The organism is Altibacter sp. (genome assembly GCF_019913785.1).
Lineage (GTDB): Bacteria > Bacteroidota > Bacteroidia > Flavobacteriales > Flavobacteriaceae > Altibacter.
Genome location: NZ_JAIOHK010000043.1, coordinates 1 through 55964, shown reverse-complemented (window position 1 = coordinate 55964; position 55964 = coordinate 1). Strand labels below are relative to the sequence as shown.

56 protein-coding genes and 2 tRNA genes are annotated in these 55964 nt (G+C 40.6%); 27 read left to right on the top strand and 31 right to left on the bottom strand.

Going from position 1 to position 55964, the window contains the following annotated elements:
* Positions 1-429 (bottom strand): VWA domain-containing protein (locus K8F54_RS07300; RefSeq protein ID WP_290789005.1); only part of this gene is annotated, 429 nt, incomplete at its 3' end.
* A gap of 205 nt (positions 430-634) precedes the next feature.
* Here K8F54_RS07300 and K8F54_RS07295 point away from each other — a divergent pair.
* From K8F54_RS07295 to K8F54_RS07285, 3 genes are read left to right on the top strand one after another with little or no spacing between them, the layout of a single operon-like run.
* Positions 635-2830, top strand: coding sequence for a histidine kinase (locus K8F54_RS07295; RefSeq protein WP_290789003.1), 2196 nt, complete (start codon positions 635-637; stop codon positions 2828-2830).
* Complete coding sequence (locus tag K8F54_RS07290) at positions 2831-3562, top strand: LytTR family DNA-binding domain-containing protein (protein WP_290789001.1); 732 nt, start codon at positions 2831-2833, stop codon at positions 3560-3562. It abuts the gene before it with no gap.
* Between the two features lie 10 nt (positions 3563-3572).
* The gene (locus K8F54_RS07285) at positions 3573-4085 is read left to right on the top strand and encodes a gamma carbonic anhydrase family protein (protein WP_290788999.1); all 513 of its coding nucleotides are present in this window, start codon (positions 3573-3575) and stop codon (positions 4083-4085) included.
* Here the strand turns inward: K8F54_RS07285 and murI are convergent, their stop codons facing one another.
* The 8 genes from murI to K8F54_RS07245 all read right to left on the bottom strand — a co-directional run bounded on the left by murI (position 4086) and on the right by K8F54_RS07245 (position 12071).
* The gene (gene murI / locus K8F54_RS07280) at positions 4086-4877 is read right to left on the bottom strand and encodes a glutamate racemase (protein ID WP_290788997.1); all 792 of its coding nucleotides are present in this window, start codon (positions 4875-4877) and stop codon (positions 4086-4088) included.
* 68 nt (positions 4878-4945) lie between these two features.
* Complete coding sequence (locus tag K8F54_RS07275) at positions 4946-5455, bottom strand: OmpH family outer membrane protein (RefSeq protein WP_290788995.1); 510 nt, start codon at positions 5453-5455, stop codon at positions 4946-4948.
* A 46-nt stretch (positions 5456-5501) separates the two neighbouring features.
* Positions 5502-6365, bottom strand: coding sequence for an OmpH family outer membrane protein (locus tag K8F54_RS07270; RefSeq protein WP_290788993.1), 864 nt, complete (start codon positions 6363-6365; stop codon positions 5502-5504).
* 38 nt (positions 6366-6403) lie between these two features.
* Positions 6404-9010 (bottom strand): POTRA domain-containing protein, encoded by a 2607-nt coding sequence (locus K8F54_RS07265; protein WP_290788992.1) that lies wholly within the window; start codon positions 9008-9010, stop codon positions 6404-6406.
* Positions 8979-9722, bottom strand: a complete 744-nt coding sequence (locus tag K8F54_RS07260; RefSeq protein ID WP_290788990.1) for an isoprenyl transferase — start codon at positions 9720-9722, stop codon at positions 8979-8981. Before K8F54_RS07260 ends, K8F54_RS07265 begins: the two co-directional genes overlap by 32 nt.
* A 6-nt stretch (positions 9723-9728) precedes the next feature.
* A complete protein-coding gene (locus K8F54_RS07255; RefSeq protein ID WP_290788988.1) occupies positions 9729-10424 on the bottom strand; it encodes a DUF6089 family protein in 696 nt (231 codons plus the stop codon).
* Between the two features lie 99 nt (positions 10425-10523).
* On the bottom strand, positions 10524-11408 hold the full coding sequence (locus K8F54_RS07250) for an NAD kinase (RefSeq protein WP_290788986.1): 885 nt from the start codon (positions 11406-11408) through the stop codon (positions 10524-10526).
* 6 nt (positions 11409-11414) lie between these two features.
* The gene (locus K8F54_RS07245) at positions 11415-12071 is read right to left on the bottom strand and encodes an acetoin utilization protein acuB (RefSeq protein WP_290788984.1); all 657 of its coding nucleotides are present in this window, start codon (positions 12069-12071) and stop codon (positions 11415-11417) included.
* An 84-nt stretch (positions 12072-12155) separates the two neighbouring features.
* Here K8F54_RS07245 and K8F54_RS07240 point away from each other — a divergent pair, with 84 nt between their 5' ends.
* From K8F54_RS07240 to clpX, 8 genes are all read left to right on the top strand, one after another.
* Positions 12156-12869 (top strand): pyridoxine 5'-phosphate synthase, encoded by a 714-nt coding sequence (locus tag K8F54_RS07240; protein WP_290788982.1) that lies wholly within the window; start codon positions 12156-12158, stop codon positions 12867-12869.
* Position 12870: 1 nt separating this feature from the next.
* Entirely contained in the window at positions 12871-13632 is a 762-nt protein-coding gene (locus K8F54_RS07235) for an alpha/beta fold hydrolase (protein WP_290788980.1), read from the top strand.
* Positions 13633-13745: 113 nt separating this feature from the next.
* Positions 13746-14996: an OmpP1/FadL family transporter gene (locus K8F54_RS07230; protein WP_290788978.1), complete on the top strand. Its 1251-nt coding sequence runs from the start codon at positions 13746-13748 to the stop codon at positions 14994-14996.
* A gap of 18 nt (positions 14997-15014) precedes the next feature.
* The gene (locus K8F54_RS07225) at positions 15015-16523 is read left to right on the top strand and encodes a G-D-S-L family lipolytic protein (RefSeq protein WP_290788977.1); all 1509 of its coding nucleotides are present in this window, start codon (positions 15015-15017) and stop codon (positions 16521-16523) included.
* Between the two features lie 79 nt (positions 16524-16602).
* The gene (locus tag K8F54_RS07220; RefSeq protein ID WP_290788975.1) at positions 16603-16947 is read left to right on the top strand and encodes a phage holin family protein; all 345 of its coding nucleotides are present in this window, start codon (positions 16603-16605) and stop codon (positions 16945-16947) included.
* 115 nt (positions 16948-17062) lie between these two features.
* On the top strand, positions 17063-18382 hold the full coding sequence (tig, locus tag K8F54_RS07215; RefSeq protein WP_290788972.1) for a trigger factor: 1320 nt from the start codon (positions 17063-17065) through the stop codon (positions 18380-18382).
* 81 nt (positions 18383-18463) lie between these two features.
* Positions 18464-19138 carry an ATP-dependent Clp endopeptidase proteolytic subunit ClpP gene (gene clpP, locus K8F54_RS07210; protein WP_290788970.1) on the top strand — a complete coding sequence of 225 codons (675 nt, stop codon included), beginning with the start codon at positions 18464-18466 and terminating at the stop codon, positions 19136-19138.
* Between the two features lie 27 nt (positions 19139-19165).
* Positions 19166-20398: an ATP-dependent Clp protease ATP-binding subunit ClpX gene (clpX, locus tag K8F54_RS07205; protein WP_290788968.1), complete on the top strand. Its 1233-nt coding sequence runs from the start codon at positions 19166-19168 to the stop codon at positions 20396-20398.
* Positions 20399-20477: 79 nt separating this feature from the next.
* Here the strand turns inward: clpX and K8F54_RS07200 are convergent, their stop codons facing one another.
* Both K8F54_RS07200 and K8F54_RS07195 read right to left on the bottom strand, forming a co-directional pair.
* The gene (locus K8F54_RS07200) at positions 20478-20672 is read right to left on the bottom strand and encodes a hypothetical protein (RefSeq protein WP_290788966.1); all 195 of its coding nucleotides are present in this window, start codon (positions 20670-20672) and stop codon (positions 20478-20480) included.
* Between the two features lie 119 nt (positions 20673-20791).
* Complete coding sequence (locus tag K8F54_RS07195) at positions 20792-22306, bottom strand: GH3 auxin-responsive promoter family protein (protein WP_290788964.1); 1515 nt, start codon at positions 22304-22306, stop codon at positions 20792-20794.
* Positions 22307-22350: 44 nt separating this feature from the next.
* On the opposite strand from K8F54_RS07195, the gene K8F54_RS07190 reads away from it, so the two are divergent.
* Positions 22351-23145 carry a DUF2797 domain-containing protein gene (locus K8F54_RS07190; RefSeq protein ID WP_290788963.1) on the top strand — a complete coding sequence of 265 codons (795 nt, stop codon included), beginning with the start codon at positions 22351-22353 and terminating at the stop codon, positions 23143-23145.
* Positions 23146-23162: 17 nt separating this feature from the next.
* Here K8F54_RS07190 and K8F54_RS07185 read toward each other — a convergent pair whose 3' ends face one another.
* Positions 23163-23888 carry a queuosine precursor transporter gene (locus K8F54_RS07185; RefSeq protein ID WP_290788961.1) on the bottom strand — a complete coding sequence of 242 codons (726 nt, stop codon included), beginning with the start codon at positions 23886-23888 and terminating at the stop codon, positions 23163-23165.
* 79 nt (positions 23889-23967) lie between these two features.
* Here K8F54_RS07185 and folK point away from each other — a divergent pair, with 79 nt between their 5' ends.
* Positions 23968-25095: a 2-amino-4-hydroxy-6-hydroxymethyldihydropteridine diphosphokinase gene (gene folK / locus K8F54_RS07180; RefSeq protein WP_290789006.1), complete on the top strand. Its 1128-nt coding sequence runs from the start codon at positions 23968-23970 to the stop codon at positions 25093-25095.
* On the opposite strand, the gene K8F54_RS07175 is transcribed toward folK, so the two are convergent.
* On the bottom strand, positions 25096-25635 hold the full coding sequence (locus K8F54_RS07175) for an RNA methyltransferase (RefSeq protein WP_290788959.1): 540 nt from the start codon (positions 25633-25635) through the stop codon (positions 25096-25098).
* Positions 25636-25785: 150 nt separating this feature from the next.
* On the opposite strand from K8F54_RS07175, the gene mutS reads away from it, so the two are divergent.
* The 3 genes from mutS (at position 25786) to K8F54_RS07160 (ending at position 28678) form a co-directional block, all read left to right on the top strand.
* Positions 25786-28401 (top strand): DNA mismatch repair protein MutS, encoded by a 2616-nt coding sequence (mutS, locus tag K8F54_RS07170; protein WP_290788958.1) that lies wholly within the window; start codon positions 25786-25788, stop codon positions 28399-28401.
* A 102-nt stretch (positions 28402-28503) separates the two neighbouring features.
* Positions 28504-28576: transfer RNA gene (locus K8F54_RS07165), tRNA-Gly, on the top strand.
* 16 nt (positions 28577-28592) lie between these two features.
* Positions 28593-28678, top strand: a tRNA-Leu gene (locus K8F54_RS07160).
* A 302-nt stretch (positions 28679-28980) separates the two neighbouring features.
* Here the strand turns inward: K8F54_RS07160 and K8F54_RS07155 are convergent.
* From K8F54_RS07155 to K8F54_RS07140, 4 genes are all read right to left on the bottom strand, one after another.
* Complete coding sequence (locus tag K8F54_RS07155) at positions 28981-29424, bottom strand: hypothetical protein (protein ID WP_290788956.1); 444 nt, start codon at positions 29422-29424, stop codon at positions 28981-28983.
* A 25-nt stretch (positions 29425-29449) separates the two neighbouring features.
* A complete protein-coding gene (locus tag K8F54_RS07150) occupies positions 29450-29572 on the bottom strand; it encodes a hypothetical protein (protein WP_290788954.1) in 123 nt (40 codons plus the stop codon).
* A 103-nt stretch (positions 29573-29675) separates the two neighbouring features.
* The gene (locus K8F54_RS07145) at positions 29676-30107 is read right to left on the bottom strand and encodes a hypothetical protein (protein WP_290788952.1); all 432 of its coding nucleotides are present in this window, start codon (positions 30105-30107) and stop codon (positions 29676-29678) included.
* Positions 30108-30194: 87 nt separating this feature from the next.
* Positions 30195-30449, bottom strand: coding sequence for a hypothetical protein (locus K8F54_RS07140; RefSeq protein ID WP_290788950.1), 255 nt, complete (start codon positions 30447-30449; stop codon positions 30195-30197).
* A gap of 172 nt (positions 30450-30621) precedes the next feature.
* On the opposite strand from K8F54_RS07140, the gene K8F54_RS07135 reads away from it, so the two are divergent.
* Positions 30622-31392 carry a LexA family transcriptional regulator gene (locus K8F54_RS07135; protein ID WP_290788948.1) on the top strand — a complete coding sequence of 257 codons (771 nt, stop codon included), beginning with the start codon at positions 30622-30624 and terminating at the stop codon, positions 31390-31392.
* Between the two features lie 46 nt (positions 31393-31438).
* Here the strand turns inward: K8F54_RS07135 and K8F54_RS07130 are convergent, their stop codons facing one another.
* Positions 31439-31666 (bottom strand): hypothetical protein, encoded by a 228-nt coding sequence (locus tag K8F54_RS07130; protein ID WP_290788946.1) that lies wholly within the window; start codon positions 31664-31666, stop codon positions 31439-31441.
* Positions 31667-31788: 122 nt separating this feature from the next.
* On the opposite strand from K8F54_RS07130, the gene K8F54_RS07125 reads away from it, so the two are divergent.
* On the top strand, positions 31789-32442 hold the full coding sequence (locus K8F54_RS07125) for a DUF2461 domain-containing protein (RefSeq protein ID WP_290788944.1): 654 nt from the start codon (positions 31789-31791) through the stop codon (positions 32440-32442).
* On the opposite strand, the gene K8F54_RS07120 is transcribed toward K8F54_RS07125, so the two are convergent.
* A complete protein-coding gene (locus tag K8F54_RS07120; protein WP_290788942.1) occupies positions 32419-33672 on the bottom strand; it encodes a glycosyltransferase N-terminal domain-containing protein in 1254 nt (417 codons plus the stop codon). The genes K8F54_RS07125 and K8F54_RS07120 overlap by 24 nt on opposite strands.
* 222 nt (positions 33673-33894) lie before the next feature.
* Between K8F54_RS07120 and K8F54_RS07115 the strand changes: the two genes are divergently transcribed.
* The 3 genes from K8F54_RS07115 to K8F54_RS07105 are packed head-to-tail and all read left to right on the top strand — an operon-like array spanning position 33895 to position 37354.
* Positions 33895-35052: a DegT/DnrJ/EryC1/StrS family aminotransferase gene (locus K8F54_RS07115; protein ID WP_290788940.1), complete on the top strand. Its 1158-nt coding sequence runs from the start codon at positions 33895-33897 to the stop codon at positions 35050-35052.
* Complete coding sequence (galE, locus tag K8F54_RS07110; protein ID WP_290788938.1) at positions 35052-36074, top strand: UDP-glucose 4-epimerase GalE; 1023 nt, start codon at positions 35052-35054, stop codon at positions 36072-36074. Before K8F54_RS07115 ends, galE begins: the two co-directional genes overlap by 1 nt.
* Positions 36075-36076: 2 nt before the next feature.
* Positions 36077-37354, top strand: coding sequence for an amidohydrolase family protein (locus tag K8F54_RS07105; protein ID WP_290788936.1), 1278 nt, complete (start codon positions 36077-36079; stop codon positions 37352-37354).
* A gap of 10 nt (positions 37355-37364) precedes the next feature.
* Here K8F54_RS07105 and fabD read toward each other — a convergent pair whose 3' ends face one another.
* The 4 genes from fabD to K8F54_RS07085 are packed head-to-tail and all read right to left on the bottom strand — an operon-like array spanning position 37365 to position 40057.
* The gene (gene fabD / locus K8F54_RS07100; protein ID WP_290788934.1) at positions 37365-38246 is read right to left on the bottom strand and encodes an ACP S-malonyltransferase; all 882 of its coding nucleotides are present in this window, start codon (positions 38244-38246) and stop codon (positions 37365-37367) included.
* Positions 38247-38282: 36 nt separating this feature from the next.
* Positions 38283-39128 carry a fructosamine kinase family protein gene (locus K8F54_RS07095; RefSeq protein WP_290788932.1) on the bottom strand — a complete coding sequence of 282 codons (846 nt, stop codon included), beginning with the start codon at positions 39126-39128 and terminating at the stop codon, positions 38283-38285.
* On the bottom strand, positions 39129-39611 hold the full coding sequence (locus K8F54_RS07090; protein WP_290788930.1) for a dihydrofolate reductase: 483 nt from the start codon (positions 39609-39611) through the stop codon (positions 39129-39131). It abuts the gene before it with no gap.
* Positions 39608-40057, bottom strand: a complete 450-nt coding sequence (locus K8F54_RS07085) for a 2TM domain-containing protein (RefSeq protein ID WP_290788928.1) — start codon at positions 40055-40057, stop codon at positions 39608-39610. Before K8F54_RS07085 ends, K8F54_RS07090 begins: the two co-directional genes overlap by 4 nt.
* 62 nt (positions 40058-40119) lie before the next feature.
* Between K8F54_RS07085 and K8F54_RS07080 the strand changes: the two genes are divergently transcribed.
* Positions 40120-41196 (top strand): aminotransferase class V-fold PLP-dependent enzyme, encoded by a 1077-nt coding sequence (locus K8F54_RS07080; protein WP_290788926.1) that lies wholly within the window; start codon positions 40120-40122, stop codon positions 41194-41196.
* Positions 41197-41198: 2 nt separating this feature from the next.
* Here K8F54_RS07080 and K8F54_RS07075 read toward each other — a convergent pair whose 3' ends face one another.
* From K8F54_RS07075 to K8F54_RS07040, 8 genes are all read right to left on the bottom strand, one after another.
* Positions 41199-41714 (bottom strand): DUF3124 domain-containing protein, encoded by a 516-nt coding sequence (locus K8F54_RS07075; protein ID WP_290788924.1) that lies wholly within the window; start codon positions 41712-41714, stop codon positions 41199-41201.
* A gap of 121 nt (positions 41715-41835) precedes the next feature.
* Positions 41836-42342, bottom strand: coding sequence for an energy transducer TonB (locus tag K8F54_RS07070; RefSeq protein ID WP_290788922.1), 507 nt, complete (start codon positions 42340-42342; stop codon positions 41836-41838).
* A gap of 1 nt (position 42343) precedes the next feature.
* Positions 42344-42778, bottom strand: a complete 435-nt coding sequence (locus K8F54_RS07065; RefSeq protein ID WP_290788920.1) for a TonB family protein — start codon at positions 42776-42778, stop codon at positions 42344-42346.
* Positions 42779-42787: 9 nt separating this feature from the next.
* On the bottom strand, positions 42788-43612 hold the full coding sequence (locus K8F54_RS07060; protein ID WP_290788919.1) for a thymidylate synthase: 825 nt from the start codon (positions 43610-43612) through the stop codon (positions 42788-42790).
* 100 nt (positions 43613-43712) lie between these two features.
* Entirely contained in the window at positions 43713-45437 is a 1725-nt protein-coding gene (locus K8F54_RS07055; protein ID WP_290788917.1) for a nucleoside transporter C-terminal domain-containing protein, read from the bottom strand.
* Positions 45438-45440: 3 nt separating this feature from the next.
* Positions 45441-46073 (bottom strand): bifunctional nuclease family protein, encoded by a 633-nt coding sequence (locus tag K8F54_RS07050; protein ID WP_290788915.1) that lies wholly within the window; start codon positions 46071-46073, stop codon positions 45441-45443.
* Between the two features lie 83 nt (positions 46074-46156).
* Positions 46157-47125 (bottom strand): electron transfer flavoprotein subunit alpha/FixB family protein, encoded by a 969-nt coding sequence (locus tag K8F54_RS07045; RefSeq protein ID WP_290788913.1) that lies wholly within the window; start codon positions 47123-47125, stop codon positions 46157-46159.
* 16 nt (positions 47126-47141) lie between these two features.
* A complete protein-coding gene (locus tag K8F54_RS07040) occupies positions 47142-47882 on the bottom strand; it encodes an electron transfer flavoprotein subunit beta/FixA family protein (protein WP_290788911.1) in 741 nt (246 codons plus the stop codon).
* A gap of 239 nt (positions 47883-48121) precedes the next feature.
* Between K8F54_RS07040 and K8F54_RS07035 the strand changes: the two genes are divergently transcribed.
* The 5 genes from K8F54_RS07035 to K8F54_RS07015 all read left to right on the top strand — a co-directional run.
* Positions 48122-49099: a pyruvate dehydrogenase complex E1 component subunit beta gene (locus K8F54_RS07035; protein ID WP_290788909.1), complete on the top strand. Its 978-nt coding sequence runs from the start codon at positions 48122-48124 to the stop codon at positions 49097-49099.
* A gap of 61 nt (positions 49100-49160) precedes the next feature.
* A complete protein-coding gene (locus K8F54_RS07030; RefSeq protein ID WP_290788907.1) occupies positions 49161-51653 on the top strand; it encodes a DUF5686 and carboxypeptidase-like regulatory domain-containing protein in 2493 nt (830 codons plus the stop codon).
* A gap of 82 nt (positions 51654-51735) precedes the next feature.
* Entirely contained in the window at positions 51736-52680 is a 945-nt protein-coding gene (locus tag K8F54_RS07025) for a kelch-like protein (protein ID WP_290788905.1), read from the top strand.
* Between the two features lie 230 nt (positions 52681-52910).
* Positions 52911-53438 (top strand): inorganic diphosphatase, encoded by a 528-nt coding sequence (locus K8F54_RS07020; RefSeq protein ID WP_290788903.1) that lies wholly within the window; start codon positions 52911-52913, stop codon positions 53436-53438.
* 109 nt (positions 53439-53547) lie between these two features.
* On the top strand, positions 53548-55964 hold a 2417-nt coding region (locus K8F54_RS07015), incomplete at its 3' end, for a sodium-translocating pyrophosphatase (RefSeq protein ID WP_290788901.1).

Below are 55964 nucleotides of genomic sequence, written 5' to 3'. Positions count from 1 at the left end.
AGAAGCTTGAATAACCGTTCCGCAGTATTCACTTCCACCATTAGTTGTAAGTGAGAATAGTTCTTTTGATACGTCGTCTAAGTCTTCGGTAAAACTTAGAATCTTACGAATATAGCCATCTCTCGAATTTAGATTGTCATTTCCATATTCATAAAGTGCAATTTGAAGATTTGGTCTTTCATTTCGACATTTTGCATAGGACAGTTCATTGACAATTTCCCAAAGCTGTGCCTTGGCCTGGTCTATCAAACCATCCATGCTATTGCTTGTGTCCAATAATAAAGCAACCTTGATATGATGTGCTTTAATCAAAGGGGAATCGCCTTCTATTGGGGTAACATTGTCTGCAAGTGGCTTCGATATATCTGCACGGCAGGATAATGCGGCCATACAAGTAATGAGTAGCATTAATAAGTGTAACTTTTTCATAGCTTGAATTGTTTTTAATTTGCGCTGTAAACCTACCTTGAACTATTTTAATGAAAAACTGTGATTGAGGGAACACCCCTTATTGATTAGGGAATCAATATTTTTGATTAGCTAAGTTCAATTTCAAGAGGTATATCTCTTAAAATTTGGCAATTGGCCATTTTAACAAGTCAGTCAAAGTGCGTATGTTTACACTTTAAAGTCAATGATGAAAGCGTTTTCAATTATACTTCTTGCTATAATCCTACTGGTGTCAGGGGGTCTGTTTTCACAGACAAATCGAGATGCCAGGGCTTCTTTTTTGCTCAAAGGAAAGGTGATTGATGCCGAAACCTATTCTCCGATTTCAAGAGTTAATGTGGAGATTTTGGGTGGGAGTTATACGACTACAAATAATGCAGGAGAGTTTAGTATTTCGGCAAAGGTGGGGGATGAATTAATTATACGGAGTGATGACTTTAAAACAGTGTATTATGTGATTAAGGATCAGCAGCGTATTACGGTTGAAGTTCATAAATCGGAAGAACAAACCATTCCGTTAAAAACAACCACCAGCAGAAAGTCACAAGACCTTTTTAAGATTTATATCGATTCCTCGAATTATTTTCTAAAGAAGAACGCACAAAAGAGCATCGAATATGTCACAAGGGCCTTAGAAGCTGTCCGAAGCAAAACAGCGACCAACGATCAGAATGCCACTGCATTTTCCACCTTGGGGGATATCAATTTGTATTGGGGACAGGGCGATTTGGCCGTAAACAACTACAAGCGAAGTATTGAAGCCAGTCCGAGGGTTGACACCCGCATTAAGTTGGCTTCCGCTTTTATGAATAACAAGAATTATCAGGAGAGTATTTCGGTATATAAAGAACTTTTAAAGGAAAAGCTTACCAATTACCAAAAAGTAGAAGTTTTTGAAGGCCTTGGCGATACCTACAAGGCAATCAACGACCCGGTGAAGAGTGTGTTCAATTATCAACAAGCACTAGATATTGCCAATACGCATAAGATAACACCTAAAATAACCGATTTAAATTCGAAAATTGGAGCGGCCTATGCTCAGGGTGGAGCGGTGCAAGAGGCAACGCAATATTTCGATAATTCGTTGAATTTGGCAAAGAAGGAAAATAAAAAAAGAGCTGTTGCCGAAAAAAATAAGGTAGCCGATTTTTACAATCAGAACCGAGATTTTGAAAAGGAGATTCAGTTGCGGGAGGAAGCGCTGGACGAGATAAAATCATTGGATGATACCGAAGAAGAAGATATTAATAGCCCGCTTACCGCACAGCGCCAAAATTATAAAATTGCCAATGCCTATGTAGGTCAGGAAAAATATATAGAGGCCATTCCGTATCTCGAAAAGAGTATTACCGAAGCAGATAAAAAGGAAGACCTCGTTGTGCAAAAAGATGCTACAAGGAAACTTTCAGAAATCTACAGAGATATAGGCGATTTTGGAAAAGCTGCTGAAAGTTATGAACGGTATGTGGAAGTTGTGGATGAGTTGTACATTAAAAAAGAACAGGAGATCTCACAAGCAGCGCGTTTCAGCAAAGAAATTGCCTTAAAGCAAAACCGAATTATTAGCCTTGAAAGTGAGCGAGAGCTTAACGAAAGCAGATATCAATTGGCTTTCGAGAATCAAGAACTTATTGAAAAGAATAATCGAGTTCAAAAATGGATCATCGGCTCCCTGATTCTGATTGCCTTGTTGTTTTTACTTGTTGCCTATACGCAGTTCAAGAGTGTTAAACAACAAAAATATGCAAACAATCTACTGGCATTGAAAACACTCAGAACACAAATGAATCCGCATTTTATATTTAATGCACTCAATTCGGTGAATAGTTTTATAGCTACTAACGACGAGCGAGCTGCCAATAAATATTTGAGTGATTTTTCACAATTAATGCGTTCGGTGTTGGAGAATAGTGATGAAGATTTTATTCCCCTAGCCAAAGAAATCGAACTACTGGAATTATATGTGAAATTGGAGCATTCCCGTTTTCAGAATAAGTTTGATTATACTATCGAAATAGATGAAGGATTAAAGGTTGGCGAGTTTGTCATTCCTCCTATGTTACTACAACCCTATGTGGAAAATGCGGTATGGCACGGACTTCGATACAAGGAAGAGAAAGGGCTTTTGGCCATTCATTTTCAGCAGGTAGATTCAGAAACGGTAAAAATCACCATTACCGATGATGGTATAGGAAGGAAAAAATCGAAAGAACTAAAGACCGAACACCAAAAGAAACAGAACTCTAAAGGGATGGGAAATATCCAAAAACGAATTTCTATTTTAAATGAAATGTATAAAGATAGGGTGGATGTAACCGTGGAGAATGTATATGAAAATGAAGAAGGAACCCGAGTAGTACTTATTTTAAAGAAAGACTAAATGAATTTACGCGCAATTCTGGTTGAGGACGAGGAAAATAGTAGGGAGATCCTGCGTAATTACCTGTCAAAATATTGTCCCAAAGTGCAATTATTGGGTGAGGCATCAAATGTCGAAGAAGCCTTGGTGCTTATACGAAACAACGATCTCGATCTGGTGTTTCTCGATGTGGAAATGCCCTATGGCAATGCCTTCGATCTATTGGACAAAGTAGGCGATCGCCAGTTCGAAACGGTTTTTGTGACTGCCTATAATCACTATGCCATCGATGCGCTGAACGCCCATGCTTCGTATTATTTGCTGAAACCTATATCGATCGATAAATTGATTGAGGCTGTGGATTATGTTTCAGAAATCAAAGAAAAGGAAAACAGCCTTCAGAATGCGGTTTTAAAGCCCGTACAGGCACAGGTGACCGGAAAGATAACGATTCCGCTGCAAAACGGGTTTGAGGTGCTTCAGATAGAAGATATCCTCTATTGTCAAGCCGATGACAATTATACCAATATCTTTTTAAAGGATAAGAAAAGACTCGTGAGTAAAACATTGAAGTATTTTGAAGATACACTGAATGGCAGTGGGTTCGCCAGAGTCCATAAATCGTATTTGGTCAATGTAAATGCGATCACCGAGTACAAAAAAGGAAAAGGGGGCAGTGTGGTGTTGAGCAACGGGAAGCAGATTATGGTGAGCCCTTCAAAGAAGAAAGAACTATTGGCTTATTTCAGTTAAACCTTATAGTATGATAATCAAACCTGTGAATGGAAAAGCTCCGAAGATTCCAGCCAATTGTTTTATTGCCGAAAATGCTACCATTGTAGGAGATGTGCTTATGGGAAATGAATGTAGTGTCTGGTTTAACGCCGTAATTCGCGGGGATGTCCATTATATAAGAATGGGAGATCGGGTAAATGTACAAGATGGCGCGGTGATTCATGCAACCTTCCAAACATCACCTACAAACATTGGCAATAATGTATCAATTGGGCACAATGCGATTGTCCATGGATGTACCGTGCACGACAATGTGTTAATTGGTATGGGAAGCATTGTTATGGACGATTGCGTGATAGAAAGTAATTCGATTATTGCGGCCGGTGCTGTAGTGACCAAGAATACGCGGGTTGAATCGGGAAGTATCTATGCGGGTATTCCTGCCAAAAAAGTAAAAGACATCAGCGAAGAACTACTCCGTGGTGAGATTCATAGAATAGCCGAAAACTATGTGAAGTATTCGAGTTGGTTTAGCGAGTAATTAGAATTCCATTTTTGTTACTGAAATGTCCTCAGAGTATTCAGATAAAAGCATGGCCAATGTGTCGATCTTAGCATTGCTGAAAAACTGGAGGTTTGGCTTCACAGTACGTTCATTTAATAAGCCGTGTCTCTCCAACAAAATTTTAGTCTGTCGTGCCACTGCTTCCCCCGAATCAATTATGGTAACATCATCAGGCAGCAATTCCTTAAGCTGCGAAACGATATAAGGGTAATGTGAACAGCCCAAAACCAGATAGTCTACGTTAGCGTCGATAAGTTGTTTTGCATATATATGGAGCAACCTATGCATTTCAGGACTTTCCAGCTTGCCCTCTTCGATAAGTGGAACCAATCCTTCGCCTACGATTTCGAGTACCGAAATGTCCTTGGCAAATTCATAAGAGGTCCTGTGGAAGAGTATGCTACTCAGGGTTCCTTTTGTGGCCAAAATTCCGACGCTCTTGGTCTTCGTTTTAAGGGCTGCCGGTTTAATAGCGGGTTCAATGCCAATAATAGGCACCTCGTATTTGGAACGTAATGTCGCGATGGCATTTGTTGTTGCTGTGTTACAAGCCACAACAATTAGTTTGCATCCCAATTTTAATAAGGCATCGGTGTTTTTTATGCTTAAGGAAGTAATTTCCTCTGCCGACTTATACCCATAGGGGGCATTCTTACTATCGGCCAGATAAATTGTATTCTCATAGGGTAAGAGTTCGTGGATTTTCTTCCAGATAGAAGTTCCACCAACACCCGAATCGAAAACACCTATGGGAGCCTGTTTGTTCATTTGTATAAAAATAAAAACTGCCCTCCAATAAGAAGGGCAGTTTTACAATTATTTTTTAGAGGGATTGATTAGATTCCCAATTCTTTTTTAACATCTGCTAACAAATCGTATCCATCGGCAAGGATTACTCCGTTACCTGTTGCAGAGTCCATCACATACTGATATCCTTTTGCTCTTGCTACTTTTTGAATGGCAGCACGTGCTTTTTCTAAAAGCGGTTGGAAGATATCGATTTCTTTTTGCTGAAGGTCTTTTAGGGCTTGTTGTCTGTAAGCACCAATATTGTTCTGCATTCCCTGTACTTCTTGTACGCGCTTTGCATTTTCTTCTTCCGTTTTTGAATCGGCTTCACCTTCGTATTGTTTCACTTTGTTATCAAGCTCTTTTGCCATTGCTTTGATTTCAGTATCATATGTTTTCTGAAGTTTCTCAAGCTGACTTTGCGCTGCTTTCATTTCAGGCATCGCTTCAACCAGTGCTTGTGTGTCTATATGCGCTATTTTTGATTGGGCATTTACAAAATTGGTAGCACCAACAAAAAGCAACACGGCTACTGCAAATAATTTAAATTTTTTCATTGTAATAGTATTAAATTTAGTGTTATGATTATTAAGGGTTATTGTTTTAGTTTCCGCCGCCGTCGTCTTCTTCCTCTTCTTTTCCGTCTCCGTCACCTGTAGGAGGAATATCATTTTTATTATTACGGGCGTTTAATATAGAATCTTTTCTACGCTGTCTTTCATCAAGTAATTTTTGGCGTCTGGCATCAAATTCGGCTTTTTTGGCAGCACGGATAGAATCACGAACTCGTTGACGTTCCTCCATCATTTTCTCACGATCATTTTTCTTGTCTTCCAACGCTTTTTCTCTTTCGGTTACTTCTTTATCTTCTTCCATAGATAAATTGTCCCTAACTTCAATCTCTCGCTTTTCTTTTTTATTGGTAGCTTCTGTTCGTTTTGCCGCACGGTTGATACTACGCAATACTTGATCGCTGATATCATTTCTTTCGGCGGCAAAAAGCATTACAACATCTGCCGATTTATCAAAAATGAAATCGTATTTTTTTGCTTCGGCAATCTCTTGTACAATATTGAAAACTTGATCCTGAATAGGCTGCACTAATTGTCTCCTTTGAATCATCAAGTCACCATTTGGACCAAAACGGTCTTGTTGGTACTGAAGCATTTCATCTTCTTCAATTTTAATTTCTTCCTCGCGTTCTTCAATAAGTTCTTTCGTAAGCAATACGCGTTCGTTGCTTAGGTCGAGCTTCATTTGATCGATCGCTTTTTGTTTTTTATCAATATCCTGTTTCCAGCGTTGTACTTTTCCTTCGAGCTGAGTAGCTGCTTCGGTGTATTCGGGAACGCTTTCGAGAATATATTCCATATCAATATATCCAATACGAACGCCTCTCTGCGCATTTGCTGAAAAGCTAAAGCACAAAAGTACGAGCGCGGAAAAAAGTAATTTTGTAGTTTTCATAATTGTTGGTTGTTGTTTAAGAAAATATCGTGCCAAATTTAAAATTGCTGTCCAATAATAAAGTGGGTTTCCCATCCATTTTTTTCAATTCCTCCAAGGACCGGATCAAATCCGTATCCAAAATCGATCCCCAATAATCCGAACGCAGGCATAAATATACGTAATCCTACGCCAGCAGACCTACTTATATTAAATGGATTATAATTTCTAAATCCATCGTAAGAAGCACCGCCTTCTGCAAATCCAAGTACATAAATAGATGCCAATTGCTTTAAAGTAATTGGATACCTTAATTCTAACGAAAATTTATTATAAATGGTATTTCCATCATTGCTAGAAAGTGATTGGTTAGGATATCCTCTTAACTGAATCACCTCTCTTCCGTCCAAACTAAAGGATCCCAGACCGTCTCCACCTACGTAGAATCTTTCAAAAGGAGGGATTCCTCTACTGGTGTTGTACGCGCCTAAAAACCCAAATTCGGTATTGGTCCGAAGCACTAGGTCATCTATTAATTTGGTATACCAAGTTCCCTTGAATTTGATTTTGTAGTATTCAAGAAATTTAAATCGCTCTTGATCTATTTCGGCAATTCGTTCGCGGGCATCCGTATAGTCCACATCGGTTTGAGCGATATTATTGAGTACCTCACGCTCATTTGCCAAATTTTTATAATTCACACCGTTAAACGCCGAATACGGAGGTGTTAGCTTTGCCGTAATACTAAATTCCGACCCAGATTTTGGATAAATTGGATTCGTCGCTGTATTGTTACGGCTAAGCCCTATGGTATAGGCTACGTTATTTGAATAACCATCCCCAAAGGTGAATAAACCTGTGTTGTAATTTTTCAGATTGTAATGCTGATAACTAATTGCTTGTGATAAGGTAAAATAATCATCGGGCCATTGCAATCTTTTGGCAATTCCAACCGAACCACCCGTAATAAGGAAACTCCTACTTTTATCGGCCTCTCTATTTCTATAGTCATAAAAATACTGAATGGTATGTGAAAAAGAGGTGCTTAATTGTACCGGTTTTTTTCCGCCAAGCCATGGCTCTACTAGTGAAAGGCTATAAGTTTGATAAAAACTACTTGCCTGTGCCCGTAGGGAAAGCTTTTGACCATCACCCATTGGGAGAGGTTTGTATGCTTCACCGTTTAAAATATTACGCAACGAGAAGTTGTTGAAGGATAATCCCAATGTTCCAACAAATCCACCACCACCGTAACCTCCTTGCAATTCGATCTGGCTAGCGCCTTTCTCAACGACCGAATATTCCATATCCAAGGTGCCGTTGTTGGCATCTACGTTCTTGAAGTTCGGGCCAATTTGCTCAGGATCGAAATATCCTAATTGCCCTAATTCGCGTATCGTTCTTACCACATTCCGCTTGCTGTATTTTTGTCCGGGGCGCGTGCGTAATTCACGGTAAATTACGTGGTCATTGGTCTTGTCATTTCCAACAACGGTGATATGATCGAAATACGCAATCTTACCTTCAATGATACGAATTTCAAAATCTATGGTGTCATTTCGAACGGCCACTTCAACAGGATTTATCTTAGAGAATAGGTATCCGTTGTTTTGGTATAGGTTGGTAAGGTCGTTAGCTTCAGGATCTGAATTATCTTCAATTCGTTCCTGTAACAAAACACCATTATACACTTCCCCTTTTTTTATTCCTAAGACCTGTCGCAATACATTGTCTGTATAGACACTGTTTCCTATAAATCGAATATCACCAAAATAATATTTTTGCCCTTCTTCAATATTGAGTTTCAGTTTGATATTGCTTTCATTCCTAACAATAAGTGTATCGCTCAAGATACGGGCATCTCTAAATCCGTTCGATTTGTATTTGGTAATAATGGAAGCTTTGTCTTCTTCAAAACCATCCTCACTGTACTTTGATCTTTTCCAAAAGCGAATAAAATTCTTTCTTTTCACATTCTTCATGGATCTTCGCAGCTTCCCTTTGGTTAACTCTTGGTTGCCCTCAAACTCCAAAGAAGATACTTTTACGCGTGCTCCTTTGTCAATACTAATTGACATGTCTCTTCCCACTTCAACGCCAGTCGAATCTACATTTGGGGAGGTAGTAATAATGACCTGTGTGTTCAGGAAACCATTCTTACGGTATTTATTTGCAATATTGTTCTTGGTCGTGGTGAGAAGGTTTTTAGTGATCTTAACACCCGAATTTAAATTGTTCTCTTTAATAATTTCTTTGACTTTCCCTTTTCTAAGACCATGGATCGTAATCTTATTAAGTTTTGGGAGTTCAACAATATATAATTCCAGATCAACTAAGTCACCATCGATATTGGTGACGTAGAAAGCAATATCACTAAAGAGGTTCTGTTCCCAAAGCTTTTTTGTGACTGCGCTCAGTTTTTCACCGGGAATGTATAATCGATCCCCTTCTTTAAGTCCGGTAAAAGCGATAACGGTTTGTTCGTTGAAGCTTTGCTCTCCGGTAACTTCTATTTTGTTAATGGTATATTTTCGACCGCTGTCGAGTTCTTTTTGTTGTGCAGCAACGTTAAAAACTGAAAGTATTGTAAATAGAAAAATACAATAAAACTTTTTGTAAATATGCACTTGCGGACTATTCTTTAAGCTGCTCACTGGTTTTTCCAAATCTTCTTTCTCTGTTTTGATAATTTAATATTGCTTCAAAAAGATGGTCTTTAGTATAATCTGGCCAAAGGGTCTCTGTAAAGTACAATTCGGCATAAGCAATTTGCCAAAGAAGAAAATTACTAATACGTTGCTCACCACTGGTGCGTATAAGTAGATCAACATCTGGTAAATTTTGCGTGTAAAGATGATTATTAATTACCGTTTCATCAATATTTTCGGGCGAAATTAGGTTATTTTTAACTTTATGACTAATCTCTTGGACAGTTTTTGTCAATTCTTCTCTAGAACCATAGCTCAGCGCCAATGTCAAAGTCATTCGGCTATTGTTTTCGGTCTTTTTGATAACGTCTAGAAGCTCTTTGTATACTTTCTTCGGAAGGGATTCCAGATTGCCAATTGCATTGAGTTTAATGTCATTCTCCTGAAGTGTTTTAATTTCTTTTCTCAGGGAAGCCACCAACAATTTCATGAGGAGTTCTACTTCCAACTTAGGTCGTTTCCAGTTTTCAGTAGAAAATGCGTACAGGGTAAGGTAAGAAATATTGAGTTTGCCACAGGCTTCTACAATCTCCTGTACTGCCTTAGAACCTTTTTCATGACCCATAGTTCGGAACAAGCCTTTCTGTTTTGCCCAACGACCATTGCCATCCATGATCACCGCTAAGTGAGTGGGCAGCTTGCTTTTGTCTATTTGGTCTAGTAAAGTCATTCCATATTAAAAATTACAATAACAAGGTTTTCGGCCAAAGGTAAAGGTAAGGGTTACTCCTGTAAAGACATACCAATCGTCGCTGTTTACATTCCCAAATTTCAGACCTTCTTCATCGGCTAGCCCTCCTACAGGATTACTTCCGTCCAGATCATCTGTAAAAGTGTATCGTGCGCCTATCTCCATTCCCAATACCATTTTTGTACCTACGGTAGTTTTAAAACCCACCACCATCGGAATGGCCACGGCACCGGCAGTGTCATAATCTACTATTTGATTACTGCCATTTCTTTTATATAGAGCATTATAACCAAAATACGTAAGACCTGTATAAAGATATGGAGCCGAAACAGGTTGCCCGCTATACATATTAAATTCCCAAAAAGTATATTCTACCCCAATTGAAAGTTCCTGAATTGAATTTTCAAAAGAATAACCGCGTTCTTGCCGCCTACTTTCGTTCGAATCTACATCATCCCCCTTTATATTTGCCACCAATACAGATGCCCTAAAAGCATGTCTTTGGCTTCGGTTCCATTTAAAAATACCGCCAAAACCAAATGAGTTTGGGCTTATATAATTAGTCCTGCCTACATCGCCAATATAGTTCATGCCGCCAAGCATACCACCAATCTCATAGGTTTGTGAATGCCCAACAAATGTAGTAGCTAGTAAGAATAAAAGACCTGTGAAATACTTCATACACCTTAAAAGTTTGCAAATATAATAATAAACTTCGCTCTAACGAATTCTAAGAGAAATAGTCTCTGTTGATTAACAATATTTGAAGTATTTTATTGTTTAGTTGCGTTTGTCTTCTCCCCACAATAGTTTTTTCCGAAGTGTTTTTATAAAGCTGTCATCATGCAATTGTACTAAATTAATTGGGAAAGGCGCTTTCTTGATGACGATGGTTGTTTCATTTTCTAAGGTCGCAATGCGCGAATCCAACGATACCAAATACGATTTCTCCCTCCCCGAAACTTTTAGAGAAATAACACTGTTGTCCGGTATGACCAAGGGCCGCGCATTCAAATTATGTGGCGCAATGGGAGTAATCACTATACTATTGGTGCTGGGATCTATCACAGGGCCACCACAACTTAAAGAGTATCCTGTCGACCCTGTTGGAGTCGCAACGATAAGTCCGTCACTCCAATACGAAGTGAGGTATTTATCATTTACCAAGGTCTCTACTTTAATCATAGAGGTAGTATTCTTTCGGTTAACAGCTACTTCGTTCAAGGCAAAATTAAGCGGATGAATCTCTGTATTATTAGGTTCAGTTTCAATAGTAAGGACGCTCCGTTCAGAAATTGAATAGTCGCCATTTAAAATTTGGTTGATACTTTGGGCGATCTCTTCTTTTTGAATGGTCGCCAAAAAACCCAATCTACCTGTGTTGATGCCGACAATCGGAATACCGAGATCGCGAACAAAGGTGACCGATTTCAAAATAGTACCATCGCCACCAATACTGAAAAATAGGTCGTACGAATCGTCCAATTCAGAAAAGGTGTCCACGCCCGAAAAATTCTTTGTAATGTCTTGGTGTAGGTTGATGATATCGAGAAAATTCTCCTCGATCACTATTTCCACATTTTTTTTCTGAAGGGCATCCAAAATTGACTGAATGTAGGCTTCAGAGTTTTCGTGATAAAACTGTCCGTAGATTCCAATCTTCATCCTACACTAGATATTAAGGTATTTGTCTAAGTAATTGGAACGGCTCTTTAGATCCTCCAAGAATTTATCTTCGTCGTGATTGGAAACCACATTGTAATTATATCGTCTAAATGTTTGCACCATAGCATTCATACCCAAATGCCCTACCTTCATGGTAACCTGAACTACATCGTTCTCGATCTTCGAAATAAAAACCCCGAGTATCCGCGCGTCGTTCGACTCTGCAATCTGACAGATTTCACTGATCGAGTAATCCCGCATCCCCTTTTCAACAACAATAATTCCCCCTGTTTCATTTAAAAATGGGGTATTGTTAAAAAGATTCATGATATCGCTCAATTCGTAATATCCCAAGTACTTGTTGTTGTTTCCTAAGACCGGCATGATATTACAATTGTTAAGTGCGAAGGCTTCTAAAATATCCAACCAGTTGGTTGTTTTTCGCACAAAGAATGTTTCCAGAGTATATTGGTACTCTTTAAGGGTTTTGTCACTCTCTAGGCAATGCACATCGGCCTCACTAATACAGCCAACATAAACTCCATCCTTCTTCACGGGAACATGTGAATAGGTGAGTTGGTTAAATGCTGTTTGCACGTCTTTTATTTCCGAAGAAATGTCAAAAGGCTTGATATCGTTTATTATATAAGTCTGCGTATCCAAATTCTGAATTTTAGTGCAAATTACTTAAAATTAAGACGCAAAACCGAGCTTCAAGTTCGTATTTTTGTGTTTCAAAGTGAAGGGATGACAAAATTAAGCGTAAACATTAATAAAATAGCCACCTTGCGCAATGCTCGCGGGGGTAATATGCCCAATGTGGTACAAGTGGCTAGAGATGTACAGAAATTTGGTGCACAGGGGGTTACCGTCCATCCACGACCCGATGAAAGACATATACGATATCAGGATGCCTACGATTTAAAGCCCGTTGTAAGTACCGAATACAATATTGAAGGCAATCCAATACCTTCGTTTTTAGAGATGGTGTTTAAGATTAAACCCACACAGGTCACATTGGTTCCCGATGCGGTAGATGCTATTACTTCGAATGCAGGCTGGGATACTGTAAAGCATACAGATTTCTTGGCCGAAATTATTGCGGAATGTAAAAATCAGGGTATTCGCACGTCGATATTCGTAGATCCCAATCTGAAAATGATAGAAGGAGCCGTGCAAACCGGTGCCGATCGTATCGAACTGTATACCGAAGAATTTGCGAAGCAATTCAGTCTCGGTAACTTCGATGCTGTCAAACCCTATGCTGCCTGTGCAGAATTGGCAAATCAATTGGGTTTAGGGATCAATGCGGGTCACGACCTGTCTTTAGAAAATATTAAATTCTTTAAAGAACATGTTCCATATCTCCTTGAGGTTTCGATTGGTCATGCACTAATTTGCGAAGCACTTTATGAGGGATTGGAAACTGTGATTAAAAGCTATTTACAAAAACTGGCCTAATATGCTGCTACACTCCCAAATTATTGGAACAGGAACGCCTTTTGTAATCCTTCATGGTTTTCTTGGGATGGGTGACAATTGGAAAACGCTGGGAAATCAATTCGCCGAACAAGACTACGAAGTGCATTTGATCGATCAACGGAATCATGGACGAAGCTTTCACAGTGATGATTTTAGCTATGATTTTTTGGTAAAGGATCTAAAAGCATATTGCGACCACTATAAATTGAACGAGATTGTTTTACTCGGTCATTCCATGGGAGGTAAAGTGGCCATGTTGTTTGCCGTGAGCTATCCAGAGTTAGTTTCCAAGTTATTGGTGGCAGATATTGCACCAAAGGCCTATCCACCACACCATCAAGATATTTTAAAGGCATTGACTATGTTGAATTTTTCTGAAATAGATTCGCGAGGCGAAGCAGATACGGTACTTTCGGCATATATAAAAGACATGGGGACACGCCAATTCCTACTGAAGAATTTGTATTGGAAACAGAGAGGAGAGCTAGGGCTACGGATGAATTTACCGGTCCTTTCAGAAACGATTGAAGAGATTGGAAAACCATTGCCCGAAGGATCTTTTTTTTTAAAAGATACGCTGTTTCTTCGAGGGGAACGTTCGGGTTATATAGAGGATATGGATGAATTATTAATAAGAAAACATTTTCCGAAGTCGAAAATAAGGACAATTTCTAAGGCCGGTCATTGGCTTCATGCCGAAAATCCTGCCGATTTTTACCGATATGTGAAGGATTTTTTATAACATTGCAATAGTCATTTTATTATGTACGCATAACAAATAACTGTAAACCCAATCAGAATGCGTACTTTTAGTAGAATCATATAAAAACAAACATTTAATCTAACTTAATTATTATGAAGAAAGTCTTACTTCTTGCTGTTTTTGCTTTAGCTACAGCAATAACGTATGCCGGAGGATACCGTGTAAGTTTGCAGGGTCAAAAATCTTTGGCAATGGGACATACAGGAGTTGCTGTAATAAACAGCAGTGAACTTGTATTTTTTAACCCAGCCGGGTTGGTCCATTTAGAAAATAAATTGAATATTTCAGCCGGGGTAAGCGGCGTGTTCGCAAATGTATCTTACCAAAATGAAAACTTCGGTGATTATGCCGAAACAGACAATTCAACAAGTACACCCTTGTATTTTTATGCCTCATATCAAGCAAACGACTGGTTGGCATTTGGTTTGGGAGTGTATACCCCTTACGGAAGTAGTGTAACCTACGAAGATGACTGGGCAGGATCACATTTGGTGAACAACATTGAACTTCAGGCTATTTTTATTCAACCAACCGTATCTTTTAAAATTGGTGAGTATTTGAGTTTTGGTGGTGGACCAATTTATGCAACCGGTTCAGTAAACTTTAACCGTAACTTGAACAGAACCCTTACCGATTTGGATGGTAACCGATCGAATGTAACCATAGACGCTACTGGTATCAATGAGTGGGGTTGGACTGTTGGAGCAATGTTTAGACCCACTGAAGAACTAACGATTGGGGCAAATTATCGCTCTAAAATCGACATGAACGTTGAAGATGGAGATGCGACCTTCGAAAACATTCCCAATTCTCCACTAACGCCTTTCGAAGATACAACCTTTGATGCATCATTACCACTGCCTGCCGAAATTACCGTAGGACTTTCCTATCAATTTTGTGAGAAGTGGTTGTTTGCATTTGATGTGAACCGTGTTTTCTGGGATGCGTATGAATCTTTGGATATTGATTTTGCGAATGAAAATATCCCCGATTCTAAGAATGCAAGAAATTATAAGAATGCTTCAACATTTCGTTTTGGAATACAATACGATGCAACGAAAATGTTTACGTTAAGAGCGGGATACTATTTTGACGAATCACCTGTACAAGATGGATACTTTGCGCCCGAAACACCGCGTAACGATTCCAATGGTTATACAGCAGGACTTACGGTGAATGTAGGGGATCATTTCGAAGTAGATGCTTCATTCCTTTACTTGCATTTCAAAGAAGTGGACGCTTCGTACGACTACTATTTTGAAAATGGACAGGCTGCTCCTTTTGGAGGAACATATAAGAATAATGTATTTGTTCCCGGTTTAGGTGTTACGTATAAAATGTAATTGAAAAATTTAGACAAGATGAAAAACACAATAAAAATATGTATAGGCTTACTGGCCATTGGTTTAGTAAGTTGTGAAGTAGAGTTTGACAATCCGGTTAATTCCGAAGGATTCTACGATAGCGGAACAGCAAACCTTAGCACTTATGTGGCAGTTGGAAATTCATTAACTGCGGGTTATGCAGATGGCGCCTTGTACATCACCGGACAAGAAAATTCCTATCCTAACATTATGGCACAACAGTTTGCAAAAGCTGGTGGAGGTGATTTTACACAGCCTTTGATGAACGATAACATTGGTGGCTTATTATTGAATGGTACGCAGGTGGCTGAAAACAGATATATCCTTGCAGTAGATGAAAATGGAAATCCGGGCCCGGTTCGTTTGGTGGGGACACCAACAACCGACGTAGCAACTAGCGCTGCAGGACCGTTTAATAATATGGGAGTTCCTGGAGCAAAGAGTTTTCATTTGGGTGTTTCAGGATATGGTGCCCTAAATCCTTGGTTTGCGCGTTTTCAAACCAGTGCAAGTGCTACTGTTCTTGGAGATGCCGTGAGTATGAGTCCGAGCTTCTTTAGCCTTTGGATTGGAAATAACGATATTCTTGCATATGCTACCTCTGGTGGTTTAGGAGTAGACCAAACAGGAAACCTAGATCCTACAACTTACGGATTTAACGATATTACCGATCCCAACGTATTTGCAGCATCGTATAGTGCTCAAGTAGATGCCTTGATGGCTACCAGTAGCGGTGGTGTATTACTCAATATTCCGGATGTTACTTCTATTCCTTACTTTACTACGGTACCGGCTCGGTCTATTCCTTTGGATGCGGCTACAGCTGGAGCGTTGAATGCGCAATTTGCATTGTATAATACACAGGTATTGCCTGGTCTTGCTCAAGCGGGGATCATTTCTGCCGATGAAGCAGCTGCCAGACAGATTAACTTTTCGGCTGGTGTAAACTTCCCAATTATGACAGACGACGATCTAACCGACTTAAGTGGAATTCTTCAAGGACCTCCGTTTTTTTTACCAGCGGCTACAGCGGCGCTATTAGGGCAGTTACGTCAAGCAAATAACAACGATTTAGTAGTGTTAACCGCTGCTTCTGTTTTAGGTAGTACACCAGATCCTGGTAATCCGCAAGGGGTCATAGGAGTTTCTATACCAGTAGGGGATCAATATGTACTCACTGCCGTTGAACAAGGACGTGTAGCAATAGCTGCTGCTTCTTACAACGCCACCATTCAAGCGATCGCAGATGCGAACGGTCTAGCCTTTGTAGATGCAAAATCTGCCTTGGCTCAAGTGGCTAGTACTGGAGTTCCTTACGATGCGGGAATGTTGACTTCGGCGTTTGTAACAGGAGGTGCGTTCTCATTGGATGGGGTTCACCCAACGCCAAGAGGGTATGCATACACTGCAAACCTAATAATCAAGGCGATCAACAGAAAATATGACGCTACCATTCCTTATGTGAATATTGGTACCTATGGAACGATTCAAGCATCTAACAATTAATTAGATCTTCTAAATATTTTATGAAACCGTCCGCCAAAAGCGGACGGTTTTTTTTTTATCTTTATAAAAATAGAATCCTATGAAATTGATCTTAAAAGTTTTACTTACTGCAATAGCGGTTGTTATTCTTGCTTATATATTGCCCGGTGTCGCAGTAGACGGTTATGTTTCGGCGATAATTGTTGCCGTTGTCTTAGGAATTTTACGCCTTATTGTTAAACCTGTATTAGTGATCTTAACGCTGCCCGTAACTATACTTACCCTTGGGTTATTCTTACTTATTATCAACGCCTGTATCATCTTAATGGCCGATTATTTTGTAAGTGGTTTTGCTGTTTCGAATATTTGGTGGGCCTTATTGTTTAGTTTGCTGCTTTCTTTTTTACAATCCATCTTATTTTCTATGTTGGATGAGAAAAAATAAACGACTGAATTCCAGTTTGTAAAATCTTGTTGCATTTCATTTAAAGTCGTACTTTTGCACCCGCCTTCAGGACAAGGAAGGTGCTTATTTTTATACTGAAAATATTTCATACAAGATGAACATTACAAAAAAAGACATCGATAGTCTAAACGCTGTGGTGACAGTGGAAATTACAAAAGAGGATTATTCAGAAAAGGTAGAGAAAGTACTCAACAACTACCGTAAAACTGCAAATATTCCAGGCTTCAGAAAAGGCCACATTCCTATGGGCATGGTTAAAAAGCAATACGGAACTGCCGTTTTGGTGGAAGAAGTAAATAAACTGTTGCAAGATTCACTGCATAAGTTTTTAACCGAAGAAAAACTGGATGTACTTGGAAATCCTCTTCCGAAGAACGAAATGGATATCGATTGGAAAGCCGATAATTTTTTATTCGAATTCGATCTGGGGCTTGCTCCTTCTTTCGAAGTAGACGTTACTAAAAAGGCCATCACGAATTACAAAGTGATTGCCGATGACAAGATGTTGGACAACCAAGTAAAGACCATTCGCAAGCAATACGGAAAATTGATTTCGAAAGACACCGTGGCAAAAGGCGATGAGGTTACAGGTACTTTTTCCAATGCCGAAAGGGAGATTGAAAAGCAAGCGAACTTCGAAACTAGCGTGATTACCGGGAAGAAGCAATTAGCAAGTTTGATTGGGGCAAAAGTAGGCGATACCATTACTTTCAAAACCAAAGGAATGTTTGCCGATGACCATGACAATCAAAAATATTTCGGAGTATCACATGACGATGCCCATGGTTTAGACATTGAGGTAAGCCTGAAAATAGAAGAAGTGAACACTCGTGAAATGGCCGAATTGAATCAGGAGTTATTCGATAAGCTGTTTGGTGAAGGGGTAGTGACTTCAGAAAAAGAATTAAAAGCGAAGATAAAAGAAGACGCCGAAAAGCAATTTGAGCAACAAAGCGATCAGAAATTATTAAACGATGTAGTAGAATCACTAATCGAGAATACCAAATTCGATTTGCCAAATGAGTTCCTACAGCGTTGGATTCAGGTTTCAGGAGAGAAACCCATGACCGAAGAAGCAGCCAAAGCCGAATACGAGCGCAGTGAAAAAGGACTGCGTTACCAATTGATAGAAGGTAAGATTAGAGCCGAAAACAACTTACAGGTTACTTTTGACGAGTTGAAAGACTATTCAAAAACCATGATCAAGGGTCAGATGGCGCAATTTGGACAGATGGACCCTTCCGACGAAGAATTGGAAAATATTGCGGCGCGAATTTTATCGAATGAGGAAGAAGTAAAGCGCCTTAGCGAACAGCTAACTACCGGCAAATTACTTCAGTTCTTTAAGGAAAATGCAAAATTGAAGACTAAGGAAATAACCTATGAGAAATTCATAAAGGAAGCCTACGAGTAATTCAGCAATAAAATAGTTATATTTAGGCGTTGAATGTATCGATTCAACGCTTTTTTTTACTTTAAAATTTGAAGATTATTTATGAACTACGGAAAAGAATTTAAGGCCTTTGCTACCAAGGATCATGGGATCAATAGCATGTATTACGACAAGATTGTAAGCAGCATGTACCCGGTAAACCTTACCCCAAATATTATTGAAGAACGTCAGATGAACGCAGTAGCGATGGACGTTTTTTCTCGATTGATGATGGACCGGATCATCTTTTTGGGAACAGGAATCAACGATCAGGTAGCGAATATTGTACAGGCACAATTGTTGTTCTTGGAAAGCACCGATGCCTCCAAGGACATCCAAATATATATCAACTCTCCGGGAGGCAGTGTATACGCCGGCTTGGGAATTTACGATACCATGCAATTCATTAAGCCCGATGTGGCCACAATTTGCACCGGAATGGCAGCCTCCATGGCGGCAGTGCTATTATGTGCAGGTCACAAAGGGAAACGCAGCGGATTGACCCATTCCCGAGTGATGATTCATCAACCCATGGGAGGAGCGCAAGGGCAGGCGAGCGATATTGAGATCACCGCCAAGGAAATAATTACCTTGAAAGAAGAGTTATATAATATTATTGCCAAGCACAGCGGACAAACCTACGAGAAGGTATACGAGGACAGTGACCGCGATTATTGGATGAAAGCCGATAAAGCTCTGGAATATGGAATGATAGATGAAATTTTAGCACGAGGCTAGATTTCATTTAAATTTGAAACAAAACATATGTCGAAAGAAGAGTTAGAATGTTCGTTTTGTGGCCGTAAAAAAGCCGAAACCAACTTGTTGATTGCAGGATTGGACGCACATATCTGTGATCGCTGTATAGAGCAGGCGCACGGTATTGTGGTGGAAGAAGCGTTGCATGCTACCAACAGCGAATTGAGCAAGGAATTAATGCTGAAAAAGCCGAAATCCATCAAGGAATTTTTGGACGACTATGTGATTGGGCAAGATCACACCAAGAAGGTGATGTCGGTGGCGGTGTATAATCACTACAAGCGTTTGTTACAGCCAAAGACTGATGACGATATCGATATTCAGAAGAGTAATATCATCATGGTAGGGCAAACCGGAACCGGAAAGACCTTGGTCGCCAAAACCATCGCGCGGATGTTAAATGTGCCCTTGGCGATTGTAGATGCGACGGTTTTAACCGAAGCCGGCTATGTGGGGGAAGATGTGGAAAGCATTTTAACACGTTTACTTCAAGCGGCGGATTATAATTTGGAAAAAGCCCAAAACGGAATTGTCTTTATAGACGAAATAGATAAGATTGCACGAAAAAGTGATAATCCATCTATAACTCGTGATGTGAGTGGCGAAGGTGTGCAACAAGCACTGCTGAAACTTTTAGAAGGGACAACGGTTAACGTACCGCCAAAGGGAGGCCGGAAACACCCAGATCAGAAATTTATCGAGGTAGATACCGAAAATATCTTATTTATCGCAGGAGGCGCCTTCGACGGAATAGAACGTCATATTTCGAAGCGGTTGAATATGCAAGCGGTTGGTTTTAGTGCTTCCAAGAAGGAAGATACCATGGAGCGGGACAATTTACTGCGGTATATCATTCCGAAGGATCTTAAGGATTTTGGATTGATTCCCGAAATTATAGGAAGACTACCTGTCTTAACCTATATGGATCCGTTGGACAAAGGAACCCTGCGTGCCATTTTAACCGAACCAAAGAATGCCATCATCAAGCAATACAAGAAGTTGTTTGAAATGGACGGGATCGATTTTGTGATTACCGAAGAAGCTTTGGATTTTATCGTGGATCAGGCCATTGAATACAAACTGGGCGCGAGAGGATTGCGTTCGCTATGCGAAGCGGTCTTAACCGACGCCATGTACGAACTACCAAGTACCGATGATAAAACCCTGAATGTTACATTGGATTATGCACAGGATAAATTAAACAAATCGACCATTAAAAAATTAAAGGCGGTTTCTTAAAGTACTGCATTTGGCAAATAAAAAAGCCTCGGTATAACCGAGGCTTTTTATCTAACTTAACTATTAATCAAAAACTAGATTACGGTTTAACTACAACCGTTTTCTGTTGGGAATTCAAGATCTTTTGTTGCATAAGCTCTGCCTTATTTTTTAAAGTGTAACCCGCAACCTCGTTCGTGTCTTTTTCAATATGAGCAGTGGCACAAGAAGTAAGCCCCGCCAATAGTACAACTATCAATATAATTGCTACGATAAAATATTTTACTGTTTTCATCTGCCCCAAAAAATGAAAGATTTATACTACAAACGTACGACGTAAGAAAAGTACTACCAAAACTATTAGATAAAGGCTTCGGAAATTCGTTGAACTGCAGTTTTTAGCGAAAAAACAGACTAATTGTTCAGGGATAACAATTCTTCAAGATAATCTCTTGAGTTAGAGAGTCTTGGCACCTTGTGCTGTCCGCCCAATTTATTCTTCTGCTTTAGCCAATCGTAAAAAAGACGCTCCCTACCACAGTGAATGGTAGGTGCTCGCAAGGTGGTATTGTTAAATCGCTTGGCTTCGTAATCGCTGTTTACCTCTTGTAAGGAGAGATCGAGCAATTTGGAGAAGGTGTTAAAATCTTCGGGAGGTGTTTTAAATTCGATGATCCATTCGTGCGCCCCTTTTTCTTTGCCATTCATAAAGATAGGAGCGGCGGTGTAATCTACAATTTCGGTATGGGTGAGTTTGGTGGTCTTCCGAAGTGCTGCTTCTGCATTTTCAATAATCAATTCTTCTCCAAAGGCATTGATATGGTGTTTGGTGCGTCCTGTAACTTTTATTCGGAAAGGGTTGGTTGAAGTAAATCGCACCGTATCGCCTATTTTATAGCGCCACAGTCCGGCATTGGTTGTGATTACTATTGCATAGTTTTTGTCAACTTCCACTTCGCTCAACGGAATGATGGTTTCTTCGGAAGAACCGTACGTGTCCATAGGAATAAATTCGTAGAAAATTCCGTAGTCCAACATCAACAGTAGTTCCTTATTGGCATTGCGATCTTGAATAGCAAAAAACCCTTCCGAAGCATTGTAAATTTCATAGTATCTGAAATCTGCTTTCGGCAATAACTTATTGTACTGTTCAATATAAGGGTCGAAACTCACCCCCCCGTGAAAATACACTTCCAAGTTGGGCCAAACCTCAAAAAGGTTGGATTTTCCGGTGGTTTCCATTACGTTGTTCAGTAACACCAGCATCCAGGAGGGTACGCCGGCCAGGCTCGTCACATTTTCCTTTATGGTTTCGTCTACGATGGCTTGCATCTTGGTTTCCCAATCGCTCATCAATGAAATTTCGCTACTCGGTGTACTGCTGAATTCCGCCCAAAACGGCATATTGTCTATCAAAATGGCCGAAAGATCCCCGAATACGGTACCATTTTCCTCATACAATTCTTTGCTGCCACCCAAACGCAGACTTTTCCCTAGAAATAATTGAGAATCGGGATTGTTGTTCAAATACATGCAGAGCAAGTCTTTACTAGCGGCGTAGTGGCAATGTTCAAGCGAATCGCTACTCACGGGAATAAATTTACTTTTTGAATTGGTGGTCCCGCTGGATTTGGCAAACCATTTAATGGGGGTAGGCCAAAAGATGTTGGTTTCCCCCTTTCGGGCACGTTTAATGCGCGCTTCGTTGTCTTCGTAAGTAGTTACAGGAACGCGCTCTGCAAATTGGCGATACGAATGAATACTTTCAAAGTCGTATTCTTTGCCAATTTCGGTATACTTTGCCTTCTGAAGTAAGTTTTGCAATAACTCATCCTGCACGTCGATAGGGTATTTCAGGAACAACTCAATTTGGTGGAACCGTTTCTTCAGGAACCAGGTGGCAATCGAATTGACTATGGGTATTGGCATTTTTTGACCTATCTTTAAGCAATAAAAATAACGATTTTCTTCCAATGAATTACGAAGGTGTTTTAACAAAGATGCAGACCGAAAACGGCACTCCTATTCAATACTACCTAGTTTTTGAGAATGACTTCCTAAATGTCAATCAGTTACTGGACAAAAAGGTGTCTATTGAATTTTTGCGCTATCAATGCCTAAACTGTGGTTTGGAAAAGAAAATATACCGCCAAGGCTTTTGCTATGACTGTTTTTTTGAGATTCCACAGGCGGCAGACTGGGTTATACGGCCCGAATTGAGTACGGCACATCTCGACAAGGAGGATCGCGATTTGGAATATGAAAAAAAGGTGCAATTACAGCCTCATATTGTGTATCTGGCCAATAGCAGCAATGTTAAAGTGGGAGTGACGCGTAAGAGTCAGGTGCCAACGCGATGGATCGACCAGGGTGCGCATGAGGCCATCGAGATCGTTGAAGTTCCCAATAGATATTTGGCCGGAATCACCGAAGTTGCCTTAAAGGACCATGTAAGTGATAAAACCAACTGGAGGACCATGCTGAAGAACGAAATCAAGGATGAAGATCTGGTAGCATGGCGCAACAAATTGAAGCCGTTTATTCCGGAAGAAGCAAAAGTCTATTATATTGAAAACAACAAGGAAACCAACCTCGATTTTCCGGTGTTGCAGTATCCTACCAAACTGAAAAGCCTCAATCTGGATAAAACCCCCTTTTACGAAGGTCTTTTAAAAGGAATCAAAGGGCAGTACCTACTCTTTGAAGACGGTACGGTTTTCAATATTCGCGGCAGTGAAGGTTATGTGGTTGGAATAACTGTTCAATAATACAGCAGTATTAGCGGTCAATTTGATCTTTCAGAAATAATTTCAAAATCTCTTAGTTCTTCTCCAAGTTTCAGCCCGAATCTTCTTCGGAATAAATAAACCGCGGCGTACAAAAACGGCGTGTCACAGGCGGCGATAAGCACTTTAAATAAAAAGCCACTCAGCAGCAACGGTCCAAATAACGCCCAGTCAATCTTTCCGAAGCTACACAACAATAGCAATACAGTGAACGTGTCGATAAATTGAGAAAGGAAGGTGGAGAAATTATTCCGCAGCCAAAGGTGTTTTCCCTTGGTAACGCGTTTCCAAAAATGAAAAATCCTAATGTCGATATATTGGGCAAACAAATAGGCCATCATGGAGGCAAACACCGCTACAGCCGTTGCTCCAAAAACCTGGTTGAACAGGGCGTCGTTGACAGGGCTCCAAGTTGTAGCCGGGACGGCACTCGATACAAATACGATTAAGAGCGAAAAGAAAGAGGCGAAAATCCCGGCAGTAACCACCTGATTTGCTTTTTTCTTTCCATAAACCTCACTAATAATATCGGTAATTAAAAAGGTGATGGGATAGGGTAATATGCCTACGGAGATTTCAAACGTATATAATCCGAAAAAGTCCCAATGAAAAAATTTCTGGAAGATCAAATTGGAAACTACCAAAGAGGCAATGAATAATGCGCCTAGAATCAGGTAGATGCGTTGTGCCAACAAGCGGTCTTTGATGGTGAGTCCTGCCTCCATTTTTTTGATTAGATACAAAGATAATGGTCAGTCGTATTCTTTTCCTTATTTTCGTCTTAAATGTTATAATCTCGATTCTATTAAACTTTCACAAGACATATATCTATCGCTGGGGAGTAATTTGGGCAATCGTTTTGAGCTATTGCAGCAGGCTGTTGATGCCATTTTTGAGGAGATAGGAACCATTGTTAGAATATCTTCGGTATATGAGACTCCCGCTATGGGTTTTGATGGGAGTCCTTTTTTGAACTGTGTACTGTTGGTGCAATCCACTTTATCACCCCATCCACTGTTGTCGAAAATACTTGAGATAGAAAAAACAATGGGGCGTGAACGAATTAAATCTAAAAACTATGCTTCACGACCTATCGATATAGATATTTTACTGGTTGATGATGAGGTAAAGAAGTCAAAAACCTTGACCATTCCACATCCGGAACTGGCTAACAGAAAATTCGTGCTTCAGCCTTTGGCCGAAGTGAATGCGAAATTGATACATCCTGTACTTCAGAAGAACGTGATTAAATTATTGTCTGAAACCAAGGATAAGAGCGAGATCGTAAAGCAGTCTAAATGGCTTACAAATCCGCTGAAAGAGTACGATCTCTCGTCATACAATTACATTGCTATTGAAGGGAATATAGGTGCCGGAAAAACCAGCCTAGCCACACAAATCGCAGCCGATTTCAATGCAAAATTGATCTTAGAACGGTTTAAAGACAATCCCTTTTTGCCGAAGTTTTACGAACAACCCCTGCGGTATGCCTTTCCGTTAGAAATGTCCTTTTTGGCCGATAGGTATCAGCAATTGTTGGAAGATATCAAACAATTCGATCTGTTCAAGGATTGTGTCGTGGCCGACTACGACGCCTATAAGTCGCTTATCTTTGCCAAGGTCACCCTGCAAGAAGAAGAATTTGAACTGTATAAGAAACTTTTTCATTTAATGCATAAGGAACTGCCGAAACCCGATATCTATATTTATTTGTATCAGAGTACCGAGCGGTTGTTGGACAATATCAAAAAGCGGGGTAGAAAATACGAACAGAGTATTGAAGCTTCTTATCTTCAGAAGATCAATGAGGGCTATCTGGAATTTATAAAAACACAGCACAACGATAACATAAAGGTGATCGATATTTCCGAGCTCGATTTTATGAAAAACAGAAAGGATTATCTGTCGGTGTTGAAAGCGATCACCGGATAATTAGCTGCAGTTCAGCTTGCTGAAAAAATCCCAAACTACCACGCCTACACTTACCGAAATATTCAGCGAATGTTTGGTGCCGTATTGTGGAATTTCGATCACCGCATCGCTCATTGAAACCACGTCTTGTTGTACGCCCTTTACCTCATTCCCGAAAACCAACGCATAGGTGGTTCCTTCCTGAGGTGAAAAATTATGTAGCGACACTGCCTGTTCGGCTTGTTCGATGGCTGCAACAAAAACACCTTCGGCTTTTAATTTTTTAACGACTTCTAACGCCTCTTCGGCATATTCCCAGGCTACACTTTCGGTAGCACCGAGCGCCGTTTTGTGAATGTCTTTGTGGGGTGGGGTAGCCGTAATACCGCAGAGAAATATTTTTTTGATAAGGAAGGCATCGGCGGTACGAAACACAGATCCAATATTGTTCAAACTTCGAATATTATCCAGAATAAGGATGAGCGGTGTTTTTTCGGCTACTTTAAATTCAGCTGTATCGATTCGGTCTAATTCGCTATTTTTTAGTTTTCGGTGCTTCATGATTCGAGAAAGGACAAAGGTAGATTCTAGACGGTCAAAAATCTAACAAACCGCGGGGAAATTGTTGATAAAAGGAGATAAATGAGGGGGGATCCACTTCTAAAAACGAGAGAGATTTTTTACTTTTACGAGTTCAGCAAGTAATTGAAAATGACGAAGAAGGTGACTCCCTTAATGAAGCAGTACAATACGATCAAGGCAAGGTATCCCGATGCCTTGTTGCTGTTTCGCGTGGGAGATTTTTACGAGACCTTTGGCGAAGATGCCGTTCGCGCTGCGGGGATATTGCATATCACGCTCACGGCGCGGAATAATGGTGGAGATGATGTAGAATTAGCCGGGTTTCCACATCATTCCTTGAATACCTATTTGCCCAAACTGGTGATGGCGGGTTGCCGTGTTGCGATTTGTGATCAATTGGAAGACCCAAAGCTTACTAAAACCATTGTAAAACGAGGGGTAACCGAGTTAGTAACGCCGGGTGTTGCCCTGAACGACGATATACTGCAATCCAAGTCCAATAATTTCCTAGCAGCAGTACATTTTGGTACCGAAAGTATCGGGATTTCCTTTTTGGATGTTTCGACCGGAGAATTTCTTACGGCCCAGGGCTCGGCTGAGTATATAGACAAACTCCTTCAGAATTTTAACCCTTCCGAAGTTTTATTCAGCAAGCAAAAGCGAAAGCGCTTTTCGGAAACCTTTGGCGACAATTTTCATGTTTTTCATTTGGAAGATTGGGTTTTTCAGACCGATTATGCCAGAGAAACACTTGAGAAGCATTTTGACACACAAAACCTAAAAGGATTTGGTGTGGATCATTTGGAAGCAGGGGTCATAGCTTCAGGGGCGGCATTGCATTATTTAGGGGAAACGCAGCATCACAAGTTAGCGCACATCACGAAGATCTCTCGTATAGCCGAAGATGAATATGTGTGGATGGATCGTTTTACCATTCGAAATTTAGAATTGTATCATTCACAGCAACCGCAGGCGGTGACACTATTGGACGTAATTGACAAGACTATCTCACCCATGGGAGGTCGTATGTTAAAGCGCTGGATGGCGCTTCCGTTAAAGAAGGTGGAAAAGATTACGCAGCGGCATGAGGTGGTAAGTTATTTGCTGGAGCATGAAGTTGTTTTGGAGAAAATTCAGAAGCACATCAAACATATTGGCGATCTGGAGCGGCTTATTTCGAAAGTGGCTACCGGAAAGATACAGCCTCGAGAGGTGGTTCAGTTAAAAAATTCGCTGGAAGCTGTTGTTCCTGTGAAGGCGGAAGCACTTCAGTCTAAAAATGAATCGGTTAAAAATATTGGTGAGCAGTTGCACGCGTGTGAATTGCTTCGTGAAAAGATAAAAGAAACCCTTAATGAGGCGGCTCCGGTCAATATTTTAAAAGGAAATACAATCGCTGCCGGATTTCATGAGGGTTTGGATGAACTCCGAAGTATATCAACGGGGGGGAAAGAATACTTGGAGCAGATGTTGGAACGCGAGACCAAGCGTACCGGGATCACCTCCTTAAAAATTGCAGCCAACAATGTGTTTGGTTATTATATTGAGGTTCGGAACACCCATAAGGACAAAGTGCCGGAAGAGTGGGTTCGCAAGCAGACCTTGGTTAGTGCCGAGCGTTATATTACGGAAGAATTAAAGGAATACGAAACGAAGATACTGGGTGCCGAAGAGAAAATTTTAGCACTGGAACAGGAACTGTACGGAAAATTGGTACAGTGGATGCTTCAGTTTATTGGCGAAGTACAACAGAATGCGGCACTAATTGCCCAGTTGGATTGTCTGTGTTCGTTTGCGGTGCAGGCTAAAACGGCCAACTATACACGTCCTTTGTTTGATGATACCTTCGATCTGGATATCAAAGAAGGGCGCCACCCTGTTATTGAAAAGCAACTGCCTCCGGACGCGCCTTTTATTGCCAACGATGTGTTCTTGGATCGAGAGAACCAGCAGATCATTATGATTACAGGGCCTAATATGAGTGGTAAGTCGGCCATTCTACGACAAACCGCCCTTATTGTGTTGCTAGCCCAGATGGGCAGTTTTGTGCCGGCGCGTGCTGTACGTATGGGGAGTGTGGACAAAATTTTTACCAGAGTAGGGGCGAGTGATAATATTTCTATGGGGGAGTCTACCTTTATGGTGGAGATGAACGAAACGGCGAGTATTTTAAACAATGTTTCGGAGCGAAGTTTGATCCTGCTAGACGAAATTGGAAGGGGAACCAGCACTTATGATGGGATATCCATTGCCTGGGCGATAAGTGAATATTTGCACGAACATCCTTCTAGAGCCAAGACCTTGTTTGCTACGCATTATCACGAGTTGAATGAAATGACCGAAACCTTTTCAAGAATTAAGAATTACAATGTTTCGGTAAAAGAATTAAAGGACAATGTGTTGTTTCTTCGGAAGTTGGTACCGGGGGGATCACATCACAGTTTCGGAATTCACGTAGCAAAAATGGCCGGGATGCCTCAGGCGGTGTTGCATCGTGCGAATAAAATTCTGAAAAGACTCGAAAAATCACATTCTTCCGAAGAATTAACCGAAGAGATGAAGGCGCTTTCGAAAGAGGAAATGCAATTGAGTTTCTTTAAACTGGACGACCCGCTTTTGGTTGAATTACGCGATGAGATCCTTGATTTAGACATAGATACGTTGACACCTGTAGAGGCTTTGATGAAGCTGAATGAGATAAAGCGAATGCTGCAGAGAAGCGCTACGGTAAAGTTTAAAAAATAACCGGGATTAGATTCTCAACTTTTACCAAATAATCCTTTGCTTTTGTTGTAAATATTTTAAATTTGCATCCGCTTTAGGAATAAAGCTTTGTTCTTTAATCACGCGAAAATAGCTCAGTTGGTAGAGCGCCACCTTGCCAAGGTGGAGGTCGCGGGTTCGAATCCCGTTTTTCGCTCACAATCGCTTACCACGCTGAAGTGGTGGAATTGGTAGACACGCTGGACTTAAAATCCAGTGGGCAGAAATGCCCGTACGGGTTCAAGTCCCGTCTTCAGTACAGATGAGAAAAAACCAAGTCGGAAGGCTTGGTTTTTGCTTTGACAATGTTGTTGCGGGACTCGCCTTGAGCAATTCCCGTCTTCAGTACAGATGAGAAAACACCAAGTCGGAAGGCTTGGTTTTTTTGTTTTACTGAAATGCAAACTACTTTTTAATTTCTTATATTTATTCCTAAACTAATATAATAAATATGGGTGTAGGTGCTTTATTTTTCGGAACAGTGGCGGTAATAGTTTTGCTGGTTATAATGATTGAGATTAGAGAACGGTGTTAAGGTAGCCGTTCTGCTTTGACTCACCATTATAGATCGTCACTCAGGATTTTTTTGATCTCTTCGTCCACATCTTTTTTCAGGTCATCTGAAGAGATGCTTCGCTTACTAATGCGATACGATATATAGATTAGGAAGAACAGTATGGGTAAGATGGCAGGTAAAGAATACCAGAAATCGAACTCATCGATATATTGGATTTTGTAATTGATTACTCCGGATAGTTGGAATAAGAACATGGTCAATGGGACCAGAATCGCATATTTCCACCAATTGTTGGATGTTAAGAACCAAATTCCGGTGAGCGATACAAAGGTAATCTTTGTAAACAAGGCATGCATATACGCCTGCACACTCCCAAAGCCTCCGGAATCAATCAACCCAAAAAAGGTATCCCACTCTTTGCCGTCGGCAGGGGCGTATTTATAGATATAAAATAAGAAAGGTGTTGCGATCAAAAAAAGTGAAAGCAACACCCCTGTGATAATATTTCGTCTTCTATCCGTTTGGCGGAACTTCGTATTTGTCTTTATCGATTTGCTGCTCATCGGTTGTAAGTGCTTCTGGGGTACAACTTGCTGCTAAGGCAAGAATAGCTAAAATAAACATAAGTTTTTTCATAATAACGGGTTTTTCGGTTAAATTCTAAACGAAGGTATGGCGTTATTAGGAATTTTCTAATAGTGTAAATAAATTAAGATTTTAGTACTTTTATCGATTTATTTTACCTTTTATCGAACAATATTACATATAATTTCCCAACCAGCAAATTACCGACAGGAAAATATACTGCAAAAAATAAGGTCATGCCCAATGCGAATACGTGTTCACCAAAAAGTCGATCTAAAATATTGTTAGGATAAATATAAGAAGTTCCCATGGCATAACCACCAAATTCGAGGAATCCCATCGCAATTAGACCATATGCATATTGCGTATAAAAAGGATATTCTCTTAAAAGGATGGAAATAGGAACCATATATAATAGGTAGGTTGGGATAATCTGCCACCAGTAGGTAAATTTTGCAATTTCGGTAAATTGACCAAAAGCATTCATTAGAATGCCCCAAAGTATATACACTATAATATACAGAAGCAGCCTATCTCGCTCCACGCGAATGAGTTTTTGTAAAAGATGATGTATATGAGCTTTCATTTTTACTTTACCCCCATTATTTGATTATCGAAAATAAAAAAACCCTGTTATTTCTAACAGGGTTTTTTTATTTTTTAGACGAGAAAACTAGTTGTTCTCCATCTTTTCTTTCATGTCTTGGGCAGCTTTGCCAATAGAATCTGTAGTAGATTCGATAGCATCTCCAGCTTCGTCCATAACATCTCCAGCGTCATCCATAGCTTCTTCAACAGCATCACCTGCATCATCCATTACTTCTTCTACAGAATCAGCAGCGTCTTCAGCTTTCTTTTCTGTTTCTCTACAAGAGGTTACAGATACGATTAGGCATAAAGCTGCGAAGGATAAAAATAATTTTTTCATTGTTACTTTAGATTAGTGATTAATAGGGTATAAAAGTAGTTATTTTTTTTATAGATAAAGAGGTAGGTTCATATTTTTCAATCTCTTACCCAATTTTTTAAATGGAAACATCAATAATTGGAATAATTCCTAAAATATAATGGATTTATTCCAATTTTATATATATTTGATTATGAACAAAGAAGTAGCTATCGAGGCAAGACGTTTTAAGAAAGTGAGAGAAGAATTGCATTTCACGCAACAGGCGTTTGCCGAATTGTTGGACATAGGAAGCACCACAGCCGATATTGAACGCGGAAAAACAAAGATTACCGGAAAAACAGTGATGGAATTACTGCGGAAATTTCAAATAAATCCCCTGTGGTTATATGGGCAAAGCATTGCACAATATGTGAACATAGAGGTTGGAGATGTGAGCCCGAAGGTGATCACAATCGATAAGGAGGATAATGATACCATTTTATTGGTGAATCAAAAGGCGGCAGCCGGCTATCCGCACAATATACAAGATGTCTCCTGGTATGAAACGCTACCTGCATTTAATATCCCGTTACCCCAATATCGAAATGCAACCTACCGTGGTTTTCAGGTGGAAGGAGATAGTATGTTACCCAATATTCGACCTAACGAATGGGTCTTGGGAAGAGCGGTACCCAGTATTTCTGAAGCAGATGACAGCAAGATATACATCATCGTGTTAAACGATTCGGTTCTCGTAAAGAAATTGCAAAAGATCCCGAACAACCTAACTCAGGTGAGGCTTATTTCTTTAAATATAGAGTATTTACCCATTGATGTGCACGTACGAGAGATTCAGGAGTTGTGGTTGGTAAACAGTAAATTGAGCTTTGGTGTCGATGAACCCACAGACAGTTCACTATTGCGACAATTACAGCATTCAATGGATGAATTAAAAGGACAGTTAAAAAATTTGAATACATAAAAAAGGCGATTCATTTTTAGAATCGCCTTTTTTATGAAAAAATCTTCTAATTGTCATCTCCAATATTGTCAATCACTTTATCTATTTCTTCATTAACTTCCTTGTCCACTTCTTTAGCGGCTTTTTCTAAAATACCTTCAGCATCTTTTTCTGTTTTCTCAGTTTCTACACGTACTTCACGAACCACTTCTTTGGTTTCTGTTTTGGTTTCACGACAAGCAGTTGTGCTAAATCCTGCAAAAATAATAGTAATAAAAATGAATAAAAATTTCATATATGTTATAGTTAATGTTAAATTATTGAACAAAATTACATGAATTAGCAACTCTATTGTCGTAATGTTATGCCAAAGTTTGAAGATATATTTATCGAGTTTTATTTAAGACAATTTATTATATGAATTTTAGTCAGTTATTCAATTTTCTTAAAAGACTTCAGCAAAACAATTCCAAAGAATGGATGGATGCGCATCGGCAGGAATACTATGACGTTCGTGATTTCTATATCGATTGGCTCGATCGTTTAAATGTGAAACTGGCGGCCATAGACGATGGATATTTTGATACCCCGGGCAAGAAGGCCATCAACCGAATCAACAATAATTTGATGTTTCATCCCAATCGCCCTATTTACAAAGATCATTTTGGCGCCGGCTTGGATCAACGCAGCAAACAAGGCGATTTCTATATTGAATTGGGGATCAACGGATCCTATATGGGTGGCGGCTATTGGCACCCTTCCTCAAAAGTTTTAAAAAGCATTAGAGATGCCATCGATTACGATGGAGAGGCATTCAAGAAAATTATGGCCAAGAGTAGTTTTAAAAACCTTTTTGGCGACCTCATTGAAGACGATGTGCTTAAAACAGCTCCCAAGGGATATTTCCAAGATCACAGGCATATTGATTTGTTACGCCGGAAGTCTTTTGCCGTTGTTCATAAGGTATCACAAGAGGAGGTAGAAAGTCCAAACTTTACCGAAAAGGTGATTGAAGTGTATAAGGAACTATTACCCTTTCGAAGGTATTTAAATCAGGCCGTCACCGTGTAATTTTCGAATAAAGGACATTATTTTTTCGGTGGCTCCGGTATTCCGATTTACAAAGTGTTCGCAGATCATTCCGGTTTTACTTCTAAAAGCAGCATCACCAACTAGCTTTTTCAGAATAGCCGTGCATTCTTCGGCAGAATTTATGGCGTATAATCCGGCTAATTGCCGTAATCGCACTGCCTCGGGGAAATTGGTATAATTCTTACCTATTACAATAGGAACCCCAAAAGTGGCTGGCTCTAAAATATTGTGTAAACCGGTTGTCCCCATGGCTCCTCCCACATACGCAATATCGGCATAACTGTAAATTTTGGTGAGTAGCCCAATGGTATCAACGATCATGATAGGATATGTGTCGAGTTGTTTTCCTTCTTTTTCTGAAAAAAGCACACTTGGCTTGGTTAATTTTTTTCGGAAAGCCTCTATCTTCGAAGCCTCTATCTTATGCGGAGCGAGTATAAATTTTATATGTGCTTCCGATGTATTTATATACTGCAATAAAACGGCCTCGTCTTCAGGCCAGGTGCTGCCACAAACAATACAGCACTTTTCCTGTTTGAATTCAGCAACAAAATCCAATGTATTGTCCTGTTCAATTTGTCGCGAAACTCTGTCAAAACGGGTATCACCACTTATGGTGACATTCCGAAAATCGATTTGCTTCAAAAGAACATCGGAAGCCTCATCCTGTACAAAAAAGTGAGTGAAACTCTGTAGTGCCTTCCGCATAAAGCCTCCATATGCTTTGAAGAAAATTTGTCTTTCTCGAAATAGCCCTGAAATCAGTAGTGTAGGGATGCGTTGCTCTTTGAGTTCCAAAAGGTAGTTGGGCCAAAAATCATACTTGACAAAGAAGACCAATCCGGGACGAACCGCTTCGATAAACCGTTTGGCATTGCTTCGGGTGTCCATAGGCAAATAGACAACAACATCGGCCAGAGGCGTATTTTTTTTTATTTCAAAACCTGAAGGTGAAAAAAAGGAAACCACAATCTTGTGTGTTGGAAACTCTTTTGAAACAGCCTCCATTATGGGCACGCCTTGTTCAAATTCGCCCAAAGAAGCACAGTGAAACCAAATGCTTTTATCATTAGGCTGTATCTTGGAAGAAAGTGTTTCGAAGACGCGCTGTCTGCCTTGTATAAACAACTTCAGTTTTTTACTGAAAAACTGAGCCATCCATAAATGGGCATAGGTAATTTTCGTTAAAAAAGTGTATAAAATCCGCATGCATGATTTCTGAAATGCTAAAATACGCTTCTTTATATAATTACATTGCTTGCCGTTTTCAATTTTCGTAGTTTTACAGGAACTTAATGATCACTTTTCTTCAGAATTATTTATGAAATGCCCATTGACAATTTATAAACCAACCGAAAAGATAGATGGAGGCATTCCATTCCTATGCCGAGTGAAGTCGAGGCATTCCTTTTTCTCAAATATTTTATAAAGATGAAAAAAATACAAATGGTCGACCTAAAGGGTCAATACGAATACATCAAAGACAGGGTAAATGCATCGGTGCTGGATGTGATCGAATCTACCGCATTTATAAATGGACCCGAGGTACATCAATTTCAAAAGGAATTAGAGACCTATTTGGGTGTTAAACATGTCATCCCCTGTGCCAACGGTACCGATGCGCTTCAAATTGCTATGATGGGACTTGGTTTAAAACCAGGAGATGAGGTGATCACTGCCGATTTTACTTTTGCAGCCACCGTTGAGGTAATCGCGCTACTCGGACTCACTCCGGTACTGGTCGATGTAGATCCGGTCGATTTCAATATTGACATTGCGGCGATAAAACGAGCCATTACGCCAAAGACCAAGGCAATTGTTCCGGTGCATTTGTTTGGCCTGGTAGCAAATATGGACGCCATTATGGACATTGCGAAGGAACACAATCTCTATGTTATAGAAGATAATGCACAGGCTATTGGTGCCACCTATACGAGTAAAGATGGTTCGAAAAAGATGGCCGGTGCCATTGGACATGTGGCTTCTACTTCTTTCTTTCCGTCGAAGAATTTAGGTTGTTATGGCGACGGAGGTGCAATTTTCACCAATAATGATGATTTGGCACACACCATTCGCGGTATTGTGAATCACGGTATGTACGAACGTTATCACCATGATGTAGTAGGGGTAAATTCGAGATTGGATTCTATACAAGCCGCCGTCTTAAGAGCAAAATTACCCAACTTGGATGATTATAATAAGGCGAGGCAACAAGCTGCGAGAAAATATACCAAGGCGTTTGAAGGGATTGCCAATATTATCACTCCAATAGGTTGTTGTGCCAATGAAGGCGTGATTTGTGACGATTGTGACTGCCATGTATTTCATCAATATACCCTGCGTATTTTAAATGCAGATCGCGATGCCTTGGTAAAACATTTGAATGAACAGGGCATTCCCTGTGGGGTCTATTATCCTATACCGTTGCACTTACAGAAAGCCTATAAGGATGACCGCTATATTGAAACCGATTTTGTGGTGACAAACCAATTGGTGAAGGAAGTCATTTCCTTGCCCATGCATACCGAGTTGGATGATGAGCAGATCGACTTTATTACCACTACCGTTATAAATTTTGTTACCCAATAATGAAAAAAATTCTAGTTACCGGGGGTTTAGGCTATATTGGCTCACACACTGTTGTTGAACTTCAACAGGCCGGGTTCGAAGTTGTGATCATTGATAACCTCTCTAACTCGTCAATTAATGTCTTAGAAGGAATAACAAATATTACCAAAACACCACCCCTTTTTGAACGATTGGATCTGCGAAATAAGAACGACCTAACCGATTTTTTTCAACAGAATAAGGATATTGAAGGGATTATACATTTTGCTGCAAGCAAAGCAGTTGGCGAAAGTGTGGCAGATCCATTGTTGTATTATGAAAACAATCTAAACACCCTGGTGTATTTGCTTCAGGAGTGTAAGCTGAATGGAATTAACAATTTTATTTTTAGTTCCTCTTGTACGGTATACGGAGAACCCGATGTGTTACCCATTACCGAAAACGCTCCGGTAAAAGTCGCGACTTCCCCCTATGGAAATACGAAACAGATCAGTGAAGAAATTATTACAGATACCTGTGCGGTACATCCAAAGTTGCAGGCTATTTCTTTACGATATTTTAATCCAATAGGTGCTCACCATACCGCCGAAATAGGAGAGCTTCCTATTGGAGTTCCTCAAAATCTGGTACCATTCATTACACAGACTGCAGCTGGTTTACGGAAGGAACTTTCGGTTTTTGGAAATGATTATCCCACCCCCGATGGCAGCTGTATCCGCGATTATATTCATGTGGTCGATTTGGCCAAGGCCCATGTGGTGGCGTTGCAACGAATCCTTTCAGAACAAAATAAATCGAATTTCGAAATGTTCAATTTAGGGACAGGTCTTGGTAGTTCGGTATTGGAAGTGGTAAAGGCCTTTGAAAAGGTAACCGGTTTGAAACTGAACTATAAAATTGTGGATAGACGTCCGGGCGATGTGGTTTCGGTCTATGCCGATACCCAGAAGGCAAATAAAATATTGGGTTGGAAAGCAGAAAAGACGATGGAAGAGGCACTAGCATCCGCTTGGAAATGGGAGCAGAAAATTAGAAAGATATGAATATGAAAAAATACATACTGGTTGGGCTGTTATTTGTTTTCTTCGGAAGCACAGCACAAGAGACACTATTACACTGTGGAAAGTTAATAGATACTAAAAACGGCAAAGTACTTGCCAATAAAACCCTTGTGGTTTCAGGATCTAAAATTGTTCGCATGGAAGATGGTTTTTCCACACCGAAACAGCATGACAAGCTAATTGATCTGAAGAATAAGACGGTACTTCCCGGATTGATCGATATGCATGTACATATTGAAGGAGAGACCAATCCCAATAGATACCTCGAAAAATTTACCTTAAACGAAGCAGACGTTGCTTTTAATGCGGCCGAAATAGCCAATCGCACCTTAATGGCGGGCTTTACAACTGTCCGCGATTTGGGCGGAAGCGGTGTAAATGTTGCCCTACGGGATGCGATTGCCAAGGGAAAGATTCCGGGGCCTCGCATTTTTGCAGCCGAGAAGGCCATTGCTACAACCGGGGGTCATGCCGACCCAACCAATGGGTATCGCCATGATCTTATGGGTGATCCGGGACCCAATGAAGGAGTGATCAATGGGGTAGACGATGCCCGAAAAGCAGTACGCCAACGCTATAAACGAGGGGCAGACTGGATCAAGATAACTGCTACCGGTGGCGTGATGAGTATGAGTAAAAACGGTCAGAATCCACAATTCTCTCAGGAAGAGTTGGATGAAATCGTTAAGACAGCCAAGGAATACGGAATGCAGGTGGCCGCTCACGCACACGGTATTGAAGGGATGAAGCGGGCCATTAAAGCAGGAGTGCTCACCATAGAACACGGTTCACTGATGGATAAAGAAACCGCCCTGTTGATGAAACAATATGGAACCTATTTGGTGCCTACCATGTCTGCCGGACGCTATGTGGCTGAAATGGCGAAAATAGAGGGGTACTATCCTGAAATGGTAGTTACAAAAATATTGGAAATAGATGCTAAATTACGTGAAACTTTCGCCATGGTCAAGAAGGAAGGAGTGAACATTGCTTTTGGAACCGATGCAGGGGTTTTTCCGCATGGGGAAAACGCCAAAGAATTTAGATATATGGTAGAATCGGGCTGGTCTCCCATGTTTAGCTTACAAGCTGCTACCATTACCAATGCAAAATTATTGGACAGGGAAAATGAATTAGGGCAGTTAGCTCCCGGATTTATAGCCGATATCGTTGCGGTGGAAAGTGACCCCACTCAGGACATTAAGACTATGGAAAATGTGGTGTTTGTAATGAAAGAAGGGGTTGTTTATAAACAACAATAATCGCAACAATTTATAAACTTGCCTTAGACGTCTCCGCCTCCGGGTGAATCTTTTTCACCAAGCCTTGCAATACGTTTCCGGGGCCTACTTCAATAAAGTGAGTCGCACCGTCCTTAACCATATTCTGGATACTCTGCGTCCATTTTACAGGAGCCGTGAGTTGAGAGATAAGATTTTTTCTAATGTCATCGGGGTTTGTGACGGCTATCGTACTTACATTCTGATAAATAGGACAGGCAGGAGCTGTAAATTGGGTGTTTTCTATGGCGGTTGCTAATTCCTCACGGGCAGGTTCCATCAACGGACTGTGAAAAGCACCTCCTACCGGAAGTAGTAAGGCTCTTCTGGCACCGGCTTCTTTTAATGTCTCACAGGCGGCATTCACAGCGTCAATAGTTCCACTAATAACTAATTGTCCCGGACAATTATAGTTCGCGGCTACTACAATACCGGGTGTATCGGCGCATATTTTTTCAACGATGGCATCCTCCAATCCAAGCACCGCTGCCATAGTGGAAGGTGTAAGTTCGCATGCCTTTTGCATGGCCAAGGCTCTTTTGTACACCAATTCCAATCCGTCGCTAAACGCAATGGTTCTATTGGCGACCAAGGCAGAAATTTCTCCCAAGGAGTGCCCCGCCACCATATCGGGTTGGAAGGATTTTCCCATCACTTCAGCAAGAATGGTAGAATGCAAAAAGATGGCAGGTTGCGTGACCTTGGTTTCTTTTAATTCGTCTGCCGATCCTTCAAACATGATCTTGGTGATGTCAAAGCCCAACACCTCATTGGCATGATGAAATAAATCCTTTGCTTTTGAAGAAGCTTCGTATAAATCGAGTCCCATTCCTGTAAATTGGGCTCCCTGTCCCGGAAAAATATATGCTTGCATGGTTTGTGTTTTTGTGCTACAAAAATAGGATTATTTCTAGGAATACTTTTTAAGAATATTGCTGACTTGTGAAAAGTATCCTGCTCCAAACAAGTTTAGATGTACTAGTAGATAATACAATTGCCAGAGCGATACGCGGTCCTTCCAATTTTCAGTAAGCGGAAAAACCTCATTATAGGCTGAAAATACTTCAGAAGGAAATCCGCCAAAAAGCTGCATCATGGCGAGATCCATTTCTCGCGGTGCAAAGGCAACAGCGGGATCAATGAGCACTGGTTCTCCTTTTTCAGAAACCAGAAAGTTGCCATTCCAAAGATCACCGTGAATTAGTGCAGGAGTGTCGTCTGGGATTACTTCAGAAACAGTTTTATAAAAACGATCCAGTTTTGCAAAGGAAAATCCCTTTTTAGTTGCGAGCTCTAGCTGAGGTTCCAGGCGTTGAGAAATATAGAATTCCGATGCTGTTAGCGCTGGCTTGTTAGGTTGTGGCAGACTTCCAATATAATTGTCGTGATCCAAACCAAATTGCGGCCGACTTGTTTTGTGAAGTACAGCCAGTTTTTCGGCGAAATCATCCCAAAAATGGCTTGTAGCGCGTCCTTGTGGTATATACTCTAAAGTGAGGTAGGACCAACTATCCAGTTCTCCAAAAGCAATGACCTTGGGGATTTTAAAGCTATCGGTCGACGCCAAAAGTTGGAGTCCTTTTGCTTCGGCTTCGAACATACCGGGAAATTTTGCAGCATGGTTGATTTTTACCACATAGCTTTCAGCAATACAATTCAGCAGAAAAACGCTATTGATATCTCCGCCCGATAGTGGTTTGGCGTCTATGCATTGCAAACCGTTCTGAACTGCTATTTCCCGAATTATCGATTTCACTTATTTTCGAATCCAGGTTTGGTAAGTGAATGCAAATTGATGCTGTTCGTCTTTTTCATGGTATTCTTCATGCACCAACTCCCAATCTTCCGAAGGTATTTCGGGGAAGTAGGTATCTACTTCAAACGTGCCATGTACGCGCGTAAGCTCTATTTTGTTAGCAAAGTTCAAGCCGAGCGTATAAATTTCACCACCACCAATAATAAAAGGTTGTGGGTCTTCTTTAGCATGGGCCAGTGCTTCTTCCATACTGTGCACCACAACGGCACCTTCTTTTTTATACGAACTATTTCGGGTAATCACCAAATGGACTCGGTTGGGTAGAGGTTTTGGAAACGATTCGAAGGTCTTGCGCCCCATGATGATGTGATGTCCCGTGGTGAGTTTTTTAAAACGTTTAAAGTCATCCGGTAAATGCCAAACCAAGTCGTTGTCCTTTCCCAATTCGTTGTTTTCTCCGGCCGCAGCAATAATGGTGATCATGGAGTGCTGGGAGGATTTTGGAGGTCCTTTTTTTTTAAACTTCCCGCTTCTTCCGCTCTAGCGGCTTTTACTTCGGTTACGGTCACCTCTTGGATGGCTTGTTTTTTCAATTCGGAAATACGGGTCACTTGCAATGCTTTTAGCTTTTCCAATTGACGATGCTCCCATTCTTTTCCCATGAATCTATGGGTGATAAATACGTTGAAAACATGAATTAGGAGTAAGAATGTCCATATCAAAATGGCCCAGGCAAACCAATTTTTAATAAAGAAATCGTCGCCATAGCCCAATACCGGGTTGATAATGATAAGTAATATGGAACCCACCAGAAACACAATAAAATGCTGCATGAGTCTTTTTTTCTGTTTGATTCGGGCACGTGCATACTCGTATTGTTCGCGTTGGTCGGAATCAATTTTTTCCGTTTTTTTAGTTTTTGAAAACATAGTTGGTTACTTTTAACGCACTTGTAAAAATACCTAATTTTGATGGTTTAGCCGCCTGCCTTATGGAAGATTTAAGAAATGAATTTCCTGTTTTATCGAAGTATACGTATTTGAATACGGCATCCTGTGGCCTTATTTCCAAGTCGTTGTTAGATTGGCGAAGAGAGCACGATAAAAATCTATGGGAAGATGCCAGTATTTTTAGGGATTTGCACAAAGCACATATCAAGAGTATTAGAGACACCGTAGCCCGTTTTATGGGGGCTGGCGAAAATGAAGTAGCCCTTGTCCCAAACTTTTCATTCGGATTGAACACCTTGTTGGAGGGAATTCAGAAAAAGCAAAAAGTGTTGCTATTGGATAGGGACTATCCGTCAATTAACTGGGCTTTTGAAACAAGGGATTTTGAAATTTGTTACGCGAGCATTTCGACAGACCCCGAGGCAAATATTGAGCAAGCTGTTGTCCAGCACCAACCCGATATCTTTGCATTTAGCCTGGTGCAATATCTGAATGGAATTAAGATCGATATAGAATTTTTGAAACAACTTAAGGCATACCATCCAAATTTGTTGCTTATTGCAGATGGGACTCAGTATTTAGGTACCGAAGCCTTTAATTTTAACGATAGTCCACTGGATATTCTTGGGGCTAGCTGTTATAAGTGGTTATTGGCGGGTTATGGCAATGGCGTGTTTATGGTCAAGGAAGCCGTTCAAGACGCCTTTTCTCTATCTACAATAGGATTCAATTCGGCGGATGCGACCTATGGCAAAAAGGGAGAAATTCCATTCATGAAACATTTTGAGCCTGGGCATCAGGACACCTTGAACTATGGAAGTCTGGAGCAGGCACTTCAGTTTTTGGACGGCATGGGGATGGATGTTGTTTCTGAAAGGGTTTCAGAAATTTCTAAAAAGGCAACGGATCGTTTTATTGAACTTGGTTTGTTGGAAGAAGTGGTTGTAAATAGAAAGGAGCATTCGAATATTTTTAATATACAAGGAGATGCTGTTTTATTTCAGAAGCTAAGAGATAAAGGCATCATTTGTTCGCTTCGTGACAAGGGAATACGTGTGAGTTTTCATTTTTACAATACAGAATCCGACTTGGATCGGCTTTGTTGCCTGCTTGCTTAATCTTATTTTCTGCGAATACCCTTAGTGGTAAATGACAGCCCTTGTTGTCCCGTTGTTGAGATCATAACAGCTTCGAAAAAAGGGATCAGACTATTTTTTTTACTGGCCCAATCGAAAACAAAATTTCCACCTGTGCCTCCTTTTTTGTCGTCTTCATCAACCACGATTTCAATGGTTTCCATTGGCATCACAAATACAGGCTTGTCCAAATATTCATGGATTAATTCTCCATGTGTATTGTAATAATCGGCTTTGAAAATATAAATAGTATCCTCAATACTGATATTGCGTATGCTAACAGTAGCGGTAAGGTCAAATGTAAAATTTTGATTGCGTTGGTAAATTTCGGAATATATGGGTAAATAAGTACTTCCCTTGAGTAACAGACTGTCCGGGATGTTTATTTGGACATGACGTTCACTCCAATTATTGTCATGCGGCAATCCCTCCCGTATCGTAATGGGGTTTTCACAACTTGTAAAACCAATCGCAAGCAATAGTAAAACCATGTATTTCATAGCACAGATCTTTAATTTCATAAAAATAATGAATAAAATTTGATTGGGTTACTTTTAATATAGACGGACGCTAATTTGCCTATGAAAGTTGAAGCCTTGTGACAGGCAGTTCTATATAAAACTAGTTTTGTCTATTGCGTTTTTCACGTTTAAGTCGCTCCTTCTTTTCTTTTCTGGTTTCGGTAGCGGCTTCCACTTGAAACACAACGGGCAACGAATACAAAACACCAACAGGGATTCCTTTTTGTTTCCCGGGAATCATTTGGGGCATCAACTTAATCACTCGGATAATTTCATTTTCTAGCTCTGGATGAGTAGCTCTGGCCTTTACATCGACAACAGTACCTGTTTTATCAATTTTAAACCTAACAAAAATTCGATTTTTGCCCTCCGGTAAATTTAGTGGTTCTGCCACTCTCTGATTAAAATGAAGCCCAACAAAGGTGCTTATTTTTTCAGACATGCATTGTTTTAATTTGGCATTGTCCTGTCCTTTACAGCCCGGATATATGGGAACGTTTTCAATAATTGCAAAGGCAACCTCTGAAGTGTCATCATTACTTTCGCTTTCTTGTGCGGAGGTACCGATGTATACCAAACAACAACAAATTAGTAGAAGTAATTTCATCTTATTTCCCCGTCTTAAATGTAAACGGCACCGTGAACTTGATAACACGTGGCTTGCCTCCCATCATCCCGGGTTTTGCCATTTTTGGCATTGCCAGTATGTTTCGTTTCGCTTCGGCTTGAAGTCCGGCAGTACCTCCGCTAACGTTTTTCACCTCGACAATTCCTAGTTCATTCACGACAAATTCGACGATAACTTTTCCTTGTACATTCTTTTTGTACTCTTCGGCAGGATATCGAAAGTTCTTGGCAATATGCTGGGCCAATTGTTGGTTGAAACAGTTTTGACGATCGGTAGCACTTCCTTTTTCACAACCGGGCCACACGGGACCGATCTCTTTCATGGTGAGTGTATTTTTCTCCATATTGCCCCATTCTTCCTGTGCGAAAAGAGATGTAGAAATAAGTAGGCATAAAAATAATAGGGCGTTCTTCATAAATAGATTTTAAATGGCTACCGCACCTTTAATATGGGGGTGTGGATGATAATCAACTAGGGTAAAGTCATCAAACTTGAAGCCAAATATATCTTTTACATTTGGATTTAACAACATTTTTGGTAAAGGACGTGGATCTCTTGATAGTTGTAGTTCCACCTGTTCCATATGGTTGCTATAAATATGTGCATCGCCAAAGGTGTGAATAAATTCACCGAACTCAAGGTCACAGACCTGCGCCATCATCATCGTAAAGAGTGCATAGGATGCAATGTTAAAGGGTACGCCTAAGAAAATATCTGCACTGCGTTGATACAATTGGCAGGATAGTTTTCCGTTTGCTACATAAAACTGAAAGAATGCATGACAGGGAGGTAGTGCCGCTTTGCCATTCGCTACATTCTCTGAGAAAGGTTTCGAGGTATCCGGTAGCACACTTGGATTCCATGCACTCACCAGCATTCTTCGGCTGTCCGGATTTGTTTTTAGGGTCTGAATAATTTCTGAAATCTGATCGATTTCTTCACCGTTCCAATTGCGCCACTGATGTCCGTATACCGGTCCCAGATCTCCGTTTTCATCGGCCCACTCATTCCAGATACGCACGCCATTTTCCTGAAGGTACTTGATATTGGTATCCCCATTTAAAAACCATAATAATTCATACACAATCGACTTTAAATGAAGCTTCTTGGTCGTAACCATTGGGAATCCTTCGCTTAAATCGAAGCGCATCTGATAGCCAAAAACACTTTTGGTGCCCGTGCCGGTGCGATCGTGCTTTTCAGTACCGTTTTCTAATACGTGTTTTAGTAAGTCGTGGTATTGTTTCATTTCAATATTTTTCAGGAAATAAATGTAAAAAACAGCGTCATAAATGAAAACACTAAACCCTAGGATTTATTATAAGTTATCAACGCTTTTTATAAAATGTTTAACCGATTATCATTCCCGCGATAGTCGCTGAAATCAATGAGGCAATCGTACCGCCAATTAACGCTTTCATCCCAAACTTAGACAATGTCTTACGTTGTCCGGGGGCCAAAGAGCCAATACCTCCTATCTGAATCCCAATAGAGGCAAAATTGGCAAATCCACACAGCATATAGGTGGCCATGATAATGGACTTTTCATATTTAAAATGAATCGCACTTGATGCCTCTTTAAGGTCGGCCAGTTGGATATATCCAACAAACTCACTGGCTACCAATTTTATTCCAAGTAGCTGCCCCATTAACATCATATCCTCTTTCGCAACGCCAACAAGCCACATAAGAGGGGCGAAAATCGTGCCCAGCACAGCTTCGAGTGAGAAGCTATTGTAAATGGTATTATCAGCGATCCAACCACTTAGTCCGGTCCAATCACCCATGATACCTAGACCATAATTTGTCATTGCAATAAATGCAATAAATACCAAAAGCATCGCTCCCACATTCACCGCAAGTTTTAATCCTTCGGTCGTACCATTGGCAATGGCATCCAAAATATTGGAGCCTATTTTTTCTTGGGAAACCGTTACGTCGGTATTAATTTCTTCAGTCTGAGGATATAAAATTTTAGAAATAACAATGGCTCCTGGTGCTGCCATTACCGAAGCCGCTAATAAATGTTTGGCATACACCAATCGAAGTGCTGGATCGTCACCTCCTAAAAATCCTATATACGCCGCTAATACGGCACCGGCTACGGTTGCCATGCCTCCAATCATCACCAAGAGCATCTCACTCTTGTTCATTTTTTCCAGATACGCCTTAATTAAGAGGGGCGCTTCAGTTTGTCCAAGGAATATATTCCCTGCTACGCTTAAACTTTCGGCTCCCGAGATCTTTAACAGTTTGGTCAATAGCCAACCCATGGCCTGCACCACCTTTTGTATGATCCCTGTATAAAATAAGACCGACGTCAAGGCAGAAAAGAAAATTATGGTTGGTAACACCTGAAAGGCAAAAATAAAACCAAAGGTGTCCATATCGACCACCAGGCCTTCAAATAGAAACTGGCTACCTGCCCTGGTGAAATCTAGCACTTTGATAAACACTTTTCCAATTCCTTCAAAGATCGCCTTAATGAAAGGTACTTTTAATACGCCAATTGCAATGATTAATTGAAATGTCAATCCAATCCCAACCGTTCTCCAATTGATGGCTTTCTTTTTAGCGCTGAAGAGAAAAGCAATGAACACAAGGGAGATCATCCCTAGAATACCACGCCATAAACTGTCAATTGAAAAGCCCTGAGCCGGGATGATAGCGTCATTTTCGGTTTCCGTTATTTGGGTTGCGGCCAATGCTGCATCGCTCTTTGAGGCTGCGATAAAATGATAGGAAACAGTGTTTTCTGAAAAGACCAAGGTGGAATCGGTCACTTCGTTGATATGATACCTTCGAATGGTGTCATTGGGTTGGTTGTAAAAAAGCACCAGTAGATTATTCTGAAAAATATAATCCCCGGACGCCTTTAGGTTATTTTTAGCTTCCAATTGATACCTAAAGCTGCCTTCTTTAAGTTGAAAATAATCTGCTTCCGAATTAATTGCAAAAAGGGAGTCGCCTTGTTGGTCTAAAATTGCTGAAAATTGCCAGTCTTTATCAATACTTTGTCCAAAAGAGACCATTGGTGCCATGCAAACGATGGCCAGGAGTAGAAGCTTTCGCATAGATTATTTTTGTCTTTTTGAAATTTCATCCCGAATTGCTGCAGCCTTTTCATAATCTTCCTGGTCTACCGCCTGATCGAGCATTTGATTTAATTCTTTCAAAGAAAACTTTGTGTAATCTTCGCTTGTTTTTTTAACCGATTCCCGGTCTTCCCCCATGATCAATTCCTCAATCACGGCTTCTTCTTCTTTCGAAACATCTTCCTTTTTCTTCTTGGGAGTTGTCTTTAAATAGATACCCGCCTTGTCGAGTATATTTTTATACGTAAAAATGGGTGCTTTAAACCGAAGTGCCAAAGCGATGGCATCACTGGTTCGCGCATCGATGATTTCTTCTATTTTATCACGTTCGCAAATTATGCTGGAATAAAAGACACCGTCCACCAATTTATGAATAATGACTTGCTTGACGACAATGTCGAAGCGGTCTGAAAAGTTTTTAAACAGGTCGTGCGTAAGCGGACGAGGGGGTTTTATTTCCTTTTCCAGTGCGATGGCAATGGATTGCGCTTCAAAAGCTCCAATGACTATAGGTAATTTGCGGTCACCATCCACTTCACTTAAAATAAGTGCATAGGCACCATTCTGAGTTTGGCTGTAGGATATTCCCTTAATATTTAGACGTACTAAACTCATATTTCAGAATAAAAAAAGCTGTTTAAATAAGGACGTTTCCTTCTTTAAACAGCCCTTTTTCTGAGGCACAAAATACTAAAAATTTATGCGTTTTGCGCTTTAAAGGCTTTTAATTTTTCGATCAGTTGTGGCACGACTTCAAATGCATCACCTACAATTCCGTAGTCTGCTGCTTTAAAGAATGGTGCTTCAGGATCGTTATTAATTACTACTTTAACCTTAGACGAATTAATTCCTGCCAAATGCTGAATGGCACCACTAATTCCAATAGCGATATACAAATTGGAAGCCACCGGTTTTCCGGTTTGTCCCACGTGTTCACTATGTGGTCTCCATCCCATATCGCTCACAGGTTTTGAACAGGCGGTAGCCGCTCCTAATATAGCGGCCAATTCTTCAATCATACCCCAATTCTCTGGTCCTTTCAATCCACGACCTCCGGAAACAACAATCTCGGCATCGGCGATTGTCACCTTATCTGAGGCCTTATCCACAGAAACGATTTTCATATCGAAATCGTGAGTATCTAAACTAGGAGCAAAGCTTTCGGCAGTTGTAGAGACTCCATTTTCTTTTAAGCCAAATGCATTTTTTGCCAAACCAATCACCTTTATTTCGGTGGTGATTTCAGTAACCGCAAAAGCTTTGTTTGTAAAGACGGTATGCTTTACGTTGAATGGCGAAATGTTCACCGGCAATTGGGTTACATTGGGAACGTAACCGGCTTCCAGATTTACGGCCACAAGGGGAGCCATGAACTTACTATTGGCACTAGAAGTAAGTACGACAACTTTCGCAGCTTCTTTTTTGGCTGCTTGAGCGATTACATCGGCATAGGCTTCGGCATTAAACTGTCCGAGCTCACCATTGGAAACCTCCAGTACTTTTGATGCGCCGTAGGTGCCTAATTCAGACGCATTTCCTCCATTGATGGTAACAGCAGTAACTGTAGTCCCCATGGCATCGGCAACTCCTTTTGCATACGAAACGGCTTCGAACGCGATCTTTTTAAATTTTCCTTCTTCGGATTCTGTATATACTAAAACTGACATATTTCTTATTTTTTTATTAAATGACCTTGGCTTCGTTGTGCAATAGATTCACAAGATCGTCAACGTTGTCCACAAGTTTTACGGCTCCTCTTGGTGCTGGCTTTTCGAAGGAAACCGACTTGGTTTCAGCCGTGGCGGCTACCGGGTCTTTTACCGTAAGTGGTTTTGATCTCGCTTGCATGATGCCACGCATATTTGGAATGCGCAGATCACTTTCTTCAACCAATCCTTTTTGACCGCCTATCACAAGCGGTAAGGCCGTACTCAGCGTTTCTTTACCGCCGTCTATTTCACGGAGAACAGTAGCGCTCGTTCCGTCAACTTCTATACCAATACAGGTATTTACAAAGTTGGCACCTGTTAACTTGGCAAGCATACCAGGCACCATCCCTCCGTTGTAGTCGATGGATTCACGTCCTGCAATTACCAAGTCGTAACTCCCTTCTTTCACAACAGCTGCCAATTGCTTTGCCACAGAGTAGCCGTCGGTAGCCGGTGTGTTTACGCGAATGGCTTCATCGGCCCCAATGGCCAAAGCCTTTCGTAAGGTAGGTTCTGTTTCGGGACCTCCTACATTTACCACATGCACCGTGGCGCCTTGTTTTTCCTTAAACCACATGGCACGTGTTAGTCCAAATTCATCGTTTGGATTGATGACAAATTGCACTCCGTTGGTGTCAAATTTGGTATCCCCTTCGGTAAAATTAATTTTTGAAGTAGTGTCAGGTACATGACTTATACACACTAATATTTTCATTGTTTACTTGAATTTTGAAATGAAATTTATTCAGATTTATCTGTAGCCTCGGGCTTCAGAATTAAGGCTACGAAGATACATATATATTTCTGAATTTTGCTATGCGCGCATAGCAAAATTGCATTAAATCTTTATAAAAAATAAGTCTTCACATATAAATAATAGTATTTTTGTTGCGATCTATCTAAAAGTGATAGGGTTCCTGAAATTTTCTTCAGAAAGAAAAGAATTGATTTTATATGAAAGTATTACAATTTAGAGAAGCAGTTTGCGAGGCCATGAGCGAAGAAATGCGCCGTGACGAAAGTATCTATTTGATGGGTGAGGAAGTCGCCGAATACAATGGAGCGTATAAGGCCAGTAAAGGAATGTTGGATGAATTTGGTGCCAAACGCGTTATAGATACCCCTATTTCCGAACTCGGTTTTGCCGGAGTGGCTATTGGATCGGCGATGAACGGAAACCGTCCTATTGTTGAGTTTATGACGTTTAACTTTTCTCTGGTGGCTATCGATCAAATTATAAACAATGCGGCGAAAATGCGGCAAATGAGTGGCGGACAAATCAATATTCCCATTGTATTTCGTGGCCCAACCGCTTCGGCGGGACAATTGGCGGCAACGCATTCACAGGCGTTTGAAAGTTGGTATGCCAACTGTCCGGGGCTAAAAGTAATCGTTCCGAGTAATCCTGCAGATGCCAAGGGTCTATTAAAAAGTGCCATTCGCGATGACGATCCTGTTATTTTTATGGAAAGCGAGCAGATGTATGGAGATAAGGGCGAGGTGCCCGAAGGTGAATATGTTATTCCAATTGGTGTTGCTGAAATCAAAAGAAAAGGGACCGATGTGACCATAGTTTCTTTCGGAAAAATAATTAAGGAAGCCTATCTTGCAGCCGAAGCATTGGCAAAGGAAGGTATCGAATGTGAAATAATCGACCTTCGAACCGTACGCCCCATGGATCATAACACAATCCTAGAATCGGTTAAAAAGACCAACCGATTGGTCATTTTGGAAGAGGCATGGCCCTTTGGAAACGTGGCCACCGAAATTACCTACCAAGTGCAAAGTCGGGTATTCGACTATCTCGATGCACCCATTATCAAAATAAATACAGCAGATACTCCTGCTCCTTATTCTCCGGTGCTATTGGAAGAATGGCTTCCAAATAGCAATGATGTGATCAAGGCCGTGAAAAAAGTAATGTATAAGTAACCTATCTGCGTACTTTTTTCTATAAAAATGCGTTACCAAATCTATTGAGGCCTATCATTCTATGAAGCACTACTACATTTTATTTTTCTTCTTAGTTACTTCATTGGTAACAGCCCAGACTAAAATTAGCGGTGTAATTAAGGATGCTTCGGGTGAGCCGGTTGCTTTTGCAAATGTTATTTTTAAGGATTCCAACGAAGGTACTATTTCAAATGAGGAAGGGCGTTTTTATTTAGAGAGCGATGAAACCTATACCGAAGTAGTTTTTTCCTTCATAGGCTATGCCAATAAAGAACTAACTCTTCCTAAACGTATTAACTACAATATGGAAGTGGTCCTAGAAGAAGAGGCTTCTGCGCTTAGTGAAGTGGTGTTGATTAGCGGAAAACAGTCCAAAAAGAATAACCCGGCCATTGATATCCTTCGGAAGATTTGGGAGAACCGTCGAGAAAACGGCGTAAAGCGATTCAACCAATACCAATACGATAAATATGAAAAGCTTGAATTCGACCTAAATACAATCGATTCGGGACTGATAAAAAGCAAAGTCTTTAAAGGAATGGAATTTGTTTTCGAACAAATTGATACTTCCAATATTACCGGAAATACCTACCTGCCTATTTTTATCAATGAGGCCTATTCGAAGGTGTACGGCGATAATGTGATGAACGTGGAAAAAGATGTTTTGGAGGGTAATAAAAATTCGGGATTCGAAAACAACCAAACCCTTATTGAATTTGTTCGAGACCTGTACAGCGAATACGATGTGTACGACAATTATCTTAAATTTTTTGACAAAGCCTTTACTAGTCCGTTGTCCAGAACCGGAGTTGATGTTTACAACTATGTTTTATTAGACAGTGCCTATCGGGATAATAAATGGTGCTACAATATTGTCTATTATCCGAGACGTAAGAACGAACTCACTTTTAAAGGAGACTTTTGGGTAAACGACACCACCTGGGCTATTAAAGAGATTAACCTACAAGCTTCTAAAAGTGCGAATTTAAACTGGGTTCGGGAGGTGTATATTGAACAGGAATTTGATGTCTTGAACGATTCTACTTTTTTAATTACCAAGGATTACTTTTTAAGTGATTTCAGTTTTAAAAAGAAAGAGAAAGCACGAGGGATGTATGGAAAGCGAACTACTTTGTACGACAACTATACTTTTGATATTCCGAAGGAAAAGAAATTTTACAGTGAACAGGTAGATCCTTATCAATACGAAGTGTACAACCGTCCGGACGAGTTTTGGGAAAAAAACCGCATGGAAAAGTTAAGTAAGGACGAGAAGGGGGTTTATAAAATGCTTGACACCTTAAAGACGGTTCCTCGTTTTAAAACACTCTATAATTTAGCTTCTACATTGGCATCCGGCTATTACGAGGTTAATAATTTCGACTTAGGACCGGTGTTTTCTGTTTTTGGATATAATGAGGCGGAAGGAATGCGAATTCGCCTAGGTGGACGTACGTATTTTAGTCAGAACGACCCCTGGCGTATCGAAGGGTTTGGGGCCTATGGGTTTAAAGACGAACGATTTAAATATGGGATTTCCGGGAAATGGTTAATAGATCGAAAATCAAGACTCACGGTATTTGGTGGGAACCGAAAAGATGTAGAACAGACCGGAGCGAGTTTGACAACCAGTAACGATGTTTTAGGACGAAGTCTGGCCTCATCGTCTTTGATTTCGGTAGGAGCAAATGATCGATTGACGCGAATAAATCTGACGACCGCCGGATTTTCTATCGAACCGGCCAAGAATTTTATTGTACGGCTAACAGGTTCGTATCGAACCCTGCGAGCTGCAACCGACACATTTAGTATAGATTATAATGTAAAGGAGAACGGTGTCTTTACAGGTGAGGTGAGAAGTGAAATCGCACAACCCGAAGTTGAATTGGCTTTTACATATACCCCGAAACGTAAAACCTCCCGCTATGGCGTAGAGCGTACGGTCATTAACGAGGGTAGTTTTCCAACCTTTTATCTGGGATATACACAGGGGTTAAAAGGAATTCTGAATGGTGATTTCGAATATCAAAAAGTACAGGCGTTATATACTCAACCGTGGAACATTGGTGGTTTAGGACGGTTGTATTCTACGGTGGAGGTTGGAAAAACCTTTGGTGAGGTGCCACTGAGTCTCTTGAGCCCTATTCCCGGGAATCAAACCTATTTTAGTATCTACAATTCCTTTACACAATTAGATTATTACGAATTTGTTAGTGATACCTATGCATCATTGCATTTACAACATAATTTTGGAGGTAGGATCTTTTCGAGGATACCAGTTCTTCGAAAATTAAACTTACGCGAAGTCATAAGCTTCAGAGCTGCCTATGGGAAAATTTCCGATGAGAATATCGCCCTGAACGCTTCAGGTATTGAATATAAGGCTCCGGGAGACATTTACTACGAGTACAGTGTAGGGGTTGGAAATATCTTCAAAATCTTTAGACTCGATTTTAACTTCCGAGGAAATTATCTGGACAATACCGATGCCAGAAAGTTTGGTATTACCGGAATTTTTGGTTTCTCGTTTTGAGTTATTATTTTTTTAATTTACTGTTATGTAGTTAGTTATAATGCCGTATCTTTAGGTTGCGAACCATTATAATTTTATTGCGATGAGGCCTATTCTTTTAATGTCGAGTTTATTTTTAATTTTTACAGCAGTTAGTTGTAAAAATGGAGACGATTCTCCCCCAACCGATGGGTTTACTGATTTTACACTGGCTACAATCGCCGATTTTTCGGGCAGATTTAGCCATACGTTAACCGTATTTGATGGTAAATTATGGGTTATTGGCACGAGAGCCGATGGAGGACCAAAAAATGACGTGTGGTATAGTAGCGATGGGATATCTTGGACAGAAGCTACATCGAATGCAGGGTTCCCAGCAAGGTATTCTCATACTGCGATAGCCTTCAATGATAAGTTATGGGTTATAGGAGGTACCAGTGGTAGCGATTTTAAGAATGATGTATGGTATTCTTCAGATGGAGTGACATGGATTGAGGCCGTAAATGAAGCGAACTTCAGTAAAAGAGAAAGACATTCCTCTGTCGTATTTGATAATAAATTATGGGTAATTGGAGGTTATAATAGTTCAAGTTTAGGAGATGTTTGGAGTAGTAGTGATGGGATCAATTGGACAATGGCTGTAGAAAATGGAGCGTTTCAATTTAGAGAATCACACACTTCTGAAGTTTTTGATAATAAAATGTGGATTATAGCCGGCTATAATATGGATCACAGAACCAATGATGTTTGGTATAGTAGCGATGGAAGTATATGGACACTGGCAACATCGAATGCAGGATTTTCTGCTCGAATTCAACATGGGTCAGCTGTTTTTGACAATAAACTATGGGTAATTGGAGGTAGAAATGATCCGGGAGTAACTAATGATATATGGTTCAGCGAAGATGGGGTCACTTGGGATTTATTTCTTGAAAATGCAGCTTTTTCAAAAAGGTCATCGCACAAAACGGTTTCTTTTAATAACAAATTATGGCTTGTAGGAGGTTATGATACCGAGGCCCGAAACGATGTGTGGGTTTCAAACTAAGGGCTGGGGGTTAGGTAAGATCAAACTGCGCTTTTTAAAAGAGATCTTGTTTACAACCCCAAATGGTAATTCAAACCAATTTTATAACACATTAAGATTAGCCTGTATATTGTAAAACAAGGTTTCGTCTAACCACACAAAGATTAACAAAGGCTGTCCAAATTTGGTAGCCTTTTCTGTTTTATGGAAATTAATTTCACTAATTTTGCACCCCTTAAAAAACGATAGCTATGAGTCCGAAAGGAAAAGAAACCTTCGATGTATTAATTGAAATACCAAAAGGAAGCCGCAATAAATATGAATACGATTTTGAATTGAAAAAAATTCGATTCGACCGGATGCTTTTTTCTTCTATGATGTATCCCGCAGATTATGGTTTTATTCCTGAAACGCTGGCGTTGGATGGAGATCCCTTGGATGTATTGGTGTTGGGGGGTGAACCAACCTTCCCGATGTGCGTGGTCGAAGTGAAGCCCATTGGGGTGTTCCACATGGCCGATGAGAAGGGACCCGATGAAAAGGTGATTTGTGTTCCGGTTTCTGACCCTATTTGGAATAGTTTGAACGATCTTTCAGATATGAATCCACATATTGTAAAGGAAATTGAACACTTTTTCCAAGTGTATAAGGACCTTGAAAAGAAACGTGTGGATGTAGGAGGCTGGGGCGATGCTTCCGAAGCATACGATATACTTCATAAATGTGTAGAGCGATACGATAAAAGCGATCACAGAGTAAAGGGCAATTTTACCATTTAAGAGGTTATTTTATAAAGTGTACAGACCCGTCCAAATCTAATTTGGATGGGTTTTTTAATTCCGCCCGATTTTCCTACTTTTGCCCAGCTAAATAACAAATCAAAAAAATATGGAATCAATGATGATTTATATGCCAATCGCAATGGCAGTACTAGGGTTACTTTATATGCTCTTTAAAAGATCTTGGGTTATGAAACAAGATGCCGGTGACGGAAAGATGAAAGAAATTTCAGATCATATCTACGAGGGAGCCCTTGCATTTCTAAATGCCGAATACAGACTACTCGCTGTATTTGTATTAATAGTGAGTATCGCACTCGCAGCCGTTAGTATTATTGTCCCTACCACACATTGGCTTATTGTAATTGCTTTTATCTTTGGTGCCTTTTTCTCGGCATTGGCCGGAAACATGGGAATGAAAATTGCTACTAAAACCAATGTAAGAACTACACAGGCAGCACGTACCAGCTTACCAAACGCACTGAAAATATCGTTTGGTGGAGGTACCGTAATGGGCTTGGGAGTTGCCGGTCTGGCTGTTCTAGGACTTACCGCTTTCTTTATCTTTTTCTTTCAATACTTTATGGGAGGAGTTTGGACATCTACCGATGACATGACCATAGTGTTAGAAACCCTAGCAGGATTCTCCTTAGGAGCCGAATCTATTGCACTTTTTGCACGTGTTGGTGGCGGGATTTATACCAAAGCGGCCGATGTTGGAGCCGACCTGGTGGGGAAAGTAGAAGCGGGTATTCCGGAAGACGATCCTAGAAATCCTGCTACTATTGCAGATAACGTAGGAGATAACGTTGGAGATGTTGCAGGAATGGGAGCCGATCTATTTGGGTCGTATGTGGCGACCGTATTAGCTGCCATGGTGCTAGGAAATTACGTGATTAAAGATATGGGGGGTGCACTCGCCGATGGATTTGGCGGAATTGGTCCTGTATTATTGCCTATGGCCATTGCCGGAGCGGGAATTATTATCTCTGTGATCGGTACCATGTTGGTGAAGATCAAAAGTAACGACGCCAAAGAATCTCAAGTAATGGGTGCCTTGAACATCGGGAACTGGGTGTCTATTATATTAGTGGCTATTTCTTGTTTTGTATTGGTACAATGGATGCTTCCTGAAACCATGCAAATGGAATTCTTCGGAGAAGGATTGGTTGAAATTTCATCATTACGTGTATTTGCGGCTACTATCATAGGTCTTATCGTAGGAGGATTAATTTCTTCGGTAACTGAATATTATACCGGATTGGGTAAAAAACCGGTCTTAAAAATAGTTGAAAAATCAAGCACGGGAGCAGGAACAAATATCATTGCCGGTTTAGCGACCGGAATGATTTCTACCTTTCCTTCGGTTTTATTATTCGCAGCTGCTATCTGGGCATCCTATGCATTTGCAGGTTTCTACGGAGTTGCATTGGCGGCCTCTGCCATGATGGCAACTACAGCGATGCAGTTAGCGATCGATGCGTTTGGTCCTATTAGTGACAACGCCGGTGGTATCGCCGAAATGAGCGAACAAGACCCCATCGTACGTGAGCGTACCGATATATTAGACTCGGTTGGTAATACAACAGCAGCCACCGGAAAGGGATTTGCAATTGCTTCGGCGGCATTGACTTCATTAGCTTTATTTGCAGCCTATGTTACGTTTACCGGTATCGACGGCATCAACATCTATAAGGCTCCGGTTTTGGCGATGTTATTTGTAGGAGGAATGATTCCTGTAGTGTTTTCAGCATTGGCAATGAACGCAGTAGGAAAAGCAGCCATGCAAATGGTACATGAAGTTAGAAGACAATTTAAAGAGATTCCCGGGATCATGGAAGGAACCGGAAAACCTGAATACGATAAATGTGTGGCAATTTCAACCAAGGCCTCTTTAAAGGAAATGATGCTACCAGGTTTCTTGACCATTGGTTTCCCATTGGTAATTACCTTTGTTCCTATGATCTTTGGAATGGACAATATGGCCATTGCCGAAATGTTAGGGGGTTATATGGCCGGAGTAACCGTGAGTGGGGTACTTTGGGCTATCTTCCAAAACAATGCCGGAGGTGCGTGGGACAATGCAAAGAAATCATTCGAAGCCGGTGTGATGATCAACGGTGAAATGACCTATAAAGGATCTGAAGCGCATAAGGCAGCCGTAACAGGTGATACCGTTGGAGATCCGTTTAAAGATACTTCAGGGCCTTCTATGAACATCTTGATTAAACTTACCTGCCTTATTGGTTTGGTATTGGCTCCGATCTTAGGAGGACATGCGATCGCAGATAATAACAATACTTCAGAAGAAATGATTTTTATCGATGAAGACGGTAACCAAACGATTCTAACCGATAAAGAAGCAAATCAGGTGAAAGATGCCGATGCTGCTGAAGTGTCAAAAGAAGTAAAGGTGGAAATGTCGGTGGATGGAGATGTCACGACCGCCCATGTTATCATTGCTACTACTAAAGATGGTGAGACCACCACCGAAACAAAGACCTTAACGGGTACCGAAGCTGAAGT

Excerpts from the sequence above, each read along its gene's own strand:
- K8F54_RS07075 (WP_290788924.1), bottom strand. The coding sequence starts at position 41,714 with ATGAAATACATGGTTTTACTATTGCTTGCGATTGGTTTTACAAGTTGT.
- K8F54_RS07295 (WP_290789003.1), top strand. The coding sequence starts at position 635 with ATGATGAAAGCGTTTTCAATTATACTTCTTGCTATAATCCTACTGGTG.
- K8F54_RS07260 (WP_290788990.1), bottom strand. The coding sequence starts at position 9,722 with ATGACTTTACTAGACCAAATAGACAAAAGCAAGCTGCCCACTCACTTA.
- K8F54_RS07050 (WP_290788915.1), bottom strand. The coding sequence starts at position 46,073 with ATGAGTTTAGTACGTCTAAATATTAAGGGAATATCCTACAGCCAAACT.
- K8F54_RS07190 (WP_290788963.1), top strand. The coding sequence starts at position 22,351 with ATGAATTACGAAGGTGTTTTAACAAAGATGCAGACCGAAAACGGCACT.
- K8F54_RS07105 (WP_290788936.1), top strand. The coding sequence starts at position 36,077 with ATGAAAAAATACATACTGGTTGGGCTGTTATTTGTTTTCTTCGGAAGC.
- K8F54_RS07250 (WP_290788986.1), bottom strand. The coding sequence starts at position 11,408 with ATGAAGATTGGAATCTACGGACAGTTTTATCACGAAAACTCTGAAGCC.
- clpX (WP_290788968.1), top strand. The coding sequence starts at position 19,166 with ATGTCGAAAGAAGAGTTAGAATGTTCGTTTTGTGGCCGTAAAAAAGCC.
- clpP (WP_290788970.1), top strand. The coding sequence starts at position 18,464 with ATGAACTACGGAAAAGAATTTAAGGCCTTTGCTACCAAGGATCATGGG.
- K8F54_RS07220 (WP_290788975.1), top strand. The coding sequence starts at position 16,603 with ATGAAATTGATCTTAAAAGTTTTACTTACTGCAATAGCGGTTGTTATT.
- murI (WP_290788997.1), bottom strand. The coding sequence starts at position 4,877 with ATGAACAAACAGGCTCCCATAGGTGTTTTCGATTCGGGTGTTGGTGGA.
- K8F54_RS07090 (WP_290788930.1), bottom strand. The coding sequence starts at position 39,611 with ATGATCACCATTATTGCTGCGGCCGGAGAAAACAACGAATTGGGAAAG.
- K8F54_RS07085 (WP_290788928.1), bottom strand. The coding sequence starts at position 40,057 with ATGTTTTCAAAAACTAAAAAAACGGAAAAAATTGATTCCGACCAACGC.
- fabD (WP_290788934.1), bottom strand. The coding sequence starts at position 38,246 with ATGCAAGCATATATTTTTCCGGGACAGGGAGCCCAATTTACAGGAATG.
- K8F54_RS07040 (WP_290788911.1), bottom strand. The coding sequence starts at position 47,882 with ATGAAAATATTAGTGTGTATAAGTCATGTACCTGACACTACTTCAAAA.
- K8F54_RS07255 (WP_290788988.1), bottom strand. The coding sequence starts at position 10,424 with ATGAAGTATTTCACAGGTCTTTTATTCTTACTAGCTACTACATTTGTT.
- K8F54_RS07120 (WP_290788942.1), bottom strand. The coding sequence starts at position 33,672 with ATGCGGATTTTATACACTTTTTTAACGAAAATTACCTATGCCCATTTA.
- mutS (WP_290788958.1), top strand. The coding sequence starts at position 25,786 with ATGACGAAGAAGGTGACTCCCTTAATGAAGCAGTACAATACGATCAAG.
- K8F54_RS07285 (WP_290788999.1), top strand. The coding sequence starts at position 3,573 with ATGATAATCAAACCTGTGAATGGAAAAGCTCCGAAGATTCCAGCCAAT.
- K8F54_RS07150 (WP_290788954.1), bottom strand. The coding sequence starts at position 29,572 with ATGAAAAAACTTATGTTTATTTTAGCTATTCTTGCCTTAGCAGCAAGT.
- K8F54_RS07055 (WP_290788917.1), bottom strand. The coding sequence starts at position 45,437 with ATGCGAAAGCTTCTACTCCTGGCCATCGTTTGCATGGCACCAATGGTC.
- K8F54_RS07115 (WP_290788940.1), top strand. The coding sequence starts at position 33,895 with ATGAAAAAAATACAAATGGTCGACCTAAAGGGTCAATACGAATACATC.
- K8F54_RS07240 (WP_290788982.1), top strand. The coding sequence starts at position 12,156 with ATGACAAAATTAAGCGTAAACATTAATAAAATAGCCACCTTGCGCAAT.
- K8F54_RS07060 (WP_290788919.1), bottom strand. The coding sequence starts at position 43,612 with ATGAAACAATACCACGACTTACTAAAACACGTATTAGAAAACGGTACT.
- K8F54_RS07140 (WP_290788950.1), bottom strand. The coding sequence starts at position 30,449 with ATGAAAAAATTATTTTTATCCTTCGCAGCTTTATGCCTAATCGTATCT.
- K8F54_RS07195 (WP_290788964.1), bottom strand. The coding sequence starts at position 22,306 with ATGCCAATACCCATAGTCAATTCGATTGCCACCTGGTTCCTGAAGAAA.
- K8F54_RS07230 (WP_290788978.1), top strand. The coding sequence starts at position 13,746 with ATGAAGAAAGTCTTACTTCTTGCTGTTTTTGCTTTAGCTACAGCAATA.
- K8F54_RS07045 (WP_290788913.1), bottom strand. The coding sequence starts at position 47,125 with ATGTCAGTTTTAGTATATACAGAATCCGAAGAAGGAAAATTTAAAAAG.
- galE (WP_290788938.1), top strand. The coding sequence starts at position 35,052 with ATGAAAAAAATTCTAGTTACCGGGGGTTTAGGCTATATTGGCTCACAC.
- K8F54_RS07185 (WP_290788961.1), bottom strand. The coding sequence starts at position 23,888 with ATGGAGGCAGGACTCACCATCAAAGACCGCTTGTTGGCACAACGCATC.
- K8F54_RS07070 (WP_290788922.1), bottom strand. The coding sequence starts at position 42,342 with ATGAAATTACTTCTACTAATTTGTTGTTGTTTGGTATACATCGGTACC.
- K8F54_RS07275 (WP_290788995.1), bottom strand. The coding sequence starts at position 5,455 with ATGAAAAAATTTAAATTATTTGCAGTAGCCGTGTTGCTTTTTGTTGGT.
- K8F54_RS07080 (WP_290788926.1), top strand. The coding sequence starts at position 40,120 with ATGGAAGATTTAAGAAATGAATTTCCTGTTTTATCGAAGTATACGTAT.
- K8F54_RS07235 (WP_290788980.1), top strand. The coding sequence starts at position 12,871 with ATGCTGCTACACTCCCAAATTATTGGAACAGGAACGCCTTTTGTAATC.
- K8F54_RS07175 (WP_290788959.1), bottom strand. The coding sequence starts at position 25,635 with ATGAAGCACCGAAAACTAAAAAATAGCGAATTAGACCGAATCGATACA.
- K8F54_RS07065 (WP_290788920.1), bottom strand. The coding sequence starts at position 42,778 with ATGAAGAACGCCCTATTATTTTTATGCCTACTTATTTCTACATCTCTT.
- K8F54_RS07270 (WP_290788993.1), bottom strand. The coding sequence starts at position 6,365 with ATGAAAACTACAAAATTACTTTTTTCCGCGCTCGTACTTTTGTGCTTT.
- K8F54_RS07030 (WP_290788907.1), top strand. The coding sequence starts at position 49,161 with ATGAAGCACTACTACATTTTATTTTTCTTCTTAGTTACTTCATTGGTA.
- K8F54_RS07130 (WP_290788946.1), bottom strand. The coding sequence starts at position 31,666 with ATGAAATTTTTATTCATTTTTATTACTATTATTTTTGCAGGATTTAGC.
- K8F54_RS07225 (WP_290788977.1), top strand. The coding sequence starts at position 15,015 with ATGAAAAACACAATAAAAATATGTATAGGCTTACTGGCCATTGGTTTA.
- K8F54_RS07020 (WP_290788903.1), top strand. The coding sequence starts at position 52,911 with ATGAGTCCGAAAGGAAAAGAAACCTTCGATGTATTAATTGAAATACCA.
- K8F54_RS07145 (WP_290788952.1), bottom strand. The coding sequence starts at position 30,107 with ATGAAAGCTCATATACATCATCTTTTACAAAAACTCATTCGCGTGGAG.
- K8F54_RS07025 (WP_290788905.1), top strand. The coding sequence starts at position 51,736 with ATGAGGCCTATTCTTTTAATGTCGAGTTTATTTTTAATTTTTACAGCA.
- K8F54_RS07035 (WP_290788909.1), top strand. The coding sequence starts at position 48,122 with ATGAAAGTATTACAATTTAGAGAAGCAGTTTGCGAGGCCATGAGCGAA.
- K8F54_RS07200 (WP_290788966.1), bottom strand. The coding sequence starts at position 20,672 with ATGAAAACAGTAAAATATTTTATCGTAGCAATTATATTGATAGTTGTA.
- K8F54_RS07125 (WP_290788944.1), top strand. The coding sequence starts at position 31,789 with ATGAATTTTAGTCAGTTATTCAATTTTCTTAAAAGACTTCAGCAAAAC.
- tig (WP_290788972.1), top strand. The coding sequence starts at position 17,063 with ATGAACATTACAAAAAAAGACATCGATAGTCTAAACGCTGTGGTGACA.
- K8F54_RS07135 (WP_290788948.1), top strand. The coding sequence starts at position 30,622 with ATGAACAAAGAAGTAGCTATCGAGGCAAGACGTTTTAAGAAAGTGAGA.
- K8F54_RS07290 (WP_290789001.1), top strand. The coding sequence starts at position 2,831 with ATGAATTTACGCGCAATTCTGGTTGAGGACGAGGAAAATAGTAGGGAG.